This is a genomic window from Psittacicella melopsittaci (assembly GCF_003585925.1).
GTDB lineage: Bacteria > Pseudomonadota > Gammaproteobacteria > Enterobacterales > Psittacicellaceae > Psittacicella > Psittacicella melopsittaci.
Genome location: NZ_NRJH01000051.1, coordinates 1 through 57,671, shown reverse-complemented (window position 1 = coordinate 57,671; position 57,671 = coordinate 1). Strand labels below are relative to the sequence as shown.

Genomic DNA, 57,671 nt, shown 5'->3' with positions numbered 1-57,671 from the left:
AGCTGGTAAAGCAACATAATCACGGGTAGCTATTCCCAGATGACAACTAGGTACACTGGCAAATTCATAGCTGTATTTAACGCTAATTTGACAATTGTTAACCTTGGCAAAAGCTGGCATTAGGGTCGCTAGTGCTGTAACAGTTAGAGCTAATTTTTTTAACATAGTGTTTTCTCTATCGATTGCATATACATTTTAGCTTTATCGGTTACCATCCGTCCCCTAGGCGTACGGATAATAAAACCTTGCTGAATTAAATAAGGTTCAACTACATCTTCTAGGGTCAAGCGATCTTCCCCTATCGAAGAAGCTAGAGCTTCGATCCCCGCCGTACCATTAAATTGATTAATTAAAGTATCTAGTAAGCGGTAGTCTAAACGATCTAAGCCACATGAATCTATATTTAATTTATCTAAGGTTAGACAAGTTATCTCATAAGAAATTTCACCTTGATTTAAAACATCAGCAAAATCTCTTACTCGGCGTAATAAACGATTGGCAATACGTGGCGTACCACGCGAACGTTTGGCAATCTCTAATGCCGAAGCTGCATCTATTACAATTTGCAACTTATTTGCCGAGTTAATAATAATTTGGGCAAGTTCTTGAGCCTGATAAAAACTCAGATTGTAGTGGTTACCAAAACGAGCATATAGAGGTCCAGTTAGACTGCCTGCTCGCGTGGTTGCTCCCACTAGAGTAAAAGGTGAAAGAGGTAGACGCATAGTATTAGCTCCTGCACCTTCACCAATTAAAATATCTATTTCATAGTCTTCCATTGCACTATAAAGTACTTCTTCTACTTTGGCAGGCAGACGATGAATTTCATCGATAAAAAGAATATCGTTAGGTTGTAAACCATTAAGAATGGCAGCTAGGTCAACTGCCTTTTCTAGTACCGGACCGGTGGTCGTAACTATATTTACCCCCATTTCATGGGCAATAATATTGGCAAGGGTAGTTTTACCCAGTCCTGGTGGACCAAAAATTAAAGTATGGTCTAGAGGTTCGCCTCTTTTTTTGGCTGCATGGATACTAACAGATAAGAGCTCTACAATTGATTCTTGACCTATGTATCCTGCTAAATCTACAGGACGCAAAGCTCGATCTGGTTGTTTTTCTCCTACTCCTTCTTGAGCCGAAACCAAACGCATCTCATCTTGCATAATTATTTGCCTTTATAAAAATCTAAACAAGCCTTAATGAGTTGCTCTAAACTTAAGCTAGGCTCGTATACTTTTTCTAGAATCTGCTGAGCTTGAACATCTTTTAAGCCAAGGTTAACTAAAGCTTGAAGTACCGAGTAGCGTTTACTCATATCCTCTTCTTCGCTTGGGGTCGCTTGCGGATAGTTTACTTGAGCAAACTCAGGTTCAACTCTTACTTCACTTGGCTTCTCTTGCTCAATAACCCCATAAGCTTGTTTGAGCATTACCATTTGCTGTTTGCCTAGAGCTACAGCTTCTTTAAGCATATCCATACGATTGTTTAATTCCACAATCATCCGTTCGGCAGTTGCTTTCCCTATTCCTGGCACAGCAGCCAAGGCTTTTTGATCCTTATTGTTAATAATATTTAATAAACTAATAAAGTCATACATGCCTAAAACTGCTAAAGCAATGCGCGGACCAATTTTATTGAGCTTAATTAATTCTTGAAAAAGCTTTTTTTCAACCGCATGAGCAAAGCCATAAAGCTGGTGAGCATCTTCGAGAATCCGTTGGTAGGTAAAAAGAAATATTTTATTTCCCACCGCAGGCAAGTGTTGATAGGTAGTTAAAGGAACAGTTACTTCATAGCCCACGCCGTAACAATCAATTAATACGGTGGTCGTAGTTTTATCTAATAAAATTCCGTGAATACTTCCGTACATCTAAGCCTCTTTATTATTTAACAGTTCGCGAATCACCGCAAATGCTTGTTTTAGGTTTTTCACAGGATGAATTTCCATATTAGGAATTTTTATATTTATCTTGTTACTTGCAGGAATAATTGCGGTATTAAAGCCATGTTTAGCCGCTTCGGCTAAACGCTCTTGTCCCATAGATACAGGACGTAACTCTCCACTTAAGCCAAGCTCACCCAGAACGATTAAGCCACGTGGTAATACTTTATTGAGCGAAGAACTTAAAATTGCTAAAACCACCGCTAGGTCAGCTGAGGTCTCTTGCACTTTAATTCCCCCCACTACGTTTACATAAACTTCATGGTTATACATTTGTAAACCACCATGCTTAGCCATAATCGCTAAGAGCATCATTAACCGGTTATTATCAAAACCATTGGAAATGCGTCGCGATGACTCTTTATTAGAGTTGTCAACAAGGGATTGAATTTCCACTATCAGCGGACGCGATCCTTCCCATAAAACTACAATTGCCGAGCCTGGTGCTGGCTCATCAGTGCGAGAAAGAAAGATTGCCGAGGGATTTTTTACTTCGTGTAAGCCTCGCGAATCCATCATAAACACCCCTATTTCGTTAACGGCACCAAAACGGTTTTTGGTTGAACGAATAATACGAAAACGCGAATCTTCGGCACTTTCGATCATGAGTGAACAGTCTATTACGTGCTCGAGCACTTTAGGACCAGCCAGAGCTCCCTCTTTGGTTACATGCCCTACCATAATTACCGAAGTATGCGTTTGCTTAGCATAACGCGTAAGGGCTGCTGCTGACTCACGTACTTGCGATACCGAGCCAGGACTCGAAGCTATACCATCTAAGGACATAACTTGAATCGAGTCGATAATTAAAATATTCGGTTGTTCTTGTTCACAAACTTCAATAATACGATCGATTGAAGTTTCTGACAACATGAGAAGATTACTATCGATAACTGGCATACCAACACGCTCAGAACGCATTTTTACTTGCTCGAGAGACTCTTCCCCTGTAACATAAAGAATTTTGTTTTCTTCACTGAGCTTGGTTACTATTTGCAGTAAAATGGTTGACTTACCTGCACCTGGATGACCACCAACAAGAATAGCCGAACCTGCTACTATACCGCCACCTAGAACGCGATCAAACTCGCTAAAGCCAGTTTTGGTACGTTCGAGCTCTTGCACTTGGATTTGGCTAATAGTTTTTACACCATGATCAAAAAAACCTGCATAGCCCCCTTGGCTAATTTTTTTCCCTGCATCTTGAGCTTGTAATGCCGAACGCGGTTTAACCTTTTTTACTACTTGTGCTCCTGTAGTTGCAGGCGTGTCTACCGTAAATTCTTGCAAGGTATTATATTCGCCACAGGCACGACAACGTCCTTCCCACTTGGGGTAATCAAAACCACAGTTACTACAAACATAAACTACTTTACTTTTTTTTGTTGCCATATTCTATTTTTGCATCCTTTGTAAGTATATAAAAATGAGGGGAGTTAGCCTCCCCCCTTATATTATAAAGATTTTACGCCAAATTATCTAATCTTTGCTACATAATATTTTTCGTGTTTGACACAATAAATTATGGAATTGGTAAGCATTACAGATACGACGCATTACCAGATAAGCGTCGTCATCATCTTCTCTTACACTTAGATACATGCTCACAAGACTAAAATAAGTTTCTGCTTCTTCTAAAGCCTTGGCTAAATCATCATCCTTGGCATCTAAATTGTAGATTACCGCTAAAACTATCCAATGCTGTAAAACACCAAAAAATTCTATTGCCATCTCAAAGGTGTAATCCTTGGGAGCAAAATTAGCAATAAGACTATGTAAGTAATAATACTTTTCTACTAAAAGCATTTCTTTCTTAAAGTCTTCGATACTATAGTCTTCGCCAGGTACTTGTTTGTCGTTCTCAAACCCACCTGGAACATAATATTGAGCTGGATTATATAAGTGTAAATAATTTAACAGATGGATTAACTCTTGACGCGGTACATATTGCGGAGAAAAATCATAACCTTGAAAAATACGCAAGAAATTTGCGTAAAGGTTATCATTTTTCATACTAATGTTTACGGTGTAGTAACTAAATTTATGCGGACGTTCAAAAGCATCACGATAAAAATAATGATTACCATAATAACTACTGCGTTGCTCTATCTCTGCCTGACTAAGATCTTCGTTTTGTGGTGGAAGAATTGTCGAATAAAGACTAGATAAGTAATCTGTCCAAATTAAATGCATGCGCTCGGGATCATCTTGGATTTGCTCCAGCGTAAGCATCGAGTTGTCATAAGGAATTATATAATCCAAACCATGTTCAGCGAAAAATGCAGAACTAATGCGTGGATTCTCAAAAAGAGTAAAGCCGCTAAGATTGCGCACTGAATTTAGTAAATCCTGTTCATTTACCATTTCAAATTGAAAATGATTTAAAACTACAGGGGTAGAAACTAACGACTCTAAAAGGGATTCATGACTTGCAGAGTTATCATAAGTAGTTAAATCTACTTGCACTAGAGGAGCCACTTGGCACAATTTATCCTCTGGTTTAAAAGTTGGATAATTTGGCGAAATTTGTGTCGCTAAGTCCTCTAAGCCATACTTAGCTAGATCGAGATATCTGTAGCTTTGCGTAATATCTATGCCTCTTAAGTAAATGCTATCCACTACTTGAGGCTCTTGACTTAAATCCGCATAAGAAAAGCGTGAAACTATAAGCTTGTCTTCTATGTTTTGCACTAAAAGACCATGACGCAATAAAATACAATCTGGAGTATCTAAAACTAGATAGGACTTTTGCTCGACGCGAGCCGAATCCTTTTCTTCGAGAACTACAGCAAAGTATTCATTACGAAAACCTAAGTTTAAATAGCTCGAGGCTAAACGAAAGCAATCGCTTTGCGGATTATTAACATTAAAAAAGAAGGCGCTAAATTGATCGCCATTATTTAGTATAGACATAGATTATTTGTAGCTTTTTTTAAGAAGATTTTAGCATAAAAACGCCCCTAACCGCCGAGCAAAAAAATTCTCCGAGTTGTGTTTATCAACTCGGAGAAATTAGTTTTTTATTTGTCTTGATATTGTTTATTGAGCGTTTCTTGTGCCAGTTGATCTGCTTGAGCATTTACTTGTTGCTCTTGAGCTTGATCTTTTGGCTCTTGCTCAAGACGAGCAATTTCATCGGCTGTATCATGCCAGAATACTTCTTGATCTATTTGTTTAGTCATTTGTACTTCTTGACTAGTTAAGAAGTCAACTAAAACATCATCTTCAGATTTTGGCATAGCTTTTAATTCTTCTTGCACTAGTTGTTCAGTTTTAGCTTTATCTAGCTCTGCTTGATCAGCTAAATCTTTTTCTAGTTGGGCAGAATTTAATTCAGGAAGGATTACTTTAGTATCAACTACAGCTGGTACTGAATCACTTACTAAATTAGCCGCGTCTATTTCCCCTAAACGATGAGCAACGATTTTGTCTACTTGTTCACTATTAGCCCCACTTTGAATATCATTAATTGAATGTTGGGCTGCCTGTGAAAGGTAAGCATTAGTTTCTAACTCACGTTGGGCTTGCTCTTCTTTGACTTGGGCTTTAGCCTCTTTAACATTTGTTGCACTTTCACTTGCTTCTTGATCTAATTGAGCAGTAGAAGAGGCAACTTTTTCGTTAAATTGATCCTGTTCGCTCGTATTTTCTTTATTGAGATTTTCAATAGCCCCTTGAATTTGCTCTTTGCGAGCTTGCTCTTCGGCTTTAGCAACTGCTTTAGCCATAACTTCGGCATCTAAGGCAGGAGCTGTAACGGCTTGAGTAGCAGTCTCTTGAGCTTTTTTATCAATAGGCTCTTTAGCTTTACCCTTAACTCGTTCAAAGAGTTTTTGGTCAATTTTAGTTAATTGATAAATTAGAGCTAACTCACGACGATAGTTAATTAGGGCAACACCTATACCGACAATTTTTTCATTGAGATAAAAATTGAGGTTAAACTCATTGTCGTTTTCATTTTCACTATTGGCAATTTCATTAGCTTCGGCAATAAATTTACCTACCGTAAGACGTAACTCATCATCACCATAACCATAAAGATTCGAATAAATTAAAGCTAATTTCTCAAATAAAGCAACCGTTTGTTGATTTATCTCCTCTACTTTGTTTCCTTCAATTGCCTCAATAAGTAATTGGTTTACTAGACTTAAATTCGAGAGAATATAGTCATTTAAGGCCATGAGTTTTATCGAAGGAGTAATGTATAAGCGATAAATTTTTGGTTCACTAACAATACTCGAAACTACACTTTGTAAAGCTATGTGCGAGTTTTGTGCCATTAAAAAGCGTTTATTTAAATCAAATGCACTAATTGGATGTTTTAAAAGCACCCCAACAATTGAAAGTAATAAACGTTTATTGTAGTCATAAACCTGACGCACATTTCTGCCCAGATCTAGGTATTTCCATTCTGGTAAAACGTAGCTCATAGCTAGGTAACATAAACCTGCCCCGAGAGCATTAGCTAGTATGCGCTCAAAAACTACTAAAGGCGTTAACTCTAAGCCCGCCATGCGGAAAGTACAAAATACCGCCATGGTTAGGAAAAAGGTTGAATAACCATAGTTAAGTACTTTGGTAACTTGGAATAGAGTTAAGGTAGTAATACCCGCAATACTTAATTCCACTGGCATGGTCTCTACAGGGAAAGCAAGACAGGCTCCTGCTAGTGCCCCAAAAACCGAACCATATAACCGGTGTTTAACCCTAGTTTTAGTTAAGGAGTAACGCGGTTGAATTACCAGTACCCCAGCCATCATAAACCAGAAAGAAAACTGGAGACTTAAGAAGTAGAAAACAAAAGCTGACATTAAAAGGAGAATGCAGACACGAATGGCATGACGCATGATTGGTGATTTTAAAGAAAAATCATTTAATGCCGCTTGTAATTTTAATTTCAGACTAACTTTACTACGGTGATCTGGAATAAATTGCTGCACACTTTGAGTAAAGTTCTCTTGGTTATTAATATTTTGTAATAACCAGTAAACTTTTTTAAGTTTAGTTAAAAGTAACTGTAAGCTATCTACGTGATAGTAGTGTAAGGCTCTTTGCTTATTAATTGAAGCTTCTAAACGTTCTATAGAAATTAAAATGCGTTTATCTAAAGAAACCATGCGTTCGCTTTTTAAATCATAAGAAAACTGCGAGGTTGCTGCAGCATAAAGCATTAAAATTCTTTGAATGCGGAACATTATATCGCTGTCTTGTAAGCGATCTTTTAAAGGTTGGTAATCTTGTAAATTAAAATCCAGAGTTTTAAAAATATTATCTGCAGTTAGATAATATCGCATCATATCACTGGTGGTTTTACGTTTACCAAAAGACTTAATACGAATAATTAATGAAGATTTAGTTATTTCAAACTGTTCAATTAAACGATTTCGTGCTCGTTCGTAGTTTTTATTGTAGTAGTTATTCGCAATTAACTCACCCCCATTTTCTTGATCAGTTGAAGTAAACTCACGACGATAGGTTTCATCATCAGGATCAAAGAAAGTTCCCTTTATCGCTAAAAATTCACTTAATGAATTATATAAATCCGAAACATTGTTTTTAATGCCTCGATTGGGAAAAATTACGTGAATTAAAAGAGAAATACAAGTATAGAACATAGCTGCTACGAGCATATAGAGCAAGTGTTCTACTGCCATAGTAAAGTCTGTAGCGTGGAAACAGAGGAACATACTATAACAAATTATTAGTACACCCCCAAAGCCTACGGTTTTTAGACTTTTACTAAATGCCCCTGACATTACAAAAACAAAGGCGGCAATAATACTTGATACCCAGAGGAGGATAAAGTTATGGTATGTATAAAGAACTATAGCTTCTGCAATTAAGAAAATTATAAAAATTAAAAGAGCATTCTTAACCTTGCCCGAAAACTTATTGTCGACATCAACAACGCCCCCTGCGATCAACCCTAAACACATAGGTAAATATAACGGGAAAAGATCGAGAAGACCAAGAAAAATTAAAACAAGGCTCGCAGAAATAAAGGTAGGTAAAATGTTTACCCACTGGTATTTTATGATAGATTTTAATTTGGTAGACATACGTCAAAAATGAGTAATGTGAGTGTATTCATACCCTTTTAGGTATGTTAATTTTTCTCGTATATTTTACTCCTAAACGATTATTTTTGCAGAAGTAAAAGAATACCCTCTCTTTTATAGTTCCTTCCTTGAAAAAACTGACAAAAAAAACCAAGAGCATACACTCTTGGTTGGAATATACTTCAATTTTACTTAATAAGATTAAGCGCAATTGCAAATTTAAAAAAATCAAAAAGTATAATTAACTACCACCAGTTAATTATTCATGTTATATTTTACCTTTAATTGATCAATAAATCCAGTATTTTTTGCTTTTTCTAATGAAGCATTAATTGCATCTAGAAGTTCTTTGTTTTGTTTATGAACGGCAATTGCTGGACCAGTTAAACCAAAAAGAGGATCACTAATAGGTTCACCCACAGTTGTAAATTCAGGAGTTGAAGCTAATAAAGGTTTTGCAACTTCTTGTGAAAGAATATAAGCGTCAATTCTCTTAGCTTTTAAATCTAAAAACGCTAGGTCATTAGTTTGGTATTTAACTACTTTGAATTTAGTTTTTTCATCTAAGTACTTAGCTTGTGAAGTACCAGCTTGCGTACCTACAGTTTTTAAATCAGTAGTCGCAGTATAGTTATTTGCTTTTAAAGTAACATATACATTTAGCTCTTTAGGTAAGTACTCTTGTGAAAAAGCAGCTACTTTAAGTCTTGCTTCAGTTGGGTGCACACCCGCAATTACTAAATCAATTTTCTTAAAGTTTAAGTTAGAGAATAAACCATCAAATGCCTGGTTTTCAATCTTACAAGTAATACCAATATCCTGACAAATGTAATTAATTAAATCTATATCAAAGCCTTCAATTTGCCCTTTATCATTTAAGTATTCATAAGGAGCATAGGTTGCTTCGGTACCTACAATGTAAGTTTTGCTTTTATCTAGAGCTGCAGAAGCACCATTAGCTACAAATAAACCCATTGACGCTGCTAATAAACCTAATTTGAATAATTTTTTCATAACACTACCTTTTGTAATTCTGTTTAAATAAATCGTAATATAAAAAAAACAAAGTGAAAACTTTAAGACAAGAATTTTAAAAAGAGAATGCACAATATTGTCTTGTCTTGTTTTCACCCAAAAAATGGAAATCTGTCTTGCGTTTAAACTATTGTGCCAATCTAAATCGCGTATTTTAACCAGTTTTTCTCTACTACACGTAAAGCTAAGGTTAATACCATACTGATAATTAAGTAAATAATACCTGCCGAAACAAAAGCTGTAATCGCATCGTAAGTTTCGCCATAGTAATTTTTAGCATAACCAAAAATATCAGTAACAGTAATCATACTTACTAATGAAGTTCCTTTGAAAAGAAGAATTACTTCATTGGAATAAGTTGGTAAAACTCTTCGTAGACCATAAGGGAAAAGAAGTTTATAAGTTTGGAACTTAGATAAGCCCATAGAACGACAAACTTCCCATTGACCTTGGTCGATATTTTTAATAGCCCCACTAAAGATAATGGTGGTGTAAGCTCCTGAGTTTAAACCACAGGTTAGAATAGCTACAAACCAAGTATTACTGAAGAGCTCTAGTAACCAGGTTCCTTGTAAAGAGCTAAACTGCGTTGGGCTATAGTAAAAAATAAAATATTGGAATAATAATGGTGTACCTGAAAATACTAGTACATAAAGGTCTACAACTTTACCTAGAGGTTTAGGTCCAATAATTTTGGCTGTAGTACATAAGGTTGCGATTATAAATGCTAAGATTAATCCACCAAATGTAATATATAAAGTCGTAGGAACCCCGCGTACAATAGTCGATAAGGCATCAAGATAATCTTGTAACATGTTTGGTCCTAGTTATTATTTGGTTGGAATTAAGTAAGCATTAAAGTGACGATCTAAACGTTTAATAATTGCATTAGAAACAATTGAAATAATGAGATAAAGAATTGCTGCAATTATGTACCAAGTAAACGGTTGATGGGTAACCTTGATAACTGAGCTAGTTGTGAAGATAATTTCACTAATCCCGATAATTGAAACTAATGAAGAATCTTTTAACAGTGATAACCATTGGTTAGTTAGACCTGGAATAGCCTGACGCCACATTTGCGGTAAAATTATATCGAAAAAGATTTTAACGCGATTAACGCCTAGAGCTTTAGCAGATAACCATTGTCCTTGCGGAATAGATTCAATAGCTCCTCTTAAAGTTTGAGAAGCATAGGCTGCAAAGATTAAACCTAAAGCGATTATCCCCGCGGCAAAAGCATCAAGGTTAATGTTAAAGTTACTTAATAATTGAGATCCACCATAATAAACTAGGAAGACCATTACAATTTCAGGTAAACCTCGTAACATCATTAGTAAGACATCAAAAGGTGCTGAAATTATGCGCCAAGGTGCTTTTTGGAAGCCTAAGAAAATAATTGCTAGAACCATCCCTAAAAGCATGGATAATACTGAGACAATTATTGTCCACACAGCCCCTTTTAGCACGATTAATAAGAGGGTAAAGTTAATTGCTTCCATCCTCTCCTCCTATTTAGAAAAGGTTAAATATTCTTTAAACTCAGGAGTTTGAGGATTAGAGAACATTTGCTCGGCTGATCCTGATTCAACTAAGCGACCAGCTTCAAAGTAGTAAACCTTGTCTGCTACTTGGCGAGCAAAACCTACATCGTGGGTTACAATAATTTGGGTAACTCCAGTTGAAGAAAGGTTTTTAATAATTTTTGCTACTTGCCCTGTAATATTTGGATCTAAAGCAGCGGTTGGCTCATCGTAAAGAAGAACTTCTGGTTGCATCATTAAAGCACGGCAAATTGCCACTCTTTGTTGTTGACCCCCAGAAAGTTGGAGAGGATACTTATCTGCATGAGCAGTAATTTGTAATGCTGCTAGCAGTTCTTTAGCTTGCTTTAAAGCTTGTTCTTTAGTAGCTAGCTTTAAAGTAACTGGAGCATAGATTAAGTTTTCTAAAACTGTTTTATGTGGCCATAAGTTATAGTTTTGGAAAACCATCCCTACTTTACGACGCAGTAATAAAGCTTGTTTATCAGAAATTTTTTGACTAAAGTCAATTACTTGTTGATCGATTTTAAGAGTACCACTTGAAGGTAACTCTAAAAGATTTAAGGTTCTAATGAAAGTAGATTTACCAGCTCCAGACTTTCCTAATAATACTGAAACCTTTCCACCTTCTAAGCTACAGTTGACATCAAATAATGCTTGTGTCTGACCGTAAAAAAGATTTAAATTTTTAACTTCAATATTGTGCATTTTTATTTTCTCTTTTGGTGTTATGGTTATAATTTTACAAAATAAAAATTAGCAAAGCAAGAGAGCAAAAAACTGCACTTTATGCAAAAAGTTGCAATTTTATTGCACGTTTTTCAAAAACAGGCAAGTTGATAATTTAATATTAATTAATTTTCAATGATTTAGACTATAAGGGAAGCTTAACTTTTTACAAAAGTGAGCAAAAAATCTAAAATAAAATATTTTCTTAATTTATTGAAAAATAAGTAATCTTTTTTTATTAATATTTTTTCAAGAGAAAATAATATGACTGATTTCCCTTGAAAATAGGCGGTTAATTATTTATCTTTTTCGAGCATAAATGCAAACTTTTTAGCTAAAAGTGTAAGTTTTTGCACGCTTTTTTGCCTCTTTTGCAAGTTAAAGCAAAAAAAAAGAGAGTCCTAAATAGACTCTCTTTTGTTATATTTTTCTTTACTTACTTTTATTTTTTACGTACTTTTTTTCTTTATTAATACTTCAAGCTTTTCTTTTTTAAGCTCTATTTTTTACTGCTTAATTACTCGTATATAGAGTTTTATGCTTGTTCCCTACTTCTTCACGAGCTAATTTTGGTACTAAGTACCCCGAAGTTTGCTCTTGAAGTTGGGCATATAAAGCTAAAGCTTGAGTGTCATTAAGATAAAAGTGCGTCGATCCTTCCACCTTATCTAGTAAATGTAAATAGTAAGGTAAGACCCCATGGGCAAAAAGCTTGCGTGAAAGAGCTTCTAGCACCTCTACACTATCGTTTACGCCCCGCAATAACACCGACTGATTTAATAAAACCACTCCTGCTTGTTGTAAAAGCTTAAATTTTTCCTGCAGCGTGAGGCTAATTTCTTGGGGATGGTTAATATGACTTACCCAAATAACCTTAACTCCAGCTTCGGCTAAACTTTGACAAGTCGCAAGAAATTGTTCGTTAATACGAGCAGGCAATACTACAGGTAAACGCGAATGTATACGTAATCTATCTACTTTAGGATTGGCAGTTAGATTACGGCTAATAATTTGCTCACTTAGCCAGGTAAATTCTTTATCATTCATCATCAGAGGGTCACCACCTGATAAAATGAGTTCAGAAATATTTTGCTTATAGGCATAATCAAGGGCTTCTTGCCATTGCTCTTTGCTCGAACCTAACTCATCATAAGGGAAGTTTCGACGAAAACAATAACGACAATTTACCGCACAACCCCCTTTAGGTAAAAAGAGCATCCGGTCTTGATACTTGTGCACTATATTTTTTACGGGAATAAAGTTGTCCTGCTCATCTAAAGGTTGAAGGACAAACTCAGGATCTTGAACCAATTCATGGCTAAAAGGTAAAACCTGTAAAAGCAAAGGATCATCTATATTGCCTTTTTCCATAAGCTCGGCAAAATGCTGTGGCACAAGCATAGGAAAATTACTTTTACTTAATAAAGGTTTACCTGCAACCTTACTCTCGGCTTGCGGATCTATCTGTAAATATGCTAAGAGCTCTTGTGGATCTTTAAAAGCCTTAGCTAACTCTCGTTTCCATTGATTACTCATATGAATTAAGCCAAGCTTGGCTTACGCTATTTTGGCATTACAAAACCAATACGTTCTTTAAATTTATTTAAAGTAACACGAGCACGAGCACTTGCTTTAGCAGCCCCCTGAGCAATAATTTGGTTTAATAATTCTTCGTTTTGACGGTAATGGGCAAATTTAGTTTGTAGATCTTCTAAAAGTTTACAAACTTCTTCAGCAACATATTTTTTGAAGTTACCATACATAGAGTCTTTAAACTCCTCTTCAAGCTGAGCAATAGACTTACCAGTAACTGCCGAAGCTATATCAAGGAGATTTGCAATCCCTGCTTTGTTTTCTAAATCATAAACTACGCGTGGTGGATCATCACTGTCAGTTACAGCAGCTTTAATTTTTTTGGTAACTTTTTTCAGATCTTCTAAAAGGAAAATCACGTTATTTTGGTTGTCATCAGACTTAGACATTTTTTTGTTTGGGTCTTGTAATGACATTACACGAGCACCCTCAGGGGCAATAAATGGATTTGGGATCTTGAAGAGATCTTCACCATAAATTTTGTTCGCACGTTCAGCAATATCACGACATAATTCTAAGTGCTGCTTTTGGTCGGCACCAACTGGTACTAAGTCAGTTTGGTAAAGAAGAATATCTGCAGCCATTAATACAGGATAATCAAATAAACCAGCCGTTACATTTTGTTCATAACGAGCAGATTTATCTTTAAATTGAGTCATGCGACTTAGCTCACCAAAATAAGTGTAGCAGTTTAATAACCAGCCTAATTCTGCGTGTTCTGGCACTTGGCTTTGAATAAAAATAGTGCTTTTTTCTGGGTCTATACCTGCTGCCAGATATAAGGCTACCATATCTAAACTCGCTTTATGTAAAGCTTGTGGGTCTTGACGTACGGTAATTGCGTGTAAGTCAACTACACAGTAAAAACACTCATAATCATCTTGCATTTTTACCCAGTTACGTAATGAGCCTAGATAGTTACCTAAACTTAAAGAACCCGAAGGTTGAATCCCACTTAAAATTACTGGTTTGCTCATACAAATATACCTTAAATAAAAAAATTAACCTTTAAATAAACGCCATAAGGCTATGGCTACTCCTGTACTAAGAAAGCCTAAAAGCAAGTGAATCAAAGCTATGCCTAAAGCTTGCCCCCAAGCTCCTTGGTAAAATCTTTGTACAACTTCAGAGCTATAAGATGAAAAGGTAGTTAAACTACCTAAAAATCCTGTTACTATTAATTGTTGTACTCTAGCACTTATCTGGAGATCTTTTACCGCACATACCATTAAGCCAATAATAAAACATCCTACCACATTTGCTACTAAAGTACCAAGATTTATAAACGCCAGACTAGGATTTAACCAAAGCGATAAATAAGCTCGTGCCCAGGCACCTAAAACTGCTCCTAGGGCTATACTGAGTAAAATCTTAGCATCCACTTGCAGCCTCAGCAAGTTCTTGACGTAATTGCTCAAGGGCAGCCTTGGCATCTGGTAAAACACCAAACCAATAATAATGCGAAAGAGCAGCCTGTTTCACAAGCATACCTAAGCCATTGGCAATATTATTTTCTACCCCTAGATCACTGACAAAGGCTAAAAAAGGAGTTTTGCCTGTCGCTGTATACTGCATATCATAGAATTTAGTATAAGCATTAGTAACTCGAGTTGTACGCAGATTAACGCCAGCATCACCTTGTTTATAGGCTACGGCATTTATTACCAAGTCATATTCATTAAAGTCATACTCATTAACTGCATTTACTTGCCCAAATTTACTAAAAGCCTTTGCTACTTCTTGTGCTCGAGCTCGAGTACGATTGAAAATATCAACTACTGCCCCTTCTTGTAAAAGATGGAATAACACTCCCGTTACCGCTCCCCCTGCACCGAGAATTAACACGCGCGTGTTCATGCCTAACCAACCTAGATCTTTTAAATCAGTTGATAAGCCATAACCATCGGTATTTTCGGCAAAGAGGCTACCATCGGCACGTTTAATTACAGTATTACAAGCTTGAGCTATTTCGCATACTTCCGAGCGATTTTCAATTAACTCATATACTACTTGCTTAAACGGAGAGGTAATATTAGATCCCTTGCCACCTTCATTATTAAAAAAGTTTAAGAAAGAGCTAATAAAAGTTGCTACATCCATGCCTTCACCACGACGGCGGTAATCAATTCGCTCGCCTCTTTGGTTGGCAAAAATTTCATGAATGCGAGGAGATAAACTATGGGCAATAGGATTTCCCCAAACTAAATAACGATCTGAAAGCATTTTAATTTCCTAAAAAACTATAAGCTAAATTTTTCACTAAGGCAAAAAGTTGCTCTTCATTATGTTCTACATCAGGGTCAGCTAAATAATTATAAATAGTTCCTACCGCAAAAATTGTAAACTCTGGAGCTATAAGAAAACGTAACAGAGCATAGCAAATTGCCTGATCTGGCTCTTCTAAGTCTAAACCTAAATTAGGTAAAAACAAATCAGGGAGATTACGGGCAACGCCTGTTTCTGGTACTGTGCCGCCTCGGAGCTTTAACACTTGCATTACCGAATCTGGGAGTAGATTAATTAAAATACTTTCTTTAATCCCAAATTCTTCAGGGTAAATTACGGGTTGATTTAAAAGCAATACTCGCTCTTGTAAATATACTCTGCTATCAGAGACAAGCATATCCTCGACCTGCTCGGCACTAGTTAAAGATTGCGAGCCCGAATGGTTTGCCGAAGTAGAAATTAAAGCTCCGCCCATAGTTTCAATTAGAGAGACAAGAAACTCTTCTTTGGTGAGGCGCACGGCAACTGTAGCAAATTTACCGCGAATAATTTCTGGGCAATTTGGATGAGCGGGCAGTAAAAAAGTTAAGCCTTGCCCTGAGTTATGTAATACGGTTGCTAACTTAAGAGCTTGTTCTTCAAGGTTTAAGTCCCCGAGTTGCTCGAGAATAAGTTGATTAGAAAAATAACCGTGATAGGCAGCGTAAACTAAATTATATAAGTCTACTTCTTGGCTTGCGGTAGCTAAACTCTTTTTTTCCCCCGTGCTTGCCTTCATAAATAGAGGCTTTTGCTCATCTGGGTTAGCGAGTTTATTTTGGAGCTGGTCCCAACTATAGGCAAAAGCTTGGTTAAATAAATCGATAAATCTAAAATCTAAACCAGGAATATCGCTATACATATCATAAGGAGATTCTTCTATATGGTAATTAACCATATCCAGTAAAGCAATTAAATCTGGTGGTAAAAGCTCAAGATCTACTATTCCCTTGAGTTGCTGTAAATCGGAAGCAATAATAACAAAGCCCTTGTCATTTTTGCGTTCTTTTAAATCTAAAATTTCTTGGATAAGATCGACGCGATCAACCCTACAGCCTAAACCAAATACCGATTCGGTAGGATAGGCAAGTATTTTATTTTCTTTATCTGAAATGAGTTTTAATTCCTCGAGTGAGGAAACCATTTGTACAGCCATGCCAAACTCCAGGCAATATTAATAGAATTTTTCTCATTAATTTTACCACATACGCCCCTGAGGCAAGAAAAATCTTGATTTTGTTGCCTCTATTTTTAGGTACTAGAGAAAAAATTATCCTGGTTTGCGTATTTTCCTTATTTAGATCGTATTAAATAAAGTATAATATAGAGAAGATTTTCTATCTTTAGTTAATTGTCTAGTTTTTTTGCTCATAGGAGAGGAAAAAAACTAATCTTAAATTTCTTTTATAGGATCTAACGAATGACAACTCCTACTTTAAGACAGCTTTGTGCTAATGCTATCCGTGTACTTTCAATGGATGCAATTCAAAAAGCAAATTCTGGTCACCCAGGTGCTCCTATGGGGATGGCAGACATTGCAGAAGTTTTATGGCGTCGTAATTTAAAACATAATCCTCAAAACCCTAAATGGCCAAACAGAGACCGCTTTGTTCTATCAAATGGTCACGGTTCTATGTTAATTTACAGCCTTTTACACTTAACGGGTTATGATTTATCTTTAGCTGAAATCAAAAACTTCCGTCAATTAGGCTCTTTAACTCCAGGACACCCAGAATACGGTCACACTCCAGGTGTTGAAACTACAACTGGTCCTCTAGGTCAAGGGATTGCTAATGCAGTAGGTATGGCTTTAGCAGAAAAACTTTTAGCTGCTGAATTCAACCAAGAAGATCTTAAACCAGTAGACCACTACACTTATGCTTTCTTAGGTGATGGTTGTTTAATGGAAGGTGTTTCACACGAAGCATGTTCATTAGCAGGGACTTTAGGTCTTGGCAAATTAATTGCTTTCTACGATTCAAATAAAATTTCAATCGACGGTGACACTGATGGTTGGTTTACTGACAACACTGCAGAACGTTTCCGTGCTTACGGTTGGAACGTAATTGAAGATGTAGATGGTCACAATTCAGAACAAATCCAAGCAGCTATAGATGCAGCTAAAGGTCAACAAGAAAAACCTACTCTAATTATTTGTAAAACAGTAATTGGTAAAGGTGCTCCAAATAAAGAAGGTACTCACCATGTGCACGGTGCTCCATTAGGTGCAGAAGAAATTAAAGCAACTAAAGAAGCATTACACTGGCCTTCATTAGAGCCTTTCTATGTGCCTGAAGAAGCTTACAATGCTTGGAATGCTCGTACTACAGGACAAAAAGTTGAAGAAGAATGGCAAGCTCTATTTGCTAACTATAAAGCTAGATATCCTGAGTTAGGAGCTAAATTAGAAGCTCGTTTTAATGGTGAATTAGAAGCTGGCTTAGCTGAATTAGCTGATCAATACATTGCTCAACTCCAAGCTGAACCTAAGTCTTTAGCAACTCGTGCTTCATCACAAAACGCGTTAAATGCTTATGCTCCACATATTTCTTCAATTCTTGGGGGCTCGGCTGACTTAGCACCTTCGAACCTAACTATTTTCAAAGGTTGCAAATCTATCACTCCTGCAGATGTTTCAGGTAACTATGTACACTACGGGGTACGTGAGTTTGGTATGGGTGCGATCATGAATGGTCTAGCTCTACACGGTAACCACTTACCATACGGTGGTACTTTCTTAATGTTCTCTAGCTATGCGTTAAATGCAATTCGTATGGCTGCATTAATGAAACTACAAACTGTATACGTATTTACCCATGATTCAATTGGTGTAGGTGAAGATGGACCAACTCACCAACCTATTGAAAACACAGAACAATTACGCTTAATTCCGAACCTAAGCGTATGGCGTCCAGCTGACCAAGTAGAAACAGCAGTAGCATGGAAAGAAGCTCTATTAACTAACCGTAGCAAACCTACAGCATTAATTCTTACACGTCAAAATCTTGAACAACAAGAACGTAATGCTGAGCAAGTTGCAAACATTGCTAAAGGTGGTTACGTATTAGTAGACGCTCCTAATGGTAAACCAGAAGTAGTATTTGTAGCTACAGGTTCTGAAGTAGATCTAGCAGTTAAAGTAGCTGCTAAATTAACAGCAGAAGGTAAAGCAGTACGTGTAGTATCTCTTCCTTCAGTTGATACTTTTGAAGCTCAAGATGCAGCTTACCGTGAAGCTGTAATTCCAAGCGATGTACGTAAACGTGTAGTACTAGAAGTTGGTTCTACTGCAGGTTGGTACAAATATGCTGGTTTAGATGGTCTAGTATTAGGTATTGACCGTTACGGTGATTCTGCTCCAGCAGGTCAATTATTTGACTTATTTGGCTTTACTGTAGACAAGGTTTACGCTAAAGTTGCAGAATACCTAGCTAAATAATCTTAAGAAAAAAGATCTCGATTCTTCGGGATCTTTTTTTATTTTTTGCTTAACTCCTAGTTGCTAAATGAGAATACAAAGCATTTAAAAACTTTTTAAACTAAAATACAACAGGGAAGAATATATTATTTTTATAACTTGTGATATAATATAAAAATTTGAATACGCTGACTTATAGCATTATTTAGGTAGTTTGGCAAAATTATCCAAGTAATGCTTTAAGTTTTTTCTCTTTTAATTCTTTGTTTTTATCATTAAAGTATGATCTACGATAAAAAATATGACGTTATAGTTATAGGTGGTGGTCACGCAGGTACCGAAGCCTGTTTAGCGGCTGCACGTATGGGCTTAAAAACCCTACTTTTAACTCACAATATAGATACTCTAGGACAAATGTCTTGTAACCCTGCTATAGGCGGAATTGGTAAAGGACACCTAGTAAAAGAAATAGATGCCATGGGTGGTTTAATGGGTATAGCTGCCGACCACTGTGGTATTCAATTTAGAACCCTAAATTCATCTAAAGGTCCGGCAGTACGTGCTACAAGGGCACAAATTGACCGTTCGCTATATCGCAACTTTGTCCGCACTTTCTTATGTAATCAAGAAAACCTTGATATTTTCCAACAAGAAGTAGTTGATATTCGTATTGAAAACGATCAAGTTAAAAGCGTTATTACTAAAATCGGTCTTGAATTTGAAACTACTACAGCCGTATTAACTACAGGAACATTCCTTGGCGGTAAAATCCACGTAGGTATGGAAAACTATACTGGTGGACGTGCTGGAGATCCAGCTTCTATTTCTTTAGCTGAACGTTTACGTAGTTTAAATTTACGTGTAGGACGTTTAAAAACTGGTACTCCACCACGTATTGATGTGCGTACTATTGACTTTAGTAAACTAGGCACGCAAGAAGGGGATCAAGGCGAATTACCTGTATTTAGCTTTATGGGATCAGCTGATCAGCATCCAAAACAAATCCCATGTCACATGACTTACACTAACGAGCAAACACACCAAGTAATTCGTGATAACCTGCACCGTTCTCCTATGTATGCAGGAGTTATTGAAGGCGTAGGTCCACGTTACTGTCCGTCTATTGAAGATAAAATTGTTCGTTTTGCTGATAAAGATAAACACCAAATCTTTTTAGAGCCAGAAGGTTTAGATTCAACTGAAATCTATCCAAATGGGGTGTCAACATCTTTACCTTTTGATGTGCAAGTTAAAATCATTAACTCTATGCCAGGTCTAGAAAACGCACGTATTATGCGTCCTGGTTATGCTATTGAGTATGATTATTTTGACCCACGTGATTTAAAACTTTCTCTTGAAAGTAAAAAAATCACCAACCTCTTTATGGCTGGGCAAATTAACGGTACTACAGGATACGAAGAAGCTGCAGCTCAAGGTTTACTTGCGGGGATTAACGCAGCTTTACGTTGCCAAAATAAAGAAGCTTGGTATCCAAAACGTAATGAAGCTTATCTTGGTGTACTAATTGATGACTTATGTACTCTAGGAACTAACGAACCTTATCGTTTATTTACTTCACGTGCTGAGTATCGTTTACTTCTACGCGAAGACAATGCTGACTTACGTTTAACTCCTAAAGCTCACGAACTTGGCTTAATAGACCAAGCACGTTGGGATAGATTTAGTGAAAAACTAGCTAATATTAGTAAAGAAACTGAGCGCTTAAAAGAAATTTGGGTACATCCATATGTAGATAATATTGCTCAAATTAATGAACTTTTATCAGCTCCTTTAACTAAAGAAGCAAACGGTATTGAACTCTTAAAACGTCCAGACATGACTTATGATAAACTTTGCCAAATTGCTCAATTTGCTCAAGGTAAAATCGAAGACAGTCAAGCAGCTCTGCAAGTAGAAATCAATAGTAAATACCAAGGTTATATTGATCGTCAACTTGAAGAGATTACCCGTTTAGAGCGTAATGAAAATACAGAAATTCCTGCTGATTTTTCTTATCGCACTATTTCAGGTTTATCAAATGAAGTTATTTCAAAATTAGAAAACTTCAAACCACAAACTATAGGTCAGGCTTCACGTATTTCAGGAATTACTCCAGCAGCTATTTCTATTCTTTTAGTGTATCTAAAAAAATATAGTCAAGCTAATGGCTCAACTCTGCCAGGTGGCATTCCTAAAACTCAAGCTTAATAAAAAATCCTCACAACCTTTTTGGCTGTGAGGATCTTTTTTTGCCTTAGAAATATATTTTTAGGTACTCTAAATTCCTACCAAAAATCAAAAATTAAGCCCTAGCTAGTAATAACTCTTTACCCCCCCCCACTCGTGCTATAATCGAAAGAACAGGCGCTTTTTTTAGGGCTTGCTTGGCAAATTTTATTATAGTTTAAACAATAACAATAAGCACATACTTAATTTTGGAGTTTACCTCATGAGCTTACACTTTCCAATCAGCAATCCAGAGAACTTGGATAAGGTATTAACTTTTTTACATCAAAGTAATGATATTTTAAAATTTTCTGATCTCTATACCCACTCGACTTTAAGTGATACTTTTACTGATGGTATAGCTTCGCGTTTTCAACTAGAAAACAATCGCATTGGCTCTAATAACCGCTCGTTTCATGGTATTTTTTACTCAGAAGTTCTTGAAGACTCAGAAGTACAACCTTTTAGTTATTCTTTAGTAATTAGCTTAGAAAGCTTTTCTAACCTTTTAACTGCCGAAGTTTTAAGAGTTAACCAACAAAAACCAAGCCTGCGTCGTAATCTACTTCGTACCGCAATTTTAAACTATTGCGTAAATGCTTACTTTACAAGTAATAACTGTGTGCACCAAGAGGCGTTAACTCAAGAGCAATATGAGCAGTTTAAAGCTAAATTAGCAAGTAAACCTAAAGAAATTGACGATGTAGTTGCTGACGATTTCCAAACGAAAAAGCGTGATCAACAATTTGATTTTACGCACGCTCTATTTTTATATGCCTTTTCTCGCGTGCAAGAAGATACTCCTGAAGCTGAACAAATTCTTGATACAGTATACGAGTTTCTTTTTAGCTATGGCTTTGGGGCAATATATCTGGGCACCTATGCCACAATTTTTGTCTTACTGCACAAAAAACTAGGCTTTAACTTAACTCAGCCTTTATTACAAATTAAAGGCTTTGACAATAGTTCTATTTATGCTCAAGCTCTTTACATAACACATGAGTATACCAGTGATAATCGTGGCGGCACAAATACAGAATTAGCAGCTATAGGTCGTGCTTGGCATCTAGGCAAGGAAGAAAACTTTGCAACCTTTGCCCAAAGCCAAACTCTAATTAAGATTTTTGATTATATCGAGTTTGAAAACTTTGTAACTAAACTAGAAAAACCTTTAGAAGAAGGTAGTTCTCCTGTAACTGAGCAAGCAAGACAAGCTTTTGCAGGTCCAATTGCTGAGTATTTCAAAACATTAAAACTTGTAGATGCTGATCAAGCTCTAGAAGCTGCCAAAGAAATTAACCAAGATTACTTAAAGGCGTTAAATGTTACGGCAGAGCAGTATCAAAAACTTCGTCTTAAAAATGCTAAAAAACTGGTTAATAGAGATGTAGTTGATCAAGCTAAAGAAAGTAAACGCCAAAGTGATATACGCGATGGTAGCAGTGCTTATCGTAAATTCATTTACTTAATTATCTTTGGGGTAGTTTTAGCTTTAGTTTTAGCTTTCTTAAATGAAATCTAAGTAAAAAAAACAACAATTAAAAAAGAAGTGGTAGTCGCTACTTCTTTTTTTGTGCTTGGATTTTAAGCACTTTTTGCTTATTTTTTGTTTTTTCTACTAACTTGCTGTCTTTTACTTTTTTTGCGTTTTTGTTTCAGTTGCTCAACTTTATAAATTTTTTCTTTGCTTTAGTTTAGCCTTCTCAGTTTTTGTTTTTCTTTACTTTAGTTCAGTTTCTCACCTTTATTTTTGCTTTAGCTGACTCATCTTTATTTTTGCTTTAGCTTACTTATCTTTATTATTCTTGCCTTTTAGTTTGTTTTCTCTGCTTAGTTTTTTGAGCTTTTAATTTAACTTGCTAAACTTATTCTTTTTTTTATATTGCAGGCTATTTAATAATTTTAGTTATAATTTAGGCTTTTCCTTTCTTTTACTCATCATTTTATCTTTTCTCCTTTACTTTTGCAACATGCTATCATTTGCAAGCTAATAAATAAAATAAAAACTTGCAAATGATAGTTAAAAGGCAGGGGAAATGACTTTTATAATCTGTTTTTACGGAAAATGCGACTAAAAGTGACACCTTTATTACCTTAGTTTAGCAAAAATAATATCATTTGCAAGCTAAAAAAGGAACTTACAACTTGCTTTTGCAATAATTACAGAAAAATTTCAATTTTTTTGCTAATTTTATGCAAAAAGTTCTGCAACTTTGTTCTTCTTGGGTAATAATATGCATACTTTTACTTTGAATTGGATTTGTGAACTCCTTTTTTTATAAAAGTACGACATAAATCTTATACTTTTAATATCATTTTCTCTTATTTTATTATGTCTTTGCAAAATAGCTCTTCTAACCCAAGTGGTTTGTTATTAAATGTAGAAGATAAACCGTCATTTGGTTTAACCTTAATCCTAGCAGCTCAACACTTATTAGCTGCTCTTGGCGGTATTATTGCGGTTCCTTTAGTTGTAGGTAATGTTTTAGGTCTTTCTGCAACTGATACAATTATCTTAGTAAATGCCTCACTACTAATTTCAGGGGTTGTTACTTTTGTACAATCACGTGGTATTGGTCCAGTAGGTATTCGCCTTCCTTCAGTAATGGGTACAAGTTTTACCTTCGTTGCTGCTGCTCTAGCAATTGGCTTTTCGGAAGCTGGAGTTGCAGGTATCCTCGGTTCATCATTAGTTGGTTCGATTGTAATGATTATCGGTGCCTACCTAATGCCTTATATTCGTAAATACTTCCCACCAGTTGTTACAGGTTGTGTGGTTATGAGTATTGGTTTATCTCTTATCGGTGTAGCTGTTGACTGGTTCGCTGGTGGTCAAAAAACTGATCCTAACTATGCTTCTACTTCAACTCTAGCTATGGCTGCTTTTGTTTTAGTGGTAGTAGTGTTACTTGTACAATGGGGTAAAGGTATTTTAGCTTCTGCTGCTATCTTCTTTGCAATGCTAATTGGTTACATTGTAGCTTTAGTATTTGGCATGGTAGATTTCTCAAGCGTTAAATCAGCTGATTTCTTTGCTGTTCCTACTCCTTTCCACTTTGGTTTAGCTTTCCCTATTTCGGGTATCATCGGTATGTCGATTGCTTATATAGTTACTATTGTTGAATCTAACGGTAACTTCCTTGCTATAGGTCAAGCAACTAATACTAAAGTAACAGGTGAACATGTTAAACGTGGTGTTCTTTGTGATGGTTTAGGTTCTGCTTTAGCAGCTTGTTTCTCTACTTTACCTTTCTCATCTTTCTCACAAAATATCGGTATTATTTCTATTACTCGTGTGGCTTCTCGCTACGTAGTAATGTGGACAGGTATTCTTTTATTCTTAGCAGGTCTATTCCCTGTATTTGGTGCCTTAATCGTATCTATCCCTGCACCTGTTTTAGGTGGAGCTGGGGTAATGATGTTTGCCATGATTATTGTTGGCGGTATCCAAATGTTAGACCGTGTAACTCGTTCACGTCGTAATGGTTTAATTATTGCTATTTCATTAGGTGCTTGTTTAGCGGTAACTTTACGTCCAGAACTCTTTAACCACCTACCTGGCTGGTCTAAAGAAATCTTCTCTTCAGGTATTACTACTGGTTCTATCTTTGCTATTCTTTTAGATCGCATTTTACCAGCTGATAAAGAAACTACTGAAGACGCAGCTCAAGTAGTTGCTGATATTAATAAATAATTTTCTTCTCCTATCCAAGGTGAAAGTTCCTTTCACCTTGGTTATTCTTTCTGTTATATGTTTTTTTTGGTAAGAAAATAACATCCACTTGCTATTTGGTTACTAAAACAAATTTATTCTTTTTGTTAAAACTATGAGTTCGTTCAACATTCCTACCAACTTATCTCCAATTGATAAGTATTTTGAGATTACAAAATCAGGTTCAAGCGTTCGTACCGAAATCACTGCAGGTTTAACCACCTTCTTAGCTATGGTTTACTCTGCAATTACAGTTCCTGCAATGTTACAAGCCGCAGGTTTCCCTGCTGAATCAGTGTTCATTGCTACTTGTTTAATGACAGGTCTAGGTACTCTTTTAATGGGCTTTTGGGCTAAACTCCCTATGGCAATTGGTGGTGACATAGCTTTAACTGCATTTGTTGCTTTCTCAATTGTAATTGGCCAACAAGTTCCAGTAAACACTGCCCTGGGGATGATCCTCATTATGGGTATTACCTTTACTATAATTTCTGTAACAGGTATTCGTGCGTGGATCTTACGTAATTTACCTCATAGTATTGCTCACGGAGCAGGCGTAGGTATAGGTTTATTCCTCATTCTTGTTGCTTGTTCTAATGTACAAATTGTAGTAGCAAACACTGCTTCGAGTCTTCCTGTTAAACTAGGTGACTTTACTTCTTTCCCTGTATTAGCTTCATTTATTGGTTTATTCTTAATCATTGCTTTAGAAGCTATGCGTGTTAAAGGGGGAATCTTAATTGTAATCGTATTAATTACAGTTATCGGTTTAATTGTTGATCCTAATGTTAAATACCAAGGCTTTTTCGCATTACCAAACTTTGGTGAGGAAAACCTTCTCTTTAAATTTGATGTAGTAAGCGTATTTAACACTACTTTAATTCCAATTGTTTTAGCTTTAGTATTATCAACTGTATTTGACGCTACATCTACAGTACGTGCTGTTGCAGGTAATGCAGGTTTAGTAGATGCTAAAGGACAAATTAAAAATGGTAACCGTGCTTTAACTGCTGACTCAGTTTCATCTGTATTTGCAGGTTTAATTGGTACAGCTCCAGCTGCCGTTTACTTAGAATCAGGTGCTGGTACAGCTGCTGGTGGTAAAACTGGTCTAACAGCTGTAGTTGCAGGTGTTGCTTTCTTATTAATTCTTTTCTTTAAACCTTTAGCTTTCTTAGTACCTTTCTACGCTACAGCTCCTGCTTTAATGTATGTAGGTCTACTAATGGTTTCTAACTTAAAAGATCTGAACTTTAACGATTTAATCGGTAGTGGTTCAGGTTTAGTAACGGCAGTATTTATCGGCTTTACCGCAAACATCGTTACAGGTCTAATGTTAGGCTTTACATGTTTAGTAATTGGTCGTATTGTTGCTCGTCAATTTGATAAATTAAACTTCGGTACAGTAATTATTGCTGCTATCCTATTTATCTTCTATATTTCAGGTATTGCTATCTAAGTAAACCTACCCTTTTCTCCGTATTTGAATAGTAACAGTTTTTTCTTTTTATTTAGTGCGATTATTACCTAACTGTTACTATTCAAGCGGCGAGCTTTCATCTAACTTAAAACTCAATTAGGAAAATATATGGCTGGCCTTGATAATTTCTTCAAAATTTCAGCTCGAGGTTCTACCGTTCGTACTGAGATTATTGCCGGGTTAACTACCTTCTTAGCAATGGTGTACTCAGTTATTGTTGTGCCTGGCATGTTAACTGCAGCTGGTTTTGATGCCCAAGCAGTATTCATTGCAACCTGTTTAACTGCAGGTATAGGTTCAATCGTAATGGGTCTTTGGGCAAATGTGCCTATGGCAATTGGTTGTGCGATTTCTCTTACAGCCTACACAGCCTTCACTATGGTGCTTGGGCAAAAACTGCCAATTCCAACCGCTTTAGCAGCTATTTTTGCAATGGGGGTTATCTTTACCATTATCTCTGTTACAGGAATTCGTAATTGGATTCTGCGTAACCTACCTATTAGCATTGCTCATGGTACAGGTATAGGTATTGGTTTATTTCTTCTCATTATTGCTGCTGGTGGGGTTAAACTTGTAGTTCCTAATACTCATTCTTCAGTTCCAGTTACTTTTGGTGACTTTACTGCTTTCCCTTCATTAATGACTTTAATTGGTTTAGCATTAATTATTGCTTTAGAAAGATTACGTGTTATGGGATCTATTCTAATTGTAATTATTGCTTTAACCATTATCGGTTGTCTTTTTGATCCATCAATTAAGTTCAATGGCGTGTTTGCTTTACCTTCATTTGGGGAAAATGGTCATGCCTTTTCTATGGACTTTGCTTCTTTAGCTAATACTGCAGTTTTACCTATTATCTTTGCTTTAGTTATGACTTCAGTATTCGATGCTACAGGTACGATCCGTGCCGTAGCTGGACAAGCTAACCTAATTGACAAAGACGGACAAATTATTAATGGTAACCGTGCTTTAACTACTGACTCTTTATCAACTGTATTTGCAAGTTTAGTAGGTACAGCTCCAGCTGCTGTATACATTGAATCAGCTTCAGGTACAGCTGCAGGTGGTAAATCAGGTTTAACCGCAGTAGTTACAGGGGTATTATTCTTAGTAATTCTCTTTTTCCAACCTTTAGCAGGTATGGTTCCTGGTTATGCGACAGCTCCAGCGTTAATGTATGTAGGTCTTTTAATGCTTTCTAATGTAAGAAAACTAGACTTCAATGACTTTGTTGGTGCTATGGCTGGTTTAGTAACAGCGGTATTTATTATTCTTGCAGCTAACATAGTTACAGGTATTATGATCGGCTTTGCTACCTTAGTAATCGGTCGTATTGTAGCTAAAGAATTTAATAAACTAAATATAGGTACTGTAATCATAGCGGTAATCTTAGTTGCCTTCTATGCTTCGGGTCTAGCTATCTAATCTAGATTAAGCAACAAAAGCTCTTCAGATGAAGAGCTTTTTTCGATTTTAATAAGAATTTGCCTAGAGTTTAGGGTATAATATACCTTGATTTCTGGCTTTTCTTCTCGACATATTTCATTACTTTTAAGAGGTTTTATAATGGTTAAGGTTAGATTTTCTCACCTTCAATCTCTCGACCCAAAAAATCTTAATTCTTGGTTAGATAATCTCCATAATCAAAAATTCAAGGAGCGTCTCAATCAGCTCTATGATTACTATTGCCAGAACCTCATTGACAACCAAAATCTTCGTGATGAGGTTAAACTAACCATCTTTAGTAATAGTTGCGAGTTAGTTGAAATTCTTGATAGTTTAAATCTTGATGATGAAACACTTTTAGCAGCATTTATCTTTCCTCTCATTGCCAATGGGCAAATTGAATTAAAAGAACTCGCTGATAAAATTACTCCTTTAATGTACCGCATATTAAAAGGTACATTAAATATGTCTCAAATCGACATCATTAACTTTAATTCAGGTAAAAACGACCAAATTAACAGTATTCGTCATCTGCTCTTAACCATGGCCGATGACTATCGCTCGATTATTATTAAACTAGCCGAGAGAATTCTCTTTCTCAGAGCCCTTGATACTAACAAAAACATAGAGAATCAAGAAAAAGTAAAAATAGCGTCCAATATTATTGATGTCTACGGTTCTCTAGCTAACCGTCTGGGCATTGGACAATTAAAATGGGAAATTGAAGATCTATGTTTAAAAATCACTAATCCAGATGCCTACTATGCCATAGTAAAAAAACTAGGCGTACGTCGTATCGACCGCTTAAAAATGATTAGTGACTTTGAAAAAACATTAGCCCAACGCATCCGTAAAGAATGTGGTATTCAGCACTTTGAGCTTTATGGACGACCAAAACACATCTATTCGATCTATAACAAAATGCGCAAGAAAAATCTCCAGTTCGAGCAACTGTATGATCTATTTGCTGCCCGCGTTATAGTTGATACGGTATCTGAATGTTATGCCGTACTATCAATGATTCAAAGCGACTATCAAACGGTTGAATCAGAATTTACCGATTACATAGTAAACGCTAAACCTAATGGTTATCAATCAATTCATACGATTATTAGGTTAAACGAACGCTTTACGCTCGAATTACAAATACGTACCGAACAAATGCACCGTCATGCTGAAGTTGGCGTGGCTGCTCACTGGCAATATAAAGAAGGGAAAAAATCTTCGAATAAGGCTACGGACAAAATTGCTTGGTTACGTAAACTTCTTGAGTGGCAAAATGATATTAGTTCAGATCCAAAACAAGGCGAAGAGATACGTAAACAACTTTTAGATGATCGTGTTTACATTTTCACTCCACGTGGGGAAGTAAGAGACTTACCTAAAGGAGCTACGCCTCTAGATTTTGCCTACAGTATTCACACCGAGGTGGGGAATCACTGTGTGGGAGCTAAGGTAAACAATCGTATTGTAAACTTTAGCTATGAGTTACAAACTGGTGATAAAGTAGAAATTCTTACCCAAAAAGAGCCAAATATTTCTCGCGACTGGATTAACTTTGTTAAAACGCCAAGAGCTAAAAGTAAAGTAATTGCTTACTTTGCTAAACTTGATCGCGATAAATATATTAAAGAAGGTCTACAAATTATTGAAAGTGCTTGTAACCAAACCAAACAAAATCTCAAAAACATCACTCCAGTTTTATTAAAACGTTATAAGCTCGCGAAAAATTTTGAAGAGTTATGCCTCAACTTTGGTAATGGAACTCTAAAAGCAAACAATCTAATTAGCTTTTTAGAAAACTATAATCCTGCTGGTACTGATTTTAGTAAAGCCAAAGAAGTTGATGAAATTCTTCATGAACGTTTAAACGAAATTAATGATAAACCTGAACAACCACAAAATAATAAAGGTAAACAAAACCAAATTATTATTGAAGGAACTTCAAGTGTAATGTATCAACTAGCACGTTGTTGTCAACCTATACCAGGTGACCAAATTATTGGTTATATAACTAAAGGTCGTGGTGTATCGGTACACCGTGCAGACTGTTTACACGTTCACCACTTAATGCAAGCAAATCCAGGACGTATAGTCCAATGTAGTTGGAACCGAAATTACAAGGCTAATAGCCAGGCTGTACGAGCAAGACTTCAAGTTATAGGTCTTGATCGCGTTGGTATGCTAAGAGATATTTCTGCGGTTCTCAGCTCATTTAAAGCAACTATTGTTAGCTTTAACTCTGCCCTCAACCAAAAAACCATGTTATCCACCATGCGTTTTGAAGTAGATTTTAAAGATGTAGATACTATGAATAAAGTTCTTATTTCTATTTCTAAAATCTCGGGCGTAGTACAAGCTATCCGGACATAAAAGCAAGAGTTCATGCTCTTGCTTTTTTTTGTGTTAATAGTTCTCAACACCTCGAACATGAGCCATTATTTAACATTTTTTTCTCTGATCTCTAATGCAGATTGAGTTAGATCTGAGTATAATATTAGGCGAAGATAATTACCCTTACTAAGGAATAAATATGACAGTTCGTTCACAAAATGTTTTAGATAATCCAAATCATAACACCGTTTTTATGGTATGGAACTTTAAAGAAGGTGCCGAAGTAAAAGAGGCATTTTCTCGTCTTTGCTCATTAGTAATCAACTTAAACAATACCGCTGACACGCGTTTTCCTGACGCTAAAGCAAGTGTTACTTTAGGAATTAGTGCCGAGGCATGGGAATTACTTGATTTACCTAAACCTCTTCCTAAAGAACTAACTACGTTTCGTGCAATTAAAGGCGAAAAACACGTAGCTCCTTCAACTCGTGGTGACTTACATTTACATATTCGTAGTAATGAACACAGCTATTGTGTTGACGCAGCTGCTAATGTTACAGATCTTTTACAAGATGTAGCTGATTGTGTTGAAGAAGTACATGGCTTCCGTTACTGGGATGGTCGTAGTATTATTGGCTTTGTTGATGGTACCGAAAATCCTCGTGGTGAAGAAAGAGTTAAATATGGTTTAGTAGGTGAAGAAGATCCTGAATACCAAGGCGGAAGTTACCTCTTTGTACAAAAATATATTCACGATATGAAAGCATGGCGTGCTCTTCCTGTAAGCGAACAAGAAAAAGTTATAGGTCGTAGCAAAGCTGATGATATTGAAATGGATGGTGATACTAAACCTGCTAACTCTCATACAGCTTTAGCAAATATTGGTGAAGACAAGGCTATTCGTGATAATATGCCATTTGGTAATGTAGGCTCCAATGAAATGGGAACTTACTTTATTTCCTACTCTAACTCATTTAATACAGTACGTCGTATGTTAACTAATATGTTTATTGGTAAACCAAAAGGTAACTACGATCGTCTTTTAGACTTTAGTACCGCAAAAACAGGAACCCTATTCTTTGTTCCTAGTTTAGATATGCTCGGCGACTTTGCGGGCTAAAACAAAAAAAAGCAAGAGAATTTACCTCTTGCTTTTTTTATTTGTCTTGTTTTTGTTCACTTGCCTGTGTTTGGACTTGCGGTTCGCTTGCCTGTGTTTGGGCTTGCTGTTCGCTTGCCTGTGTTTGGGCTTGCTGTTCACTTGCCTGTGTTTGAGCCTGCTGTTCTTGCGGTTGTGCAACACTTGGCTTTAAAGTAAGAATTAAAATTCCCGTTATCATTAGTCCTAAGCCAAAAATTTCCCGCCAAGAGAGTTTTTCTCCTAGGAAAATAAACGCAAATACGGCAACAAAAACTACCGAAAGCTTATCTAAAGAAGCTACATGAGCTGCTGTTCCTTCTTGTAATGCTTTAAAGTAAAAAAGCCAAGACAAGCCTGTCGAAGCTGCCGATAAAAAGAGAAATATCCATTGTTTAATACTTACGCCACTTAAGCTCTCCCACTTGCCGAGGTAACTTACCCAAGCAGCAGTTATGGCAACAATAAAGCAAGTACGAATAAAAGTAGCTAAATCACTATTAATTCCCACTAAACCTACTTTAGCAAAAATTGCCGTACAGGCTGCAAAAATGGCTGCCAGCAGAGCATACACTATCCAACTCATAATTATCTCAGGTTAGCTATAATTGTTTGGCATTATAACATAAAAAATGCACCCCAGAGTTTTCTCTAGGGTGTTCAAGGTTAGGCACGATATTTACGCCATTGTTCTTCTAAGTAAGCTAAGGTTAATTTTGCTGTATTCTCGACTACAGCTATATCCTGCCCTAAATCAGATGCTTTACCTACGCCAATAGGGAGAGCATGACAAGCTTTAATAGCTTGAATGCCCGCTGGAGCATCTTCGATCCCGATGCATTGTTCAGGCTCTAAACCTAGATTTTTTGCAGCTAGTTCAAAAATTGCTGGATCTGGTTTAGAAGGCACTTGATCTGCACGGGCAATAGTATCAAAGTAAGCACTTAACTCCATGCGCTCGATTAAAGCTGGAGCATTAATACTTGCCGAAGCTAAGCCTACTTTAATTCCTGCTTGTTTTAACTCTTGTAACAGAGATAAAATGCCTGGATATACATCAGCTGGGGTCACTTTAGCAATCATTTTTACGTATTGCTCATTTTTTTGGGCTGCTAGATTGGCAATTTGCTCCTCGCTATAGGCATTTTCTTTGCCGCCATAAGCCAGAATACGTTTTAATGAATCTAAACGTGACACTCCTTTTAGTTGCTCATTAAATTCTCGATCGATAGTAATACCAATTGAAGCTGCTAGCTCTTTCCAAGCTAAATAATGATATTCAGCAGTATCGGTAATTACTCCATCTAAATCAAAAAGCACCCCTTTAAACATTAGCCACTCCTAGATTTACTTGATAAGTATCTTTTAAATTTACTTCTTTACCATATAATTCTAGCGTTAATGGCTCACCTGCCAGTAGGGCTAAAGTAACAAATTCTTTATCTACGCTAACTTTAACTAAACGACCACGATAGTTAATATGGAAAGCATAACCATCCCAAATGCTTGGTACTAAAGGAGCAAAACTTAATTTATTGTTCCAAGTTTTCATTTGGGCAAAGCCTTGCACTATCGCTAACCAAGAACCTGACATTGAAGTGATATGTAAGCCATCTTCGGTGTCATTGTTGTAGTTATCTAAGTCTAAACGAGATGTACGTAAGTACATTTCTACTGCTTTTTCTTCTTTGCCTAATTCAGCAGCTAATACCGAGTGAATGCACGAAGATAAAGAAGACTCATGCACAGTCATAGGCTCATAGAAGTCGTAGTTTTTGCGTTTAGTTTCTAAATCAAACTGATCACCAAAGAAGTAAATCCCTTGTAATACGTCTGCTTGTTTAATAAATGGCGAACGTAAGATTTTATCCCAAGACCATTTTTGGTTCAGTGGTAAATCTTGTACTGGATCTAGGCTAGATACAGGACGTAAGTCTTTGTCTAAGAAACCATCATGTTGCACAAATACATCTAACTCAGCATCATATGGGAAGTACATGTTTTCCACAATTTCATGCCATTTAGCTAGTTCTTCTTCGCTAACTCCTAAGTCTGGACGTGGGAACTGGGCTAAAGCTTGAGCTGTGTATTTTAATACCCAAGTAGCTATGCGGTTAGTGTACCAGTTGTTATTAATATTATTTTCGTACTCATTTGGACCAGTTACCCCATGGATCATATATTGCCCATGACGTGCACTAAAGTGCACACGGCTTGCCCAGAAGCGTGAAATTTCAACCAGTACTTCTAAACCTTTGCTTGCTAAATAAGAAGTATCACCTGTGTAGTTAGTATAGTTGTAAATAGCGTAAGCTATAGCTCCATTACGGTGAATTTCCTCAAAGGTAATTTCCCATTCATTGTGACATTCGATACCATTGAACGTAACCATTGGGTATAACGCCCCAGCTAGACCTTGTTCGCGAGCATTGTGTTTCGCTCCAGGTAATTGTTGATGACGGTATTTGAGAAGGTTTTTTGTAACTTCTGGCTCAGCAAGAGCAAGGTATAAAGGAACCATGTAAGCTTCGGTATCCCAGTAGGTTGCACCGCCGTATTTTTCACCTGTAAAGCCTTTTGGACCTATATTTAAACGTGAGTCTTCACCATAGTAGGTTGAGAATAATTGGAATAGGTTAAAGCGAATACCTTGTTGTGATTCAAGAGCTTTATCACCTTGACCGTTAATTTGTACATCCGCAATTTGCCAACGTCCTTCCCATTTTTTACTATGGGCAACTAATAAATTTTCAAAGCTTTCTTTTTGTACTAACTGAGATAATTTATCTGCTCCTGCTTGTAGTGCTTCAAGACTTAAGTAATCACGTGAAGTGGTTACTACTACGCGTTTTTCAAATACTTTAGCTTGAGCCCCTACGCTAGTTACAAATTCATTAACTACATAGTCTGCTGCTCTTTGGTGTTTTACGGGAGCAAAGTCACCAGCAAAGGTTTGTTCAGCATGAACAATAAATTGTTCTACGCCAAATGGATTAGGTACTGTTTGAATAGATAAAGTCGCTAAATTGTTATCTGCATAAGAATCTAAAGTCTGCCAGAATTTCTCTTCATAGTTAGAGTCTTCGTTGTGCACATCTCCGTCTAAGTAAGACTTGAATTCTACACGGTGTTCTTTACCATCTACGGCAACTACTTCCCATTTAAAGGCAGCTAGTTCTTTTACATCAAGAGAAAGAAAACGTGTTACTTCAAATTTAACGCCATGCACGGTAAAGCGACGGGCTAACACTCCGTGTTTCATATCTAGGGTTAAATTAAAGTCACTAACTTCATTTTGGGCTAGGTCAACTACTTGCCCATCCACCAGAATCTCTACACGAGCAAAGTTTAAGTTGTTAATTGCTTTACCAAAGTAGCGTGGATAACCATTTTTCCACCAACCTACACGAGTTTTATCAGGGAACCATACGCCAGCTAGGTAAGTACCTAGGTGAGTATCTCCAGAATAGGTTTCTTCAAAGTTACCACGCATCCCCATGTAACCATTACCTAAGCTAGTTAAACTTTCAACTAGTCGTTTGTGTTCCTTATCTAATGTGTTTGTTGCTAAAGACCAAGGATGAACTTCCATTGTTCTAAAAGTCATATTAAACCTCTGTTACTTTAAAACTAATTTTTACTTGCGTTTGTTGTCCTGCTCTCAGACGAATATTGCCCCACTGGGGTTGATTTAAGCTATCGGGCATAGTTTGCGGTTCCAAAGCTATGCTCGAATACTCGCCCCGATCATGAGCAGCAAAATCAGTTGGATTGGCAAAGAATACTACCAGGGCATTTTTTTGCCCAAATACTTCGAGCTTATAGTGCTCGGGTACTTCTAAAGTGGCTACTAAGCCAGGTTGTACGGCGTATACTTCATCAAAACCCTGCTTAATTTGCTCTAAGCGTTTACCTTGCTCTAAATTGTATGCTTCTAAATGGCTCGGAGCAAGAGGAATAGCGCTTGGGTCTAATGCTATATGTTGCCCCTTGATTGTTAAACAAGTATCAGGGCGAGCAAAAGTACGCCAATAAATATGTGCTGTCGGATCAAACACAGTTGCTTGCTCTAACGCTTGAGCAGTATAGGTTATCTGTAACTGATTATCTTGGCTCAGAAAATAATCTATAGTTACCTTAAGATCTCCTGGAAACTTATCTACTTGCCCTCGTAAGGTAGTAGTTAATTGCAGATGGTCAGGGGCAAGAAGCTGCCCCTCAAACCATTGCTGTGCCATACCATGCGGACCTCCGTGCAAACAATTTGCTCCTTGGTTGGCTGGCAGAGAAATTAAGTTTCCTTCTAACTCGAACTGGGCATTTTTTATCCGACCAGCTACGCGTCCTATCATCAGATTGATATTAAAAGGATTAGTGGCATAGCTGTCTAGGTCGGTGCTAACTACAAGGTTTTGTTCTGGTTGCTTTGCCAGATAAAAACCATGTACTGCCCCACCAAAATTTAAAATCTGCACCCGAGTTTTAGCTTTATTGCTTATTTCGTAGACTTGAACTTGAGGCATATATCCTCGCTTAATCTTTTCTTACGACAAATACAGATAGAGCTCCTAAGAAGAGAACTACTGCAGCTGCATAGAACATATTAACTTGACTAAAGCCTAAAGCTGGGAATAACGCAAAGCTTAATAATGAAGCTGCAATTTGTGGTAAACAAATTGAACCATTGAATAAGCCGAGGTAAGTACCCATACGTTTAGTTCCTTTTAAGGCATTAGTTACATAAGTTAATGGGTAAGTTAAGATACCAGCCCATGCAATACCGATTAAAGCAAATGAAAGGATTAAAGCGTATTTATTGGTAAATAGAGCTACAGATAATAGACCTAAAGCACCTGCAAATAAAGTAATAAAGTAACTTAAACGGTTAAATTCACGTGGAACTTTAGCGAGAATGTAAGAATAAACCACAGCTGCGATCGATTGCACCGCTGCTAATAAACCATACCAGTTACCTGCTTCTTGGTAAGCATGGGTAGAAGCATCTGTAGTATTCCATACGTTTTGCGCAATTGCCCCTGCTGAATAAGTCCACATGTATTGGAAAGCAAACCAGCAGAAAAATTGTACTAAAGTAATTGACCAGAAATTAAATGGTGCATGTTTTAATAAAGTGAACCAATCTGTTTTTTCGTCAGTTGGTTGGGTTAAATCTATGCCATGGTATCTTGCATAGGTTTCTGGGTCATATTCTTTAACTCTTAATAAAGTAATTAAACTGGTAATTAGTAAGATAGCACCACCTATGTAGAAGGCTAACTTAACCGTTAGAGGAATCGAACCTTGTTGTGCCACATTGCTAAGACCGATAAAGGCAAAGATAAACGGTAAAGCAGCAGCAATTACTGATCCTGTATTACAGAGAAAACTTTGGATCCCGTAAGCATAGCTTTTTTGTTTTTCGTTTACCATGTCCCCAACAATCATTTTGAAGGGTTGCATTGCCATGTTAGATGAAACATCTAAAAGAGCGATCATTAAACCACCAAATAATAAAGCAGCTAAAGAAGCATAACCAAAACCAAAGTCACCAGCATTTGGTAAAAGGAACATTACAATAGCAGCGATAATTGAACCATATACTAAATATGGTAAACGTCTTCCCCCTAAACGTGGTGACCAAGTACGGTCAGATAAGGTTCCCACAATCGGTTGTACTAACAAGCCTGCTAAAGGTGGAAGAATAAAGAACCAACCTAAAGAGTGAGGGTCAGCTCCTAGAGTTTGGAAAATACGACTCATTTGGGAACTTTGGAGCGTGAAGGCCATTTGTACGCCTAAAAAACCAAAGCTGAGCATCCAAATAGTATTTTTTGGTAGATCTGGTAATCTACTAGTTTGATTTTTATCAGTTTGTCCCATGATTGGATTTCCTCGGAAAGAAAAATTAACTCGGATATTAATTTTTTCGCGTTATTAAGAATACATAAATATTGTATAAACTTAAAAGCAAGAAAAAAAGAGAGCTACTTTTGCTCCTTATTTTTTGCTAAGAGAAAATTAATCCTAAAAATCATGTCCATGCTTTAAATATATGCTCATCTAACTTTTGCCTATATTTATTTTTAGTTACAACTATTTTTTAGCAATACTAAGTTTGTAGTTAGTTAATAATTAGGCAAGATTAAGCCTACTATAGCCAAGTAAAATCCCACAATTTTATTCAGGGTAAAGATTTTTGTGAAAAATCAGTTTAATTTACAAAAGTGTGAAGTAGATCACATAAATCACACACAACCAACTAAGCTTTACAAGAATTACTTTCTTAAATTTGCTTTTTTTATCCCCTTTTTTAGGGCTTTATGAGAAAAAAATTATATTTTCTTTCTTTTTAAAATTTTGTGAAAATCTTGTGAATAATTGCAAACTTAAAATAATTACAAATTCTTATTTTTCATCACCTTAAATAAATACTCAATTTGATAAGTAACCTTATTGATAGAGGTTAGGCTAAATTTAACAAAAATGAGCAAAAAAATGAGACTACCCGAAAGTAGTCTCTAGTCAATTAAAAATAGAGGTTAACAAAGAGTAAGCTTAAAGCTAAGCTAAAGCCCATACTTAATAAACCTGGAAGCATAAAACTATGGTTGAAAATGTATTTACCAATTTTTGTTGTGCCTGTAATATCAAAATCACAAGCAGCAATAATTGGACCATAGTTAGGAACAAAGAAGTAACCGTTTACGGCAACAAAGGTTCCGATAAGAATTTCTGGTGGTAAACCTATACTAATGCCAATTGGGAAAAGTACAGTTACCGTAGCAGCCTGACTATTTACTAAAACTGATAAAGCAAATAAAGCTAAAGCAAAAGTCCATGGTGCAGCTTCTACTAAAGAAGATACTACTTCTTTAACTTCAGTAATGTGAGCTGCCATTAAAGTATCACCTAACCAAGCAATACCAAAAATAGCAATTACCGCACGCATCCCTGCATGGAATACCGAACCACGCGAAATTAAATTATGGTCTGGTTTACAGAAAAGAATAATTAACGCCCCTGCACTTAACATTACAATTTCAATGGCATTAACCATACTTAAGGTAGTATCGTTAATTGTTGGACGTAAACTTGGGAAAGCCCCTAGAGCTACCACAACTAGAGCCGCAAATAAGAAAATAAATACTGAGCCTTTTGCGTACCAAGAGTCAACAGCTGGTTGATTACTATCTTCGCTTTTAGCATCAGTTAGCTCTAGGTTATACTCAGGATCTTTTAATCTTGCTAAATAAACAGGATCTTCGTTAAGTTCTTTACCTAGCTTATTAACAATAATGCAGGCAATAAAAAGACCTATTACAGTAGCTGGAATAGTTATCTTTAAAATATCAATTAAAGATACATGCTGATCTGAAAGATATCTTAATGCCGTTAATACCGCAGCGGCAATTGGACTCGCAACTATTGCAAATTGCGAAGCAATTACTGCCATAGATAAAGGACGCTCTGGACGTATGCCATTTTTACGACTTACTTCAGCAATTACTGGAAGCACAGAATAAGCAACGTGCCCTGTACCAGCAAAGAAAGTAAACATATAGGTTACACCAGGAGCAATAAAAGTAATGTATTTTGGATGACGACGAATTAAACGGGTAGCAATTTTTACCATGTAGTCTAAACCACCAGCTGCTTGCATGGCAGCTGCTGCTGATACTACAGATACAATCATCAGCATTACATCAATTGGAATGCTTGCTGGAGGTAAATGGAAACCAAAGGTTAAAATTAATAACCCTAGACCCCCCATTACTCCTAGGCCTATACCCCCTATACGTGCCCCAATTAAAATACAAAGGAGAACTATAGCAAAGTGCACAAAAAACATATTATCTGAACCTTAAAAAATGTACAAAGATTTTCCCATTATAAACGAAAGAAAAACATTACTCAATAACTTTTTTCATATATACTAAGGAAGAGAAAACAACAAAAAAGAGAAAAATGTTTAAGAGTTTAAAAGAAAAATACGAACAGGTATTTGATCAGCAATTAAAAATTGCCGTTACAGGCTTGAGCCGCAGCGGTAAAACAGCATTTATCACTAGTTTTATTAATCAGTTATTAACCCTTGATGGTAATAAAAGTGAGCTTCCTTTTTTTCAGGCAGCAGCCAAGGGGTGGATTACAGGAGCACAAATAGTTGCCCAAGAAGATTTAACTCTGCCAACTTTTCCCTATCGGCAAAATATTTTAGCTTTAAAGCAAGAAGAACCTACTTGGCCACAAGCAACTACGGATATAAGTATTATTCGTTTAGCAATTAAATACCAAGTACCTCGCAGTCTCTGGCGCAAAGTAAGTGAAATTAACTTTCAGGAAAGTCGCACTCTATACCTCGATATAGTGGACTACCCAGGTGAATGGTTGCTCGACTTACCGCTCCTCAAACTAGATTTTGCCCATTGGTCAGCAAGTGAACATTTTCTTGCGCACCCTATTCGGCAAAACCTAGCTCAAGCTTGGTTGGCACAGTTAGAAACTTTTGATCCTTATGCTCCAGCGAATGACGATCAACTAGCAAGTATAGCCCAAAGCTTTACCGAGTTTTTACATGCATGTAAAGCGCAAGGTTTAGAATATATTCAACCAGGACGCTTTGTTCTACCTGGTGCCTATGCTAATGCCCCGATTTTACAATTTTTTCCTTTAGTTAATGTTCCTATAGAGCAATGGGAGCAACTATTGCAACATGCTAAACATCACCCAACTTCAGGCATAGGGGTATTAGTACAAAGATATAATACCTATGTGCAAACTTTTGTTACAGGTTTTTATAAGCAACACTTTGCTCGTTTTGATCGACAAATTATTCTGGTAGATTGTTTAACGCCTCTCAATCACTCAGCTCTGGCATTTAATGAAACGCAACTAGCTCTCGAACAAATTTTCCAGCACTTTCAATATGGGAAGCGCAATCTTTGGCACCGCCTCTTTGCACCCCAAATTGATAAATTAGTTTTTGGGGCAAGTAAAATGGATCACATTACTAGTGATCAAGTGGCAAACCTAAAAAGTTTACTTGAGCAATTAGCCCAAAATAATAATCGTCAAGCGATCTATCAAAACATAGATACAGCCTTTATTCCTCTGGCAGCTATTAGAGCTACCGAACAACTCGAACTGGAAAAAGAGGGCAAACTCTATAAAGTTCTCAAGGGCAAAAGTAAAGAGAGCCAACAAACGCAACTTATTTACCCTGGAGAAGTTCCAGCCCATTTACCAGCTCCTAGCTTTTGGCAAAATCACCAGTTTGACTTTGCTGAGTTTGCTCCTTTACCTCTTACCCCGCAAGGAAAAATTCGCTCTCTAGGAATGGATCAAATGTTCGAAGTTATTTTAGGAGATAAATTAAAATAAACCATGCAAGAGAAAAAAGTTTTTACACAAGAAAATGAGGCAAAAGCTGAGCCCGAGTTTGCAAGGCGCCAGGATTTTAATCTCAAAGATCTAGAGCAAGCCCAAGAATCACAAGCAGAGTATACCCAAGAAACTAACCTTCTTAAAGCTAGCCCCGAGAGCCAAGCTAATCTTAACCCAGGTAAGTTTTTTACTTGGAGCCTACGCATTTTAAGCCTGTTTGTTTTAGCCCTGGGCTTAAATACTCTCTATCAACTAGGAGGAGCAATTTATGCTCTCTGGCAATTGTTTACTGGCGGACTTCTGGGCTTAGGGCTTTTAGTTAGTCACTTAAGTGCTCTAGCAGTGCAGTTAGGTTTACTAGGCATTTTTATTGCCCTAGCTCTTGTGCTTCGTCGCGAGTATACAAGTATAAAAAACTTACAAGAGCACGAACAAAAACAACTGCAAGCAGGAATAGTTTTAAGTGCCTATGCCAAGGTGGAAGATAAAAACTCAGGTAAAGCTAGTTTAACGCATCACCAAGGGCAAGTTTACTTTACTAATGCCGAACAAGCAATTCTCTGGTGTTATGAGCAAATTGGACAAATGCAAATAAATCCTAAGCACCCAGCAATAAAAGAATGGGAAAAAGCCGTACACAGCTATATGTCACCAGGGCAAGTGTTACAACTCTTTTCCTTTTATGTTCTTGAACCTTTTGATAAGCAAGTTCTCCAACTGGTGCACAAACGAGCAGCTACTGATGCTTTAGTTATAGCCTTCTCGCATTTTGCTCTCCTAGATATGCTCTTTATTGCTTGGCGTAACCTCAAGCTCATGCACGAAATTAGTGAACTCTATGGCGTTAAACTAGGCTATTATGCAAGACTAAAACTCTTTAAGCACCTAGTTGTCAATGTCTTTGTTGCTGGAGCTACCGAGGCAGTAGATTTAAGTGACTATGTTTCTTCGAATCTTCTTGCCAAACTCTCGACCCGTGCGGCTCAGGGCTTGAGTCTGGGTTTACTTTCTACGCGCTTGGGCATAAAATGTATGGAGTTTGCTCGTCCTTTACCTTTTGGGCAAAAAAATCGTCCTAATGTTCTGCAACTGGGCAAGTCTCTAAGTCAGCAAATTTTACAAAGCTTCAAGGAAAAAGAATAGACTTGGGGTATAATATAAAAGTTACTTAACTACAAGGATTTTATATGTCTCTCGTACAACTTTATACTAAACACGCTTCTCGTTTAGTAGACTACTATAAAGATTATTTAACTAAAAATAATAAATCTGCGGTGTGGTTACACTATGGTGATCATGTTCTCTATTTTGATGATGACCAAGAAGTACCTTTCCGTGCAAATCCTTATGCCGTACATTTAATTAATGAGCCTAAAGCTGTAGGTTCATATATTCGTGTAAGTAAAGAAGGTAGTGTTACTTTATATAACTTTATCGATGACGGTTTCTGGAATGTACCTACAACCTTAGATTTTTCTTTCTTTAAGTCTTCTGGTTTAGTTGAAGTTGTAGATTTTTATGACTTTAGTAAAGAATTAGAAGCTACTTTAAGTCAAGAAGCAAAAACTGCGGTAATTATTGGTCCAAACCAAGATAAATACCGTGAACTAGGCTTTGATGCTAAAGATATTAATGAAAAAGAATTAATTCTTGATTTACAAGACTTACGCTTACAAAAAACTGAGTATGAATACGAAATGTTATGTCAAGCGCAATATCTAGCAATTAAAGCTCACCGTACCATTAAAACTGCCGTACACTCAACCAAATTATCAGAGAACCAATTATTAGGGGTGTATCTGCAAAATGCTGAACTCCCTTATGATGCTCAAGGTTATGCAAGTATTCTTGCCTTCAATGAAAATGCGGCTATTTTACACTACAATAAACTAGATTTTGAAGCACCTGCTGAACGTCGTTCTTTCTTAATTGACGCAGGGGCAGTTTATAAAGGTTACCAAGCAGATATTTCTCGTACCTATTGCTTAGATGACAATACTTTATTCTCAGATTTAATTCTAGGCGTAGGTAACATTAAAGATGAAATTATTGGCAATATGCGTCCAGGAGTTTCTACGGCAACCCTACAAGAATTAATGATGCGTAAAACCGCAGAATTATTAATTGATGCGCAAATTTTACAAAACATCGACGTAGATCAAGCTTATGATCTAAAAATTCCGCACCGTTTTGTTCCACACGGCTTTGGTCACTCTTTAGGTATTAATACCCATGATGTACGTGGTCGTTTAAAAACTCCACAAGTGCCAGGCTTAAGAGCTACCCATATTCTTGAAGTAGGTAATGTATGGACAATTGAACCTGGTCTGTACTTTATTGACCAATTAATTACCGAACTCAATAACGACAGTAATATAGCTCCACATTTAAATAATGAGTTAATCGAGCAATTACGTCCATATGGCGGTATCCGTGTAGAAGACAATGTAATGTTACAAGAAGAACAACTTATTAACTTTACCGGTGACCTAGATAATCTTTAAGGGAAAAAAGTAGCGAGAACTAACTCGCTACTTTACTAATTCTTTATGAAAAAAGTTTTATTTCTTTCTGGCACCAGAGAAGGGCACACGGCAAAAATTAATGCTTTTATTGCCCAAGAGTTACAAAAAAAGCAGGCCATTGCTGTTGAGAGCTATACTTTAGAGCAGGCTTTAGAACAAAAAGTTGATCTAGCCTCTTTTAATGCTATAGTAATTGGGGCTTCTATTCACTATGGTCACTTTCCTAAAGCCTTAAATACTTTAGTGCAAGCTAATCTGCAAACTCTGGCACAAGTGCCAAGTTTTTTCTTTGGCGTAAACCTTACGGCTCGTAAACCAGAAAAGCGTCAAGTAGAAACTAATGTCTATGTACGTAAGTTTTTGCAAAACACCCCTTGGCAACCTCAAGCGGTAGGTGTCTTTGCTGGAGCTTTAAATTATAGCCAATTAAACTTTTTTGACCGTAATATGATCCGCTTTATTATGTGGCTCACTGGCGGAGATACAGATCCTCAAACCAATAAAGTCTATACCAACTGGGAAGACGTAGAGGCATTTGCCCAAACAATTTTCAACTCGACTATTTTATAAAAAATAGGACTTTTCAACTTAAGGGAAATTAAATTATGTCAACTGAAGTAAAAGAAAGCGAAATTTTAACTTTACCACCTGAGTTACAACAACAATTAGCTGAAATTCGTCGTGGTACCGAAGCTATCTATTCTGAACAAGACTTAATTAAAAAATTATTAGAAAAACGCCCTCTAATTGTAAAATTAGGTGCTGACCCTACAGCTCCAGATATTCACTTAGGTCACACAGTTGTTTTAAATAAACTGCGTACTTTACAAAACTTTGGTCACCAGGTTCACTTTTTAATTGGTGATTTTACCGCAACTGTAGGTGATCCATCAGGTCGTTCAAATACACGTCCACCATTAACACGTGAACAAGTTTTAGAAAACGCTAAGAGCTATAAAGAACAAATTTTCAAAATCCTTGATCCAAACAAAACAACTATAGTTTTTAACTCTGATTGGTTAGGTGAACTAGGTACTAACGGCGTATTACGTTTAGCTTCACAATCAACTGTAGCTCGTATGCTTGAGCGTGATGACTTTAATAAACGTTACAACAGCAATCAACCTATTGCTATTCACGAATTTTTATACCCATTATTCCAAGGTTACGATTCAGTAGCTATGAAAGCTGATATTGAGTTAGGTGGTACTGACCAAACATTTAACCTCTTAATGGGTCGTGAATTACAAAAAGCTTATGGTCAAGCACAACAAGTATGTATTACTCTTCCTCTTCTTGTAGGTCTTGATGGGGAAAAGAAAATGTCTAAATCTTTAGGCAACTACATCGGCGTTACTGATCCAGCAAACGAAATGTATGGTAAAGTAATGGCTATTTCAGATGAGCTAATGTGGGATTGGTACACTTTACTTTCTTACAAATCTCTAGAAGAAATCGAGCAAATCAAAGAAAAAGTAGCTAATGGTATGAACCCACGTGATGCTAAAGTAGAATTAGCTTTAGAAATTACTGCTCGTTTCCACGATCAAGCTCAAGCTCTAGCAGCTAAAGAAGAGTTCACTAACCGTTTTGCTAAAGGTCAATTACCAAGCGATTTAGAAGAATTAACTTTAGAAATTCCTGAAGGTCAAGCTGACTACCCATTAGCAAATATCTTAAAAGATGCAGGTATGGTGGCTTCTACTTCTGAAGCTTACCGTAATATCGAAGGTAATGGGGTATCTATTGACGGTGAAAAAGTAACAGATAAAAAACACCGCGTAGCTGCAGGAACAACTGCGGTTTACCAAGTTGGTAAACGTAAATTCAAACGCATTACTTTAAAATAGTGAATAAACAAAAGCGAATTGAAATTCTCGAAAGGTTTGCTTTAGCCAATCCTAATCCAACAACCGAGTTAAACTTTTCTAATAATTTTGAGTTGCTCATTGCCGTATTACTTTCGGCACAGGCAACCGATGCCTCTGTGAATAAGGCTACGGCTCCTCTTTTCAAAGTAGCGAATAATCCGCAAGCTATGTATGAATTAGGCGAGGAAAAAGTAAGTGAATATATAAAAACGCTTAACTTTTTTCGTACCAAAGCGAAAAATGTAATTAAAACCAGTTATATTTTAGCGAGCCAATATCAAGGGCAGGTTCCTGATGATCAACAAATATTAGAATCTTTACCAGGCGTTGGCCATAAAACGGCAAATGTAGTAAGAAATACGGCATTTGGACATCCAACTGTAGCTGTGGATACTCATATTTTTCGGGTTTGTAATCGCACTAACTTTGCTCCAGGCAAGGATGTAGTTGCAGTCGAAGAAAAACTTTTACGGGTTGTACCGAAAAAGTATCTCTATAATGTCCACCATTGGTTAATTCTCCATGGACGTTATATTTGTCAAGCCCGAAAACCACAATGCCAAACTTGTCCTATAGCCGACCTTTGTGAATTCAAAGAAAAAGATAAGTATTTGTATGGCAAGTAAAAAATCTAATTCAGCTTCAATAGCGCAGAATCGCCGTGCTCGTTTTGAGTATTTTATTGAAGAAACTTTTGAAGCTGGACTGTCTTTACAAGGCTGGGAAGTAAAATCTCTACGCCAAGGTAAAACAAATATTGCCGACTCTTATGTTACCTTTAAAAATGGGGAAGCCTATTTACTAGGTTCGTTAATTCAACCTTTAAACCAAGCTTCCACGCACGTTCTTTGTGATCCTTCTCGAACTCGTAAACTACTTTTACACCGTAAAGAAATAGATAATCTTTTTGGTAAAGTAAGTCGTTCGGGCTACACTGTAGTTTGTCTAGAGCTATACTGGCAACGTTCTTACGTTAAAGCTCGTTTAGGTCTAGCCAAAGGGAAAAAACAACACGATAAACGTGAAACAGTTAAAGACAGAGAATGGCAAATTCAAAAAGCGCGAATTCTCAAAAATTCTAATTTGCGTTAAAAAAAATGACCAGAGAACTAAAATCTCTGGTCTTTTTTTCTAGATACGACAAGAGGAGGTCAAATGACCTCCTCTCTTAGGGTAAAATCCTAATTATACACGTTTAAAGTCTAAGTGTAATAATTTTGGTTTGAAAGCGTGACGTTGAATCGCTTGTACTTTTACTTTCTCTTCTTTACCGTCAACAACGATAGTTAAAACTTCAGCATAGAATTCTGCTTTAGCTTGTGCGTTGTTTACTTTATCGTGATCTAAAACGATCGCTACTGGTTCTGCATTACCACCGTAGATAATTGCAGGGATTTTACCCTCGTGACGAAGGCGGCGGCTCACACCTTTACCATTCGTTTCTTTTAATGAAGCTTCAAATGTAAATGACATTTTAAATTCCTTTATAATAAATAAAATAAAAATGCTGTCAAGAGGTGACCCAAGCTTGACACAGGAAAGTATTATAGCAAACTTAAGCCTTGGTGTAAAGAGTAAAATCAAGTATAATAGAGAAAAAACTAATCTAAGATCCATTTTTTCCTATGACCTTACCAGTAATAACTCTTATGGGAGCAACTGCCTCGGGAAAAACACGTTTGGCTATGGCTCTGTATAAAAAAAATCCTGCAAGATACGATCTAATTAATGTTGACTCAGCGTTAATTTATCGAGATATGACCATAGGTACTGCCAAACCTAGCCCCGAAGAACTTGCCCAAGCTCCCCATGCTTTAGTAGATATTCTAGATCCAGCCCAAGCATATAGTGTTGGACAATTCCAAAAAGATGTAGATGCCCTAATAAAAAAATCTCACGCTCAAGGAAAAATCCCTGTTCTTGTGGGGGGAACTATGATGTATTATCGTAGTCTTTTAGGGCAAATCGATGAACTCCCTTCTTCAACGCCAGAATCGCGAGCTTGGATCAAAGAGCTCTTTGCTACTAAAGGGGCACAAGAATGTCACCAGATGCTCGAACAAATAGATCCAGCTGCTTTTAAGCGTTTACATCCCAATGATACTCAGCGCGTAGGGCGAGTGCTCGAATTATATTACCTCACGGGCAAATCCATGAGTGAAATTTCGAATAATAATTCTGAAGAAAATAAACATTTATCTCCTTTAGAAAAAGAGCTAAGAATGCGTCGCATCAATAAAAAGCTGTTCAATACTCCGCATTATAACCTCGAAGATTATTATACAGACTTTGCTCAACTTACCCCTGAATTATGTCTGGCTCCACAAAATGAAGCAGGCTTATACCTCTATCATGATGTAAAAGGCAAAACCTTGACGAGCCAATATAATCTCTTGCAGTTTGCTATGTACAACCAAGATCGAGCTCAACTGCATGCCGATATTAATAATCGCCTCGAGCAAATGCACGAACAAGGAATCCTTGCTGAAGTAGAAAAGCTCTATCAACGTGGCGATCTAAATCGAGATATGCCAAGTGTACGTTGTGTAGGCTATCGTCAACTTTGGGATTACTTTGAAGGACAAGTTGATCTGGAGCAAGCTTTTGCCAATATAGCTGCCGCTACGCGTCAACTTGCCAAACGGCAAATTACTTGGTTACGTTCTTGGCCTTTACCTTTTACGCAAATTCCAACGAATATTCCTGTTGCCCAACAAATTGCAATTATAGAAAAAGTATTAGACTTTGCTCTTGAGAAAAACTATGAAAAAAACAATTGTAATAGCCACTAGCAATCGTGGTAAACTCCATGAATTTGATGATCTTTTTGCTCATGCAAACTTAGGAGAAAATCTCGAGTTAAAAATCCTTGCCGATTATCCTGACTTTGTTTCTCCAGTCGAAGATGCTCCTTCGTTTATTGGCAATGCTCTAATTAAAGCTTACCATGCAGCTAAAGTAACAGGTTTACCCGCTCTTGCTGATGACTCAGGCTTATGTGTCGATGCCTTAAATTCAGCTCCAGGGATTTACTCCTCACGTTATGCCCAAATGCACAACTTTAATCACGAGCATCTAGATAAAGAAAAACAAAACTACTCTTGTCTGCTCGAGCAAATGGAGGCTATTCCTGAACAACAACGTCAAGCTCACTTTTATTGTTGCTTGGTGCTCGTACGCTTTCCTGACGACCCAGAACCTTTAGTGGCTGTAGGTAAATGTCACGGGGAAATTATGCGTGCTCCTCTTGGCGAACACGGGCATGGCTATGATCCGGTATTTTATAGCTATGACTTAGAAAAAAGTTTTGCCCAAGCAACTTTAAGCGAAAAAAATACCGTTTCTCACCGTACTCTTGCTTTTAATGATCTTCTAACTCGAGGTTTAAAAGACTTTTTAGCTTAATTAGGTTATAATAAACTTACTTGTTTTAATTGAGGTTTATTACTATGTCTAATGAGAAAAAAATCAAACCTTTTGAGCCAGTAACTCAAGCTTTTCCTGAAGAAAGCCTTCTTGAAGAAGCTTTTAAACAGTCAAGCTGGGAAGGTGATGATCGCATTGCTCAAGAGTTAGAAAAAGAAAAGTCTGAAGACAAATAACCTATGCAGGTATAGAGATTTAATCTCTATACCTTCTTCTTTTTTTAAGGACACCTATGCCTGCGAAGAAAAAACATAAAAAGCTCGTTGCCTGTATTTTATTAGCTCTGGTAGTTGTAGTAGCTTGTCTGTTATATATTAATCGCCATATTTTTAGCCAGATGCAAACTACTCTTGCTCAAAGACAAGCTAAAATTCAAGAGCAAAGAGCTTTTGTTACTAAGTTAATTAGCTTAAATCAAGCTTATATTCCTCTAGCACAAGGCGAGAAAAACAACTATTGCTATATAATTGCACCTTTAGATAATAACCTCACTCTGTTAAACGATTACTTTAGGGCTGGAGCTAATACGCAAAAAAATCTCTGTGGTCAAGTTTACTATATTCCTGTAGCTGACCAAACGGCAAGCAATTATCCTAAAATAGCTTATATTTTTAATCAACTTCCGCAAGAGCGTCAAGGCTTGCTAAAACATTGGCAAGAGCTTCCTAATGGAGAAAATCAAGCTTTGGTAACCCTAGCTCAATGGCAAAAGGATTTTGCTCTGAGCTCTTATGAGTTTCCTATTTTTATTAAATACCAAGTAGACAACCAAGCTAGTTCTTGGTATGACGGACAAAGAGCGCAACGCGAAATTCTACAATTTAAACCATAAAAAAGAGATGTAGCCTTTTGACTACATCTCTTTTTTTGTTCCTATAGGTCATCATCTTCAAAATCTAGATCTTCCACGTTTACTTTAGAGTCGATTTGACCTACTAAGTAAGATGAAATTTCTGTTTCTTGAGGCGCAACTTGTACGTTTTCTGATGATAACCAGTTATTCATCCAAGGAATAGGATTAGAGCGTTTCGGGAATGGAATAGGTAGGTTAACCGCTTCCATACGAATATTAGTAATGTACTCTACGTATTCTTGCAGAATTTGTTTATTTAGACCAAGCATAGAACCATCTTTAAAGAGGTATTCTGCCCACTCTTTTTCTTGGTTTGCAGCTGCTAAGAATAACTCGTAAGCTTCTTGATTTGCTTCACGAGCAATCTCTGCCATTTCAGGGTCACCATCACCTTGTTGCATTAAGTTAATAATGTGTTGGGTACCTGTTAAGTGTAATGCCTCATCACGAGCAATTAGTTTAATAATTTTAGCATTACCTTCCATGCGTTTTTGTTCTGCAAAAGCAAATGAACACGCAAATGAAACGTAAAAACGAATCGCTTCTAAAGCATTAACTGAGTGGAGGCAAAGATATAATTCTTTTTTCAGTTTGCGTAGAGTAACTTCTACCCTTTCTCCGTCTACTTCGTATTCACCTTCACCGTAAATAGTCCATAGCATGGTATCACGAATTAAATCATCGTAATACTTAGAAATATCACGTGCACGTTTAACAATTTCAGTATTGGTAACTATGTCGTCAAACACTTCACCTGGATCATTAACAATATTACGAATAATATGCGTGTATGAACGTGAGTGGATAGTTTCTGAGAAAGTCCAAGTTTCAATCCAAGTTTCTAACTCAGGAATAGATACTAAAGGAAGTAAAGCCACGTTAGGTGAACGACCTTGAATAGAATCTAATAGAGTTTGGTATTTTAAGTTGGAAATGAAAATGTGTTTTTCATGCTCAGGAAGTTGACTATAGTCAATACGATCACGCGTTACATCAACTTCTTCTGGACGCCAGAAGAAAGATAATTGTTTTTCGATTAACTTTTCAAAGATAGGATATCTTTGTTGGTCATAACGAGCAACGTTAACATTTTGACCAAAGAACATAGGCTCTTTTAATTGGTCGTTTTTATTTTGCGAGAAAGTGGTATACGCCATAACTTAAAATCCTTTTAAAAAGATTATTAGAGTGAATATTTGCAAATTAAATCTGCAAACTTAGATTTTACATGCACCGCCTGCACAATCATCATCAGTACGATCTGATGCACCATCATTTGTATTATGATAGTAAAGAGTTTTAATACCAAGCTTGTGGCAAAGTAATAAATCTTTTAAGAGTTGTTGCATAGGTACTTTATTACCAGGGAACTTCGCTGGATCATAGTTAGTATTAGCCGAAATTGATTGATCGACAAATTTTTGCATAATACCAACTAATTCTAAATAACCTCTGTTATCTGGCCATGTCCATAGTAATTCATAGTTTTGACGGTATTTAAGGATTTCAGGCACAACTTGGCGTAAAATACCATCTTTTGATTGTTTAATGGTTACAAAGCCACGAGGAGGTTCAATACCATTAGTTGCATTCGAGATTTGTGAAGAAGTCTCAGAAGGCATTAAAGAAGTTAATGTAGAGTTACGTAAACCCCAACGAGCAATATTAGTACGTAATTCTTCCCAATTGAGTTCTAATTCAGTTTCCGATACTTTATCGAGGTTTTTGCTATAGTGGTCAATTGGTAATAAGCCTTGAGCATAGTTAGTATCACCAAAGTACTCACATGCTCCTCTTTCTTGCGCTAAACGGTTAGAAGCTTTTAAGCAGTAGTACTGAATAGCTTCGAATGTACGGTGCGTTAGATCTTTTGCTGAACCGTCAGTGTATTTAACGCCATTTTTTGCAAGGTAGTAAGCATAGTTAATAACACCTATACCTAAAGAACGACGACGTTTTGTTGAAATTTCTGCTGCTTTAATTGGATAGTTTTGGTAATCCATTAAAGAATCTAAAGCACGTACAATTAAATCCGCTAGTTCTTCAAGTTCGTTAAGATCTTCAATAGCTCCTAGGTTAAAGGCAGAAAGAGTACATAAAGCAATTTCACCTTCTTCATCGAAAATGTGGTTTAGAGGTTTAGTTGGTAACGTAATCTCTAAACATAGGTTAGATTGACGAATAGGTGCTTTTTTCGGATTAAATGCTGAGTGAGTATTGGTATTATCCACATTATGGATATAAATACGACCTGTTGAAGCACGTTCTTGCATTAAAGATGAGAAAAGCTCAACTGCAGGAACTTTTACTTTATTAATGCTTGGATCTTGTTCATATTTTTCATATAAACGTGCAAACTCATCTTGATCCTCGAAGAAAGCATCATATAGTCCAGGAACTTCAGAAGGACTGAATAAAGTAATTACGCCCTCTTTAGTTTTGAGACGGTTATAGAGGAAACCATTAATTTGTACCCCGTAGTCTAATTGACGTACACGGTTATCTTCAACCCCACGGTTGTTTTTTAATACTAATAACTCACGTGCTTCACGGTGCCATAAAGGATAGAATACAGTAGCAGCCCCACCACGTACGCCACCTTGTGAACAAGATTTAACCGCTGCTTGGAATAATTTATAGAAAGGAATTACCCCAGTGTGGTAAGCTTCACCGCCACGGATTTTTGAACCTATAGCACGGATACGACCTGCATTGATACCTATACCTGCACGTTGCGAAACATATTTAACAATTGCAGAAGATGTAGCATTAATTGAATCTAGGCTATCATCACACTCAATTAAAACACATGAAGAGAATTGACGTGTTGGTGTACGTACCCCAGCCATAATTGGCGTAGGTAAGCTAATTTTGAAAGTTGAAACAGCATCGTAAAAACGCTTAATATAATCTAAACGTGTTTCTTTTGGATAATCGGCAAATAAACTTGCAGCAATTAATAAGTAAAGGAATTGTGCTGATTCGTAAATTTGTTTAGTTACACGATCTTGAACTAAATATTTACCTTCAAGTTGTTTAACTCCTGCATAAGCAAAATCTAAATCACGCTCATGTTGTAAGAAAGAATCAAGAATTTCATATTCTTCTGGAGTATATTTTTCTAATAATTCTTCATCGTATTTACCAAGATTTACTAGATTAGTTACATGGTCCAGTAATTTTGGTGGATCAAACTTACCAAAAGCCTTCTTGCGTAAATGGAATACTGCTAATCTAGCAGCAAGGAATTGGTAATCTGGAGTTTCTTCGGTAATTAAATCGGCAGCAGATTTAATTAATAACTCATGAATATCTGAAGTTTTCATGCCATCAACAAATTGAACTTGCGAACGCAGTTCAACTAAAGATACAGAAACATTTTCTAAATCTTGGGCTGCCCATGAAACTACACGGTGAATTTTATCTAAATCTAATGGTTCTCTACGACCATCACGTTTAGTTACACTAATATTTTCAATCATTATAAAGACCCCAGGGGTTATAAACCCAATGGTTTATAGACCATGGGTTAAAATTTATTAATAATATAAGGAAATTAATTTAAAAAAAGTAAACAATTAAAACTTTAAATTGTTTATTTTTTTTAATTAATTATTGATATGTATAATTACATATCTTTTGCTATTTTATTTAATTATTTTTCTTTTTTTTATTTAGTAATTTTGCTTTTTTATTTAACTTTTTTATGCACCCTTAAATCCTCATTGCAAAGCCCAAAAATGGTATAATTATTGCAAAAAAACAAAGGTTTTACGACATGAAAATTCTTAGAATTATTTTAAGTGTCTTTTTACATTTTAGGGTAATAAACTCTTAATTTACAACGCATTAAATTTTTTAGGATGTCGTTTCTGAAAAGACGTCTACTTAGGGTAAAATTTTTTACATTAAAGTCCCAAAACCTTGTAAGTTATGAGGGATTTATAGGTAATCAGTTAGTTCATTTACTTCTAATTACACAAAAGAATTACAATAAATTATTTAACCTCAATAAAGAATTAAAAATAAAGCTTAGAAATCAACATCTTAGCGAGAGGTGATATACTGGCGAGAATCAACATCATCTTCTTCACTTATCACGAAAACTACAACTTGTCAAGTGATTTATTTAAAGGGAGGTTTAAAAGATATTTTTCCCTATTGCAATTTTTATAGCCTTAAACCACGAGTCTATCATGCTTTATCGTGATTAGTACCCTATAACTAGATAGGAACCATTGAGGCATAAATCAGTCAAAACAAACTTAAACTATACAAGATTATTTAATTTAAATAATAAAAAAGCAAAATGAATTTCATAAAACACTGTAAAATAAAAAAAGCGTCTACTCTTTTAGTAAAACGCCTTTAAAAAACTGTTATATACACAGTAGTTTTTTTAGGATTATTTAAAAAATAGTGGTTTGACTAGTGGGCAATATTATACTAAAAATTCCCTTGCTCACCAACGCCGTAAAGGTAAATTTTAGTCTTGACAAGAATAACAAAACCCAAAATTCAAAGACTTAAAATGGCAAGTTTTTCTGGATAACTGATCAAACTACTCAAGTAAAAAATTAATCCCCCTTAAGAGAATCTTCTAACTAAGGTATATCCCCACCTGTAAAATATTTAAAAGCAGTTAAATAAAATAATTAGCTACATAAAAAAAATAATTAGCCATTTTTTTTTGTAAAAAATTAGCTCAAACACCTAATTTATCCTCTTTTTACGCTTTAAAAGATAAAAATAATTAGACTATTTTTCAATATTTTAAAGAATAAATTTACACTTCCCTCTTGCATTTAATTGCTTAATTGTCTATAATAGTCCTCGTTGTTGAAAGACAACAAAGAAAAAATTATTATGGTTCGAGTCCTCGCAAGCTAGTTAGGACACCTGGTCAGGACGAGAGTAGCAGCCAATTCTAATGATGCTGTGCCGAGACCAACTCGAACCGCCCATATATATTATGGGCCGTTAGCTCAGTTGGTAGAGCAGCGGACTTTTAATCCGTTTGTCGAAGGTTCGAATCCTTCACGGCCCACCATTTTTTTTCATTGCCCTTATAATACGGGCCGTTAGCTCAGTTGGTAGAGCAGCGGACTTTTAATCCGTTTGTCGAAGGTTCGAATCCTTCACGGCCCACCATTTTTTTCATTGCCCTTATAATATGGGCCGTTAGCTCAGTTGGTAGAGCAGCGGACTTTTAATCCGTTTGTCGAAGGTTCGAATCCTTCACGGCCCACCATTTTTTCTTATCAACCTTACTAAGGTTGCTTTTTTTTGTCCAAAATTTACCTATCCTTTATTTTTTCCTTTATATTCTTCATTTTCTTTTAAGGTATTAACTTATTCCCTCTCTTACACCTTTCTCTTTTTTAACTCCTTTATAAGTTTACTATTTTACCTCTTTTGTTATTTATTATTTCTCTCTTAATCTTATTTTTTCTCTTGTTATCCTGCTCTTAGCCATATCTTCATTTAACTATTTTTTACTATTTATTTAAATAATTAACTGAGCTAATTTTTTTCGTTTTTAGTAGTATTTTTTTGATCCATTTTTTGTTCTTTACTTATTATTGTACTTATTTTTTTTGTATTTTTTTTTGTAATTTTTTTGTATTTTTTTCCACTTCCTCTCAATAAAAATTACATTCACTTTAGATAACCTAGCAATATGGACAAAAATATTTTTATTTTCTCACAAGAGTCAGTTTGCTTAAATTTCATAGAGATAGCTAGCAGATGATTTATTTAAAATATAGAGGTTAGAGCTTATATAAATGTATAAGATCAACCATGTATAAATAACACTAAAATTAACTTAAAATTCAAACCTTTACACCTCAAAAGTATATAAGATAAAATCACTCATTTTAAGTAATAAATCTGGCTTTTTTCTTCCCTAACTTTTTGCTTTTCGACTTTTTTCACAAGAAAAAACAACAAGATAAAAACTAAATTTGTAAATTTCTTCGCCTAGGTGTTGACGTGTACTTGTGAAAAGGTTAAGATAAATTTAACAAAACAAAAAAACATAAGAAAATAGCAAAAGCTACTACTTTTTATTTCCATATAGCCTCTTGTTCCTTTTAAAGTAGCAAGAGTCTATTTTTTCTTTACTTATTCATGGCTAGTCTTCGGACTCTTTATTAGAGAGAATTAAATATGACACAATTAAACTTACCTCAATTAACAGAACAACAAGAAAAATTTGCACAAGAATTAGCAAAAGCTTATAAAGAAAATAAAGCATTGGTAAAAGAAGAATGGCTTGAAGTTGTTACTGACGACGATCAAGCATATGCTGTCCAGGCTAAGTTTACCTCTTACAAAGATACTCCAGTCGGTGGTTATAAGGTGTCTTTAACCTCAAAACGTACTCAAGAGTTATTTAATTCAGATAGTCCTTTATATGGTGCTTTAGAACAAACTCGCTTTGTTCAAGGTCCTGCTACATTAGAGTTATCTAACCTTAATGAAGCTTTAGTTGAATGTGAATTAGTATTCAAAGCTAAAGAAGATTTATTACCTACTGATACTTTAGAAGATTTAGCTCGTAAAACTACAGTTGCTGCTGGTTTAGAAGTACCAGATGCACGCTTTGCAGCTTGGTTCCCTTCTTTAGCAAAACACTTAGTTGTAAGTGACGGTTCTGTGGGTGGTTTTGTTGTATATGGTGAAGAACACGATACAACAGCTCTTTTCCCAAATGTTGAAGATTTAGCTAAAGTAACTATGCGTTTAACTCACAATGACAAAGAGTTAGCTACAGGTGTTTCATCAGAAGTATTAGATAACCCATTAAACTCTTTACATTGGTTAGTACAAAAACTTCATGCTCAAGGCTTTACTTTTAAAGCTGGTTTACGAGTATCATCAGGTACTTTTAATTTCCCACCAAATTTAGAAGCTGGGGTATGGGAAGCTGAGTATGGCTCAGGTGTAGGTAAAGTTACCCTAACTGTAAAATAATATACCATAACTAATAAAGGTCGAGCACTGCTCGACCTTTATTTGTTTTAATGTTATTTTTATTTCTTTTATTTAATTGTTACAGGTAGTTAATTCTATCTAAAAAGCCTCATATTTTACTCACTAAGTTTCTTTTTTATTAAGCCATATTTGCCTCTTTCTTTAACTTATTCACCTCACATCTTACTCTCTTTTTCTCTTTCTTTTTAAATAGCCCTACAAGCACCATATGCTTGTTAAAACCATTGTTCGAGTACTTAATCCCCTATCTAGTTTTCAATCCCAATAACAAGCTTTTTACGCATAAAAAAACACTCTTCGATTTTACTCGAAGAGTGCTTTTATTAATCAGCAAGGCTGATATATTATTCTGCATCAGAATCGTCTAGGTTAGCTGCTACAGAGTTGCCTTGATTTGCATTTTGGATAGCAGAGGCAACAGTAGTAGGTAGAACATCTAACGGTAAGTGAGTTGGAATTTTACCTGTTCTGCGAAGTTGATCATTTACATATGAACATAGACGAGTTAAATCAATTCTGTCTCTTGGATCTAAATCTAAACGATCACGAAGAGCTTCAGGATCAATAATCGAACATGTTTGTAATGTAAAGCCTCTTGCACTTAAGTAATTGTTCAGCTCACTATTATTAGCTGCTACAGAAATACCTTCCTCTCTATTAAAGTTCATATCAGAACTTGCAACAATACGTGGAGTATAGAAACGTCCCTCATCTGTTGCCGCCCCATTATTATAAGCTTGGTCATCTTCTAATAACCAGTCATTGTAATTAGGGTCTAGATATGTGTTAATTGGGTTAACAATCGTAAGATTAGGGTTGTCTTTCTTTACTTCTTCAGTAGGTTTAGTTTTACCATTTTCAGATGGATTGTGATCAATTACACCTGTGTTATTAGTAAATTGAGTACTATTACCATTAATATTCGTATTGTTAGAAATATTAACATTATTGTTATCAATTACAGTTGAGTTTGTACTGTTAATTGTGATGTTAGTTGCATTAATAGTTGAGTTTTGGATAACTGTATTATTACCAGCTTCTGTATTAATTTCATTACCAGAAATATTACTGTTGTTAATTGTAATATTTTCAGCAGCAGTCATGTTCACACTATTGTTAGTTGTAATGTTAGAACCAGTAACATTGATTGAACCATTAGATGAGTTAATGGTGATATCACCTTGACCACTAATGTTAGTACCATTACCAATGTTCACTGCTTGGTTACCACTAATATTAACTGTACCGTTAGGCGAAGTGATATTTGTTGCATTAATAGTAGTTGTACCATTAGAAGCATTAATATCTACACCTTGGTTACCAGAAATGTTGCTGTTTTCAATAGTAACATTTTCTTTCGCCGTGATGTTAACTGTACCATTGTTAGCTGTTACGTTAGAACCTGTAACATTTACTGAGCCATTAGATGAATCAATAGTTACATTGTCAGCAGCTGTTACGTTAGTACCGTTACCAATGTTCACGCCTTGGTTACCAGTAATGTTCACTGAACCATTTTCAGCAGTAACATTAGTTGCATTAATAGTTGTAGTGCCGTTTTCATCGTCGATATTAACACCTTGGTTACCAGAGATATTACTATTCTCGATAGTTGTATTCTCTTTAGCCGTGATGTTAACTGTATCATTGTTCGTTGTTACGTTATAACCGATTACAGAAATAGAACCA

Annotated in this window: 44 protein-coding genes, 3 tRNA genes and 1 pseudogene (1 of these 48 running past the window's edge); 23 read left to right on the top strand and 25 right to left on the bottom strand. The window is 36.2% G+C overall.

Going from position 1 to position 57,671, the window contains the following annotated elements:
* The 15 genes from CJP74_RS06090 to CJP74_RS06020 all read right to left on the bottom strand — a co-directional run.
* Positions 1-165, bottom strand: partial view of a hypothetical protein gene (locus tag CJP74_RS06090; RefSeq protein WP_119497384.1) — the start only. Its footprint begins 1,008 nt before the window's first position; the window shows 165 of its 1,173 coding nt (coding positions 1-165); the start codon lies at positions 163-165; the stop codon falls past the left edge of the window.
* Entirely contained in the window at positions 159-1,166 is a 1,008-nt protein-coding gene (gene ruvB / locus CJP74_RS06085; protein ID WP_119497383.1) for a Holliday junction branch migration DNA helicase RuvB, read from the bottom strand. The genes CJP74_RS06090 and ruvB overlap by 7 nt, the downstream gene beginning before the upstream one ends.
* A gap of 2 nt (positions 1,167-1,168) precedes the next feature.
* Positions 1,169-1,873 carry a Holliday junction branch migration protein RuvA gene (gene ruvA / locus CJP74_RS06080; protein ID WP_119497382.1) on the bottom strand — a complete coding sequence of 235 codons (705 nt, stop codon included), beginning with the start codon at positions 1,871-1,873 and terminating at the stop codon, positions 1,169-1,171.
* Positions 1,874-3,337 (bottom strand): DNA repair protein RadA, encoded by a 1,464-nt coding sequence (gene radA, locus CJP74_RS06075; RefSeq protein WP_119497381.1) that lies wholly within the window; start codon positions 3,335-3,337, stop codon positions 1,874-1,876.
* An 87-nt stretch (positions 3,338-3,424) separates the two neighbouring features.
* Positions 3,425-4,858, bottom strand: coding sequence for a hypothetical protein (locus CJP74_RS06070; RefSeq protein WP_119497380.1), 1,434 nt, complete (start codon positions 4,856-4,858; stop codon positions 3,425-3,427).
* A gap of 107 nt (positions 4,859-4,965) precedes the next feature.
* Positions 4,966-8,004 carry an FUSC family membrane protein gene (locus CJP74_RS06065; protein ID WP_119497379.1) on the bottom strand — a complete coding sequence of 1,013 codons (3,039 nt, stop codon included), beginning with the start codon at positions 8,002-8,004 and terminating at the stop codon, positions 4,966-4,968.
* Positions 8,005-8,259: 255 nt separating this feature from the next.
* Positions 8,260-9,018 carry a transporter substrate-binding domain-containing protein gene (locus CJP74_RS06060; RefSeq protein ID WP_119497378.1) on the bottom strand — a complete coding sequence of 253 codons (759 nt, stop codon included), beginning with the start codon at positions 9,016-9,018 and terminating at the stop codon, positions 8,260-8,262.
* Between the two features lie 161 nt (positions 9,019-9,179).
* Entirely contained in the window at positions 9,180-9,854 is a 675-nt protein-coding gene (locus CJP74_RS06055) for an ABC transporter permease (protein ID WP_119497377.1), read from the bottom strand.
* 15 nt (positions 9,855-9,869) lie between these two features.
* A complete protein-coding gene (locus CJP74_RS06050) occupies positions 9,870-10,541 on the bottom strand; it encodes an ABC transporter permease subunit (RefSeq protein WP_119497376.1) in 672 nt (223 codons plus the stop codon).
* A 9-nt stretch (positions 10,542-10,550) separates the two neighbouring features.
* Positions 10,551-11,291: an ATP-binding cassette domain-containing protein gene (locus tag CJP74_RS06045; RefSeq protein WP_119497375.1), complete on the bottom strand. Its 741-nt coding sequence runs from the start codon at positions 11,289-11,291 to the stop codon at positions 10,551-10,553.
* Positions 11,292-11,825: 534 nt separating this feature from the next.
* Positions 11,826-12,848: an EF-P beta-lysylation protein EpmB gene (gene epmB, locus CJP74_RS06040; RefSeq protein ID WP_119497374.1), complete on the bottom strand. Its 1,023-nt coding sequence runs from the start codon at positions 12,846-12,848 to the stop codon at positions 11,826-11,828.
* 26 nt (positions 12,849-12,874) lie between these two features.
* Entirely contained in the window at positions 12,875-13,882 is a 1,008-nt protein-coding gene (gene trpS, locus CJP74_RS06035) for a tryptophan--tRNA ligase (protein ID WP_119497373.1), read from the bottom strand.
* 24 nt (positions 13,883-13,906) lie between these two features.
* The gene (gene crcB / locus CJP74_RS06030; protein ID WP_245958047.1) at positions 13,907-14,287 is read right to left on the bottom strand and encodes a fluoride efflux transporter CrcB; all 381 of its coding nucleotides are present in this window, start codon (positions 14,285-14,287) and stop codon (positions 13,907-13,909) included.
* On the bottom strand, positions 14,277-15,128 hold the full coding sequence (gene aroE / locus CJP74_RS06025; protein WP_119497371.1) for a shikimate dehydrogenase: 852 nt from the start codon (positions 15,126-15,128) through the stop codon (positions 14,277-14,279). Before aroE ends, crcB begins: the two co-directional genes overlap by 11 nt.
* Position 15,129: 1 nt before the next feature.
* Positions 15,130-16,326, bottom strand: coding sequence for an L-threonylcarbamoyladenylate synthase (locus CJP74_RS06020; RefSeq protein WP_119497370.1), 1,197 nt, complete (start codon positions 16,324-16,326; stop codon positions 15,130-15,132).
* Positions 16,327-16,590: 264 nt separating this feature from the next.
* Between CJP74_RS06020 and tkt the strand changes: the two genes are divergently transcribed.
* The 8 genes from tkt (at position 16,591) to CJP74_RS05980 (ending at position 30,906) form a co-directional block, all read left to right on the top strand.
* Positions 16,591-18,609: a transketolase gene (gene tkt / locus CJP74_RS06015; protein ID WP_119497369.1), complete on the top strand. Its 2,019-nt coding sequence runs from the start codon at positions 16,591-16,593 to the stop codon at positions 18,607-18,609.
* 261 nt (positions 18,610-18,870) lie between these two features.
* Complete coding sequence (mnmG, locus tag CJP74_RS06010) at positions 18,871-20,796, top strand: tRNA uridine-5-carboxymethylaminomethyl(34) synthesis enzyme MnmG (RefSeq protein WP_119497368.1); 1,926 nt, start codon at positions 18,871-18,873, stop codon at positions 20,794-20,796.
* Between the two features lie 241 nt (positions 20,797-21,037).
* Entirely contained in the window at positions 21,038-22,336 is a 1,299-nt protein-coding gene (locus tag CJP74_RS06005) for a hypothetical protein (RefSeq protein WP_119497367.1), read from the top strand.
* An 810-nt stretch (positions 22,337-23,146) separates the two neighbouring features.
* Entirely contained in the window at positions 23,147-24,508 is a 1,362-nt protein-coding gene (locus CJP74_RS06000) for a nucleobase:cation symporter-2 family protein (RefSeq protein ID WP_119497366.1), read from the top strand.
* 133 nt (positions 24,509-24,641) lie between these two features.
* Positions 24,642-25,985, top strand: coding sequence for an NCS2 family permease (locus CJP74_RS05995; RefSeq protein WP_119497365.1), 1,344 nt, complete (start codon positions 24,642-24,644; stop codon positions 25,983-25,985).
* Positions 25,986-26,114: 129 nt separating this feature from the next.
* Entirely contained in the window at positions 26,115-27,431 is a 1,317-nt protein-coding gene (locus CJP74_RS05990) for an NCS2 family permease (protein ID WP_119497364.1), read from the top strand.
* 141 nt (positions 27,432-27,572) lie between these two features.
* Positions 27,573-29,825, top strand: coding sequence for a RelA/SpoT family protein (locus CJP74_RS05985; RefSeq protein ID WP_119497363.1), 2,253 nt, complete (start codon positions 27,573-27,575; stop codon positions 29,823-29,825).
* A gap of 160 nt (positions 29,826-29,985) precedes the next feature.
* Entirely contained in the window at positions 29,986-30,906 is a 921-nt protein-coding gene (locus CJP74_RS05980) for a Dyp-type peroxidase (RefSeq protein ID WP_119497362.1), read from the top strand.
* A gap of 187 nt (positions 30,907-31,093) precedes the next feature.
* On the opposite strand, the pseudogene CJP74_RS05975 reads toward CJP74_RS05980, so the two are convergent.
* The 6 genes and pseudogenes from CJP74_RS05975 to CJP74_RS05950 all read right to left on the bottom strand — a co-directional run.
* Positions 31,094-31,510, bottom strand: a pseudogene (locus CJP74_RS05975) (EamA family transporter); the annotation flags it as partial.
* 80 nt (positions 31,511-31,590) lie between these two features.
* Positions 31,591-32,256, bottom strand: coding sequence for a beta-phosphoglucomutase (pgmB, locus tag CJP74_RS05970; protein WP_119497360.1), 666 nt, complete (start codon positions 32,254-32,256; stop codon positions 31,591-31,593).
* The gene (locus CJP74_RS05965) at positions 32,249-34,531 is read right to left on the bottom strand and encodes a glycoside hydrolase family 65 protein (RefSeq protein WP_119497359.1); all 2,283 of its coding nucleotides are present in this window, start codon (positions 34,529-34,531) and stop codon (positions 32,249-32,251) included. The genes pgmB and CJP74_RS05965 overlap by 8 nt, the downstream gene beginning before the upstream one ends.
* A 1-nt stretch (position 34,532) precedes the next feature.
* A complete protein-coding gene (locus CJP74_RS05960; protein ID WP_119497358.1) occupies positions 34,533-35,447 on the bottom strand; it encodes an aldose epimerase family protein in 915 nt (304 codons plus the stop codon).
* A gap of 10 nt (positions 35,448-35,457) precedes the next feature.
* Positions 35,458-36,804, bottom strand: a complete 1,347-nt coding sequence (locus CJP74_RS05955) for an SLC45 family MFS transporter (RefSeq protein WP_119497357.1) — start codon at positions 36,802-36,804, stop codon at positions 35,458-35,460.
* A 646-nt stretch (positions 36,805-37,450) separates the two neighbouring features.
* Positions 37,451-38,773 (bottom strand): anaerobic C4-dicarboxylate transporter family protein, encoded by a 1,323-nt coding sequence (locus CJP74_RS05950; RefSeq protein ID WP_119497356.1) that lies wholly within the window; start codon positions 38,771-38,773, stop codon positions 37,451-37,453.
* A 116-nt stretch (positions 38,774-38,889) separates the two neighbouring features.
* Here CJP74_RS05950 and CJP74_RS05945 point away from each other — a divergent pair, with 116 nt between their 5' ends.
* From CJP74_RS05945 to smpB, 7 genes are read left to right on the top strand one after another with little or no spacing between them, the layout of a single operon-like run.
* Entirely contained in the window at positions 38,890-40,305 is a 1,416-nt protein-coding gene (locus CJP74_RS05945) for a YcjX family GTP-binding protein (RefSeq protein ID WP_119497355.1), read from the top strand.
* A 3-nt stretch (positions 40,306-40,308) separates the two neighbouring features.
* Positions 40,309-41,451 carry a TIGR01620 family protein gene (locus CJP74_RS05940; protein WP_119497354.1) on the top strand — a complete coding sequence of 381 codons (1,143 nt, stop codon included), beginning with the start codon at positions 40,309-40,311 and terminating at the stop codon, positions 41,449-41,451.
* Positions 41,452-41,495: 44 nt separating this feature from the next.
* A complete protein-coding gene (gene pepQ / locus CJP74_RS05935; protein WP_119497353.1) occupies positions 41,496-42,812 on the top strand; it encodes a Xaa-Pro dipeptidase in 1,317 nt (438 codons plus the stop codon).
* A gap of 45 nt (positions 42,813-42,857) precedes the next feature.
* The gene (gene hemG / locus CJP74_RS05930) at positions 42,858-43,403 is read left to right on the top strand and encodes a menaquinone-dependent protoporphyrinogen IX dehydrogenase (protein ID WP_119497352.1); all 546 of its coding nucleotides are present in this window, start codon (positions 42,858-42,860) and stop codon (positions 43,401-43,403) included.
* Between the two features lie 35 nt (positions 43,404-43,438).
* The gene (tyrS, locus tag CJP74_RS05925; protein WP_119497351.1) at positions 43,439-44,683 is read left to right on the top strand and encodes a tyrosine--tRNA ligase; all 1,245 of its coding nucleotides are present in this window, start codon (positions 43,439-43,441) and stop codon (positions 44,681-44,683) included.
* Positions 44,683-45,330 carry an endonuclease III gene (gene nth, locus CJP74_RS05920; protein WP_119497350.1) on the top strand — a complete coding sequence of 216 codons (648 nt, stop codon included), beginning with the start codon at positions 44,683-44,685 and terminating at the stop codon, positions 45,328-45,330. The genes tyrS and nth overlap by 1 nt, the downstream gene beginning before the upstream one ends.
* Positions 45,320-45,796 carry an SsrA-binding protein SmpB gene (gene smpB, locus CJP74_RS05915; protein ID WP_119497349.1) on the top strand — a complete coding sequence of 159 codons (477 nt, stop codon included), beginning with the start codon at positions 45,320-45,322 and terminating at the stop codon, positions 45,794-45,796. Before nth ends, smpB begins: the two co-directional genes overlap by 11 nt.
* Positions 45,797-45,889: 93 nt before the next feature.
* Here smpB and rplY read toward each other — a convergent pair whose 3' ends face one another.
* Positions 45,890-46,177, bottom strand: a complete 288-nt coding sequence (gene rplY, locus CJP74_RS05910; protein WP_119497348.1) for a 50S ribosomal protein L25 — start codon at positions 46,175-46,177, stop codon at positions 45,890-45,892.
* Between the two features lie 152 nt (positions 46,178-46,329).
* Here rplY and miaA point away from each other — a divergent pair, with 152 nt between their 5' ends.
* The 4 genes from miaA to CJP74_RS05895 are packed head-to-tail and all read left to right on the top strand — an operon-like array spanning position 46,330 to position 48,962.
* A complete protein-coding gene (gene miaA, locus CJP74_RS05905) occupies positions 46,330-47,496 on the top strand; it encodes a tRNA (adenosine(37)-N6)-dimethylallyltransferase MiaA (protein ID WP_119497347.1) in 1,167 nt (388 codons plus the stop codon).
* Positions 47,468-48,109, top strand: coding sequence for an RdgB/HAM1 family non-canonical purine NTP pyrophosphatase (gene rdgB, locus CJP74_RS05900; RefSeq protein WP_119497346.1), 642 nt, complete (start codon positions 47,468-47,470; stop codon positions 48,107-48,109). The genes miaA and rdgB overlap by 29 nt, the downstream gene beginning before the upstream one ends.
* Positions 48,110-48,153: 44 nt before the next feature.
* The gene (locus CJP74_RS08135) at positions 48,154-48,306 is read left to right on the top strand and encodes a hypothetical protein (protein WP_222986976.1); all 153 of its coding nucleotides are present in this window, start codon (positions 48,154-48,156) and stop codon (positions 48,304-48,306) included.
* A 56-nt stretch (positions 48,307-48,362) separates the two neighbouring features.
* A complete protein-coding gene (locus tag CJP74_RS05895) occupies positions 48,363-48,962 on the top strand; it encodes a hypothetical protein (protein WP_119497345.1) in 600 nt (199 codons plus the stop codon).
* 41 nt (positions 48,963-49,003) lie between these two features.
* On the opposite strand, the gene nrdB is transcribed toward CJP74_RS05895, so the two are convergent.
* Positions 49,004-50,140 (bottom strand): class Ia ribonucleoside-diphosphate reductase subunit beta, encoded by a 1,137-nt coding sequence (gene nrdB / locus CJP74_RS05890; RefSeq protein ID WP_119497344.1) that lies wholly within the window; start codon positions 50,138-50,140, stop codon positions 49,004-49,006.
* Between the two features lie 60 nt (positions 50,141-50,200).
* A complete protein-coding gene (gene nrdA, locus CJP74_RS05885) occupies positions 50,201-52,465 on the bottom strand; it encodes a class 1a ribonucleoside-diphosphate reductase subunit alpha (RefSeq protein ID WP_119497343.1) in 2,265 nt (754 codons plus the stop codon).
* A 1,492-nt stretch (positions 52,466-53,957) separates the two neighbouring features.
* Between nrdA and CJP74_RS05880 the strand changes: the two genes are divergently transcribed.
* The 4 genes from CJP74_RS05880 (at position 53,958) to CJP74_RS05865 (ending at position 55,961) form a co-directional block, all read left to right on the top strand.
* Positions 53,958-54,033, top strand: a tRNA-Lys gene (locus CJP74_RS05880).
* Between the two features lie 25 nt (positions 54,034-54,058).
* Positions 54,059-54,134: transfer RNA gene (locus CJP74_RS05875), tRNA-Lys, on the top strand.
* 24 nt (positions 54,135-54,158) lie between these two features.
* Positions 54,159-54,234: transfer RNA gene (locus tag CJP74_RS05870), tRNA-Lys, on the top strand.
* Between the two features lie 920 nt (positions 54,235-55,154).
* A complete protein-coding gene (locus CJP74_RS05865) occupies positions 55,155-55,961 on the top strand; it encodes a 2-keto-4-pentenoate hydratase (RefSeq protein WP_119497342.1) in 807 nt (268 codons plus the stop codon).
* A gap of 365 nt (positions 55,962-56,326) precedes the next feature.
* On the opposite strand, the gene CJP74_RS05860 is transcribed toward CJP74_RS05865, so the two are convergent.
* The coding region (locus CJP74_RS05860; protein WP_147397060.1) for a hemagglutinin repeat-containing protein at positions 56,327-57,671 on the bottom strand (1,345 nt) is incomplete at its 5' end.

Bases quoted from the DNA above. Each gene is read 5' to 3' on its own strand.
- ruvB (WP_119497383.1), bottom strand. From the start codon at position 1,166: ATGCAAGATGAGATGCGTTTGGTTTCGGCTCAAGAAGGAGTAGGAGAA.
- ruvA (WP_119497382.1), bottom strand. From the start codon at position 1,873: ATGTACGGAAGTATTCACGGAATTTTATTAGATAAAACTACGACCACC.
- radA (WP_119497381.1), bottom strand. From the start codon at position 3,337: ATGGCAACAAAAAAAAGTAAAGTAGTTTATGTTTGTAGTAACTGTGGT.
- CJP74_RS06070 (WP_119497380.1), bottom strand. From the start codon at position 4,858: ATGTCTATACTAAATAATGGCGATCAATTTAGCGCCTTCTTTTTTAAT.
- CJP74_RS06065 (WP_119497379.1), bottom strand. From the start codon at position 8,004: ATGTCTACCAAATTAAAATCTATCATAAAATACCAGTGGGTAAACATT.
- CJP74_RS06060 (WP_119497378.1), bottom strand. From the start codon at position 9,018: ATGAAAAAATTATTCAAATTAGGTTTATTAGCAGCGTCAATGGGTTTA.
- CJP74_RS06055 (WP_119497377.1), bottom strand. From the start codon at position 9,854: ATGTTACAAGATTATCTTGATGCCTTATCGACTATTGTACGCGGGGTT.
- CJP74_RS06050 (WP_119497376.1), bottom strand. From the start codon at position 10,541: ATGGAAGCAATTAACTTTACCCTCTTATTAATCGTGCTAAAAGGGGCT.
- CJP74_RS06045 (WP_119497375.1), bottom strand. From the start codon at position 11,291: ATGCACAATATTGAAGTTAAAAATTTAAATCTTTTTTACGGTCAGACA.
- epmB (WP_119497374.1), bottom strand. From the start codon at position 12,848: ATGAGTAATCAATGGAAACGAGAGTTAGCTAAGGCTTTTAAAGATCCA.
- trpS (WP_119497373.1), bottom strand. From the start codon at position 13,882: ATGAGCAAACCAGTAATTTTAAGTGGGATTCAACCTTCGGGTTCTTTA.
- aroE (WP_119497371.1), bottom strand. From the start codon at position 15,128: ATGCTTTCAGATCGTTATTTAGTTTGGGGAAATCCTATTGCCCATAGT.
- CJP74_RS06020 (WP_119497370.1), bottom strand. From the start codon at position 16,326: ATGGCTGTACAAATGGTTTCCTCACTCGAGGAATTAAAACTCATTTCA.
- tkt (WP_119497369.1), top strand. From the start codon at position 16,591: ATGACAACTCCTACTTTAAGACAGCTTTGTGCTAATGCTATCCGTGTA.
- mnmG (WP_119497368.1), top strand. From the start codon at position 18,871: ATGATCTACGATAAAAAATATGACGTTATAGTTATAGGTGGTGGTCAC.
- CJP74_RS06005 (WP_119497367.1), top strand. From the start codon at position 21,038: ATGAGCTTACACTTTCCAATCAGCAATCCAGAGAACTTGGATAAGGTA.
- CJP74_RS06000 (WP_119497366.1), top strand. From the start codon at position 23,147: ATGTCTTTGCAAAATAGCTCTTCTAACCCAAGTGGTTTGTTATTAAAT.
- CJP74_RS05995 (WP_119497365.1), top strand. From the start codon at position 24,642: ATGAGTTCGTTCAACATTCCTACCAACTTATCTCCAATTGATAAGTAT.
- CJP74_RS05990 (WP_119497364.1), top strand. From the start codon at position 26,115: ATGGCTGGCCTTGATAATTTCTTCAAAATTTCAGCTCGAGGTTCTACC.
- CJP74_RS05985 (WP_119497363.1), top strand. From the start codon at position 27,573: ATGGTTAAGGTTAGATTTTCTCACCTTCAATCTCTCGACCCAAAAAAT.
- CJP74_RS05980 (WP_119497362.1), top strand. From the start codon at position 29,986: ATGACAGTTCGTTCACAAAATGTTTTAGATAATCCAAATCATAACACC.
- pgmB (WP_119497360.1), bottom strand. From the start codon at position 32,256: ATGTTTAAAGGGGTGCTTTTTGATTTAGATGGAGTAATTACCGATACT.
- CJP74_RS05965 (WP_119497359.1), bottom strand. From the start codon at position 34,531: ATGACTTTTAGAACAATGGAAGTTCATCCTTGGTCTTTAGCAACAAAC.
- CJP74_RS05960 (WP_119497358.1), bottom strand. From the start codon at position 35,447: ATGCCTCAAGTTCAAGTCTACGAAATAAGCAATAAAGCTAAAACTCGG.
- CJP74_RS05955 (WP_119497357.1), bottom strand. From the start codon at position 36,804: ATGGGACAAACTGATAAAAATCAAACTAGTAGATTACCAGATCTACCA.
- CJP74_RS05950 (WP_119497356.1), bottom strand. From the start codon at position 38,773: ATGTTTTTTGTGCACTTTGCTATAGTTCTCCTTTGTATTTTAATTGGG.
- CJP74_RS05945 (WP_119497355.1), top strand. From the start codon at position 38,890: ATGTTTAAGAGTTTAAAAGAAAAATACGAACAGGTATTTGATCAGCAA.
- CJP74_RS05940 (WP_119497354.1), top strand. From the start codon at position 40,309: ATGCAAGAGAAAAAAGTTTTTACACAAGAAAATGAGGCAAAAGCTGAG.
- pepQ (WP_119497353.1), top strand. From the start codon at position 41,496: ATGTCTCTCGTACAACTTTATACTAAACACGCTTCTCGTTTAGTAGAC.
- hemG (WP_119497352.1), top strand. From the start codon at position 42,858: ATGAAAAAAGTTTTATTTCTTTCTGGCACCAGAGAAGGGCACACGGCA.
- tyrS (WP_119497351.1), top strand. From the start codon at position 43,439: ATGTCAACTGAAGTAAAAGAAAGCGAAATTTTAACTTTACCACCTGAG.
- smpB (WP_119497349.1), top strand. From the start codon at position 45,320: ATGGCAAGTAAAAAATCTAATTCAGCTTCAATAGCGCAGAATCGCCGT.
- rplY (WP_119497348.1), bottom strand. From the start codon at position 46,177: ATGTCATTTACATTTGAAGCTTCATTAAAAGAAACGAATGGTAAAGGT.
- miaA (WP_119497347.1), top strand. From the start codon at position 46,330: ATGACCTTACCAGTAATAACTCTTATGGGAGCAACTGCCTCGGGAAAA.
- rdgB (WP_119497346.1), top strand. From the start codon at position 47,468: ATGAAAAAAACAATTGTAATAGCCACTAGCAATCGTGGTAAACTCCAT.
- CJP74_RS08135 (WP_222986976.1), top strand. From the start codon at position 48,154: ATGTCTAATGAGAAAAAAATCAAACCTTTTGAGCCAGTAACTCAAGCT.
- CJP74_RS05895 (WP_119497345.1), top strand. From the start codon at position 48,363: ATGCCTGCGAAGAAAAAACATAAAAAGCTCGTTGCCTGTATTTTATTA.
- nrdB (WP_119497344.1), bottom strand. From the start codon at position 50,140: ATGGCGTATACCACTTTCTCGCAAAATAAAAACGACCAATTAAAAGAG.
- nrdA (WP_119497343.1), bottom strand. From the start codon at position 52,465: ATGATTGAAAATATTAGTGTAACTAAACGTGATGGTCGTAGAGAACCA.
- CJP74_RS05865 (WP_119497342.1), top strand. From the start codon at position 55,155: ATGACACAATTAAACTTACCTCAATTAACAGAACAACAAGAAAAATTT.